Below are 54,528 nucleotides of genomic sequence, written 5' to 3'. Positions count from 1 at the left end.
AAAATCGAACAGAAAGTGCCTTCTTTTTATTTTGAAAACCAATACGATATAAAAAACGTAAGTTTTTCAGTGCCCTCCAAAATTAGCAAAGGACTTTTTTTATATTATTTCGTTACGATATGGATTGGGTTGCCTAGTAATACTTCAGCAGCTTCCATTGTAATTTCACCTAATGTTGGGTGAGCGTGAATTGTTAATGCGATATCTTCTGCTGTCATACCAGCTTCGATTGCAAGACCCATTTCAGCGATCATATCAGATGCACCCGCACCAACGATTTGAGCGCCTACTAATAAGCCATCTTCTTTGCGCGCAACAAGCTTCACGAAGCCTTCTGTTGCATTTAACGCTAAAGCACGACCGTTAGCAGCGAATGGGAATTTAGCAGCAGTTACTTCTAAACCTTCTGCTTTTGCTTGCTCTTCTGAGTAACCAACTGTTGCAAGCTCTGGATCTGTGAAGCATACAGCAGGAATTGCTAAGTAGTCTACTACAGAATGCTCACCAGCGATTGCTTCAGCAGCAATTTTACCTTCGTAAGAAGCTTTATGTGCAAGCTGGAAGCCTGGCACGATATCTCCAATTGCATAAATGTTTGGTAATGAAGTACGGCATTGCTTGTCAACGTCGATTAAACCACGTTCACCGAATTTGATGCCGATTTCTTCAAGACCCATTTCATCCGTGTTTGGACGGCGACCTACTGTTACTAATACGTAGTCAGCTTCAACCGTTTTTTCTTCTCCGCCCACTTCATATGTTACAACAACGCCTGTGTCGCTTTCTTCTACACCTTTAGCTGATGCGCCAACTACTACTTCAACGCCTTTTTTCTTTAAGCCTTTTTTCACGATTTGTGTCATTTGCTTTTCGAAACCAGCTAAAATGTCTTTTCCGCCTTCGATAATTGTTACTTGTGTACCAAGGTTTGCATAAGATGAACCTAGCTCAGTACCGATGTAACCACCACCGATAACAATTAATTTTTCAGGTACTTCTGGTAAAGAAAGTGCACCTGTAGAATTAATTACACGCTTCGTAAATTTAAATGTTGGAATCTCGATTGGACGAGAACCAGTCGCTAAAATTGCGTTTTTAAATGTGTAAGTTTGAGCAGAATCTTCATTGATTACACGAACAGTGTTCGCATCAACAAAATATGCTTCACCTTTTACGATGTCTACTTTATTACCTTTTAGTAAGCCTTCAACACCGCCAACTAATTTCTTTACAACACCATCTTTGAAAGCTTGAGCTTTTGCCCAGTCAAGCTTCACATCTGTTGCTAGGATACCCATATCATCAGAATGTTTTGCTTGCTCAAAACGGTGACCTACAGAAATTAAAGCTTTTGATGGGATACAGCCAACATTTAAGCATACGCCACCTAAGTTACCTTTTTCTACGATTGTCACTTTTTGACCTGTTTGTGCTGCGCGAATTGCTGCTACATATCCACCAGGGCCTGCTCCTACGACTAGAGTGTCTAATTCGATTGGGAAATCTCCTACTACCATTATTTTACGCCTCCATTAATAATAAGTCTGGCTCACTTAGCAAACGCTTTAAGTAATTTAATGCATTTTGCCCAGTGGCTCCATCAATCATGCGATGGTCAAAGCTCAATGATAATGCTAACACAGGTGCAGCTACAATTTCACCATTTTTTATTACAGGTTTTTCTGTAATACGTCCAATTCCTAGAATTGCAACCTCTGGATGGTTGATTACTGGTGTAAACCATTGTCCACCAGCAGAGCCGATATTCGTAATTGACATTGAAGCACCTTTCATTTCTTGTGGTGCTAATTTACCTTCACGTGCTTTTACAGCTAAATCGTTAATTGAGTTTGAAATAGCGAATAATGATTTGCGATCTGCATGCTTGATAACTGGTACAAGCAAGCCTTTCTCTGTATCCGCCGCAATACCGATATTATAGTAATGCTTTTGAATGACTTCTTGTGTCGCATCGTCAAGCGAACGGTTGAATTCTGGGAATTCACGCAATGTGGCAATTAACGCTTTTACTACATATGGTAAGTACGTTAATTTCACACCTTTTTCTGCCGCCATATCTTTGAATTTTTTACGATGTGCAACAAGTGCTGTTACATCTACTTCATCCATTAATGTAACGTGCGGTGCTGTTTGTTTTGAATGTACCATCGCTTTAGCAATTGCCTTGCGAATACCTGACATTTTCTCACGTGTTTCTGGGAAATCGCCCTCTAATACGACTGGTGCAGCTTGTGAAGCTTCAGGAGTAGCTTCTACTGCTACTTCTTCTACTTGTGCTGATTCAGCAACAACTTCTTGTCCACCTGCTAAGAATTTCTCGATATCCTCTTTCAATACACGGCCGTTTTTGCCAGAGCCTACAACAGCATGAATGTCTACGCCTTTTTCACGCGCATATTTGCGCACTGATGGCATCGCAATAATACGTTTATTATCCTCTACTTTTGCTGTTTCTTCAACAGGTGCCTTTTCTACTGGTTGACCAGCTTCTGCTGTTGCTTGTACTTGTGCCTCTGTTGTAGCTTCGGCAGCATGGTCGTCACCTTTTAATTTTAAATCTTCATAGCCAGGTGCATCGAAGCGAATTAAAACATCGCCTACTACTGCTACAGTACCTTCACCTACTAATACTTCTTCTACAGTACCTTCGACTGGAGATGGAATTTCAACGACTGCTTTATCATTTTGTACTTCACATAAAATATCGTCTTCTTTTACTTGATCGCCAGCTTTTACGAACCATTTAACGATCTCGCCTTCATGAATTCCTTCCCCAATGTCTGGTAAACGGAAATTAAATGCCATATTTGTCACCCTCACTTCATTAGAATGTTAAAACTTTTTTCGCCGTTTCCATTACATCTTTATACGTTGGTAACCATACACCTTCTGCTTGTGGGAATGGATAAATTGTATCTGGAGCTGCTACGCGTAAAACTGGTGCTTCTAAGCTTAAAATTGCACGCTCTGTAATTTCTGCTACAACGTTCGCTGCAATACCTGCTTGTTTTTGCGCTTCTTGTACAACGACTGCGCGACCTGTTTTTTCCACAGAAGCGATAATTGTTTCGATATCTAAAGGCTGAATTGTACGTAAGTCAACAACTTCTACTGAATAGCCTTCTTTTTCTAATTCTTCTGCTGCTTTTAAGCTTTCATGTACCATTAAGCCGTATGCAATAATTGATAGGTCTTTCCCTTCACGCTTTACATCCGCTTTGCCAAGTGGAACTGTGTATGACTCTTCAGGCACCTCTTCACGGAATGAACGGTAAAGTTTTAAATGCTCTAAGAAAATAACTGGGTCATTATCACGAATTGATGAAATTAATAATCCTTTTGCATCATAAGGTGTTGATGGAATAACAACTTTTAAACCTGGTTGTTGTGCCATTAAACCTTCTAAGCTGTCTGAGTGCATTTCTGGCGTGTGTACACCACCACCGAATGGTGAACGAATTGTTACAGGCGCATTGTATGTACCGCCTGAACGATAGCGTAAACGAGCTAATTGCCCGCTAATTGAGTCCATTACTTCATATACGAAGCCGAAAAATTGAATTTCTGGTACAGGACGGAATCCTTCAAGAGCTAAACCGATCGCTAAGCCCCCGATTCCTGATTCTGCAAGTGGTGTATCGAATACTCGGTCTACACCAAATTCTTTTTGTAAGCCTTCCGTTGCACGGAATACCCCGCCGTTTACACCAACGTCTTCCCCAAATACTAGAACGTTCTCATCGTTCTGTAATTCGCAACGTAGTGCATCCGTAATCGCTTGAATCATCGTCATTTGTGCCATAGCTTATTTCGACTCCTTCTCTTTATAAATTGCATACTGTTCTTGTAAGTTATATGGCATTTCACTTGCATGCATATTTTCAATTAATTCCGTTACTTTTTGTTTCGGTGCTTGGTCAGCCAATTTAATCGCTTCTTTAATTTCTTCTTTCGCACGCTCAATTACTTCTTCCTCTTTTTGCTCAGACCATAAACCTTTTGCTTCTAAATATTTACGGAAGCGCACGATTGGGTCTTTCGCTGCCCACTCGTTATCTGTATCTGCTGTACGGTAACGTGTTGGGTCATCCCCTGCCATTGTATGTGGACCATAACGGTAACACATTGTTTCAATTAACGTTGGGCCTTCGCCGCGAACTGCGCGCTCACGTGCATCGCGTGTCGCTACATACACTGCTAATGGGTCCATACCGTCTACTAATACGCTTGGAATACCTGCTGCAATCCCTTTTTGGGCAATTGTTTTTGCAGAAGTTTGCAATTCACGTGGTGTTGAAATTGCGTATTGGTTGTTTTGTACGATAAAGATTGCTGGTGATTTGAACGCACCTGCAAAGTTGATTCCTTCATAGAAATCACCTTGTGATGAACCACCATCGCCTGTATACGTGATTGCTACTGATTTTTTACCGCGCTTTTGTAAGCCAAGTGCAACACCAGCTGCTTGAATGTATTGAGCACCAATAATAATTTGTGGAGCTAAAACATTTACGCCTTCTGGTACTTGGTTACCGATAAAGTGACCGCGGCTAAATAAGAATGCTTTCCATAAAGGTAAACCATGCCATACGATTTGTGGTACATCACGGTAGCCTGGTAAAATCCAGTCTTCTTTTTCAAGTGCAAAATGAGAAGCAAGCTGTGATGCTTCTTGTCCAGCCGTTGGCGCATAGAAACCTAAACGTCCTTGACGGTTTAAAGAAATCGAACGTTGGTCTAAAATACGTGTGTAAACCATACGTGTCATTAATTCAACAAGCTCTTCATCCGATAAATTCGGATTCGCTTCTTCATTAACGATTTCCCCTTCTTCATTTAAAATTTGGAACATCTGAAATTTATCTTCAATTTCATGTAACGTTGCTGTTGGATCAAATTTGTTCAAAATATTTTCACCCATGTGTAGTACAACTCCCTTTCAACTGTATTAAAAAATAATTAATAATTATTAGTACAACAAATTCTTCTCCTTGAGTATAAATAATAAAATTGTATCGGTCAATCATTTGTTATTCTTTATTAAGCACATTTCTTCATATTTCGACATCTAAAATGAAAACGCTCTCTCTGTTATACATTAGCAACTAATCTGTATTATAACAAATGACTAATTCATACGTATTTAGCTTTTAAACATACTGCTGAATACTTTGACCATTGTTTATCATGCGCTTTTTTCACTAAATCAATTACAGCTCAGATAACTCTCGTTCGAATTTTTTCAAGCTCGAAAAACTCCTCTTCTAAAATAGAGCGGTAAGTTTTCTAAGCTTGATACTTTTCATCAAAAATAAGCAATACTTCTGCGGTTACCCATCGCAAAACCCCTGACATCCGCCCAAGACTTTATCAGCATTCATCCCTCCACCTGTAGAAGTGGAGGGATGAATGCTGAATTCTAATAAATTCTGAGCTTTTGGCGTTGAACAGCTAGTGACATATTGTATACTGATAAAAGAGAGTTTAAATAGAGAAAGGAAGCTTTTTTATGATTTTAATGGAACATATTATACGTGAAGGTCATCCAATACTACGTACTCGTACTGAGGAAGTTGCATTTCCTTTAACTGCGGAAGACCGCAAATTAGCGGAGGATATGCTGCAATACTTAAAGAATAGCCAAAATGAGGAAGTTGCTGAAAAATATGGTTTACGCCCAGGCATTGGCTTGGCAGCTAATCAAGTAAATAGCTTAAAGCGCATGTTTGCCCTACATTTAACAGACGATAATGGAGAGCAATTTAGCTTTGTAGCAATCAATCCAAAAATCGTTAGCCACTCTGTTGAACAAACATATATTGAATCTGGAGAAGGCTGTCTTTCTGTTGATCGTGCTGTACCTGGTTATGTTCCTCGCTATGCACGTATTACAGTTAAATTTACAACAATAGATGGCGAAGAGAAAAAACTACGCTTAAAAGGTTTGTCTGCTATCGCCTTCCAGCATGAGCTAGACCATTTAAATGGCATCATGTTTTATGATCGTATTAATGAGCAAAATCCATTTGCTGAAATACCAGACGCAACGCCATTTATTCGAGAATAAGCGCTGTTGGAGCGTGTGTCCATCTCATTTTTTGCTGTTTAAAAATGACTTTCTAAGCAGCCCAATCAAAGTTGTTTGAAAAGGTACATATCTTTTCAAACAACTTTTTTTATTTAACCTAATTTTAACCTCTATCTTTTATAATAAAAAAAACATGGTATTTGGAGGTGTTGCACATTGAAAAATTATATTATTTTGCAAACAAATCAAGGTTGGCACTTACAGCGAATGTATATCGATAAATTTCATAATAGAATGCTTGTCAAAAGCATTCATCAAAATTCTGCTGAATATCGCGCTCGATTAAATTATGAGCTTGCTCTATTTGCTAACGATACGAGTCCTTGGCTATTAAAGCCTATTACGGTTGATTATATTGACCAACATTACGGACTCATTTATGAAAATTTCGATGGCATTCCTCTAATTAATTTTAAAAACATGACAATTTCGCAATTTTTGCAGGTAGCTATTGATTTAAGCAATATTTGTATTAGCTTGCATCAAAATCAATTATTATTTTTAGCGCTAAATCCATACCATATTTTAATTCAGCCTGAATCCTTGAAGCTAAAGCTGCTAAGTAGTGATATGAGCATCAAATATAATATAGGTACTCCGATCGTTATGAATAATACACAGCCACATTTGCAGCAGCTTCCATATTATGCGCCTGAGCAAACAGGAAGGTTAAATATAGCTATTGACTATCGTGCTGATTTATATGCACTTGGTGCCATTTTTTATCAGCTATTGAGTGGTGCACCACCATTTACAGGGCAAAATACCATCGATATTATTTATAACATTTTAACGAAAAAGCCTGCACAATTATTGGCAACACAGCACCAAAATACTTTTATTATTTGGCAAATCATTGAAAAATTACTTGAAAAAAATCCAAGTGCTCGTTATCAAAGTGCTGTTGGTTTAAGAGAGGATTTGCTTGCTATTCAAAAAGCTTTGCTTGCTGATGAATTGCTTGAGAATTTCACTTTAGGCACTGGAGATATCGCACTGTCTCCAACATTGACAAATAAGCTGTATGGTCGCGAGCAACATGTAGCAACACTGACTCATTTATTTGAGCAAGTGACGAGTGGTGACAAAAAATTCGCGCTTATTTCTGGGGAAGCAGGCGTCGGAAAATCCCAGCTTGTTTATGGACTAAAAGGAGAAATAGCGACAGCAAAAGGCTATTTTACCGAAACAAAATACAATCAACTGCAATTGGAAAATGATTTTGCTTCAGTTATTTTTCCGTTGCGTGATTTATTAAAGCAGCTTTATATGGAAGGTGAACATACTGTTAGTAGTTGGCGTAATCATTTTGAAAAAGGGCAACTGCATGTAACTTCAGATTTAGTTGTTTTACTGCCAGAGCTACGATGGTTTTATGATAACGATAGCATTCAAGATGAATATTATGATGATAGTAAGCAATTACAAGCCCATTTATTTAATAGTATAAAAAAAATATTGCGATGCTTTGCACTTCAGAAAAAGCCAATCGTATTATTAATTGATGACTTACATTGGGCTGATAAAAATACATTGCAGGCATTAATTGATATTTATGAGCAGCATCGTGAAGGTTATTTATTGTTCATTAGTACGTTGCGTATTAACGAAAAAAGTATAGCAGAGGAAAAGCAATTAAAGCTCATTCTCCCTTTTTATAAGCATATTGAGCTAACAGCATTGACAAAAGAAGACATTACGTTTTGGCTGCAAGAATCGCTTCATATGCAAACATCAACAATGGAGGAAATCGTCAAGCATTTAATGAACTTAACAAATGGTAACCCATTGTTCATTAAAGAAGCCTTTCGTTCCTTGCAGCAGGACAATACGATTTATTTGGATTTTGACTCAAAACAATGGAAATTCGATATCCAAAAATTTAACCAAGTTGCACTAAATTCTGAGTTATTGCTCTTTCTTGAAAATAAATTGGCAAATTTACAGAAGGATACGTTACATGTTTTACAAATCGCTGCTTGCTTAGGAGCTAAATTTGATTTTCATATATTGCGCAAGCTCGTTAACTTTACAGACCAAGAGCTGTTACAGCTACTTGATGCACTTATTACAACAGGCTTTGTTATTCCTTTAAATACAGATTTTAAATGGGCGAGTCAGCTTGAATTAGAGGAAGTGCTTTTAACGCACAGGTTGACGTTCCAATTCGTTCATAATCGCTTTCAGCAAGCTGCCTATAAAAGAATTCCCGAAGCACAAAAGCTTGAGCTACATTATCAAATCGGTCAGCTTTTTACAACATTACTTGATCATTCACAAGATAGCTATGAACTACAGGAAGTTGTGAAACACCTCAACTACTGTTGCTCATTGCTAAGCGAGCAAGAAAAATATCAGCTAGCAATCTGGAATTACCAGCTTGGTGTGAGCACTAAAAAAGTTGGGCTTTTAGAAAATGCGCTCTATTTTTTAACAATCAGTCGAGATTTACTTCCGGCAAATTGCTGGCAAATCATGCGTAAAGAAGCATTGGATATTTATATTCATCTAGGAGAATGTGAATGCTTGCTGGGACAAATGGAATCATCCGATAAACATTTATCAGAAGCCCTACTCTATTGTGAAACACTGCTTGAAAAGCTAACAATTTATAATTTAAAAACATGGCTTTATATTGAGACAGATGATCCACATACTAGCATTCAAGCTGGTTTAACAGGCCTGGCAGAAGCCAATATGCAAATTCCAGCACGCCCTAACAAGCTTCAAGTATTGAACGAACTAATAAAACTACAGCTTGCTTTACGCGGCAAGTCAGACCAACAATTGCTAACTGCTTCAAGCCTTGAAAACAAGGAAATTGATATTGTCACTCAAATATTAATTAATATGGTTGCAAGCACTGTAAGGGTCGACTCTAATTTATCAGGCTTTGCTTTAATGCGTGCATTTCGATTGCAATTAAAGTATGGGCTTGGCGCAAAGGGTGGCATTATTTTAATTAATTATGCCATGCTGCTAAATTCAGGCTTTGGCAATATTAAAGAATCGATTCACTTTAGCCAGCTGGCAATCGAAGTAGCTGACAAGCAGGACAGCATTTATATAAAAGGGCATGTCTACTATGTATACGGCTTATTTATTAGCCATTGGACAGATTCATATGAAACGAGCATCAATTATATGAGCAGGGCACAGCAATATTGCCGTGAAATTGGGCTCCATGTAATTGTAACAACCGCCTCCTGCTTTATCTTTGTTGCACAGCTTATTCGTGGCACAACCATCTCCAATTTGCAGCAGGAAATCAAGCAGCAGGATGAATTCTCATTAAATGCAACGCCTTTAACAATTGATTTTTTAGCAGAGATGGCTTTATGGATGAATGTATTGCGTGATCCACATCACCCGATTGAATGGTCCTATCCATTCACGATACAGGATCAGCCTATTATTAAAATGATGCATTATTCAGTTCGCCTGCAAATGTCCTTTTTACTTCATAATGAGCAGCAAGGGTTAGCTGTATTATCGTTAATAAGCCCTATTTATAAAGAGGTTTTCGATTTGCCTGTTACGACGCTTTATTATTTTTATCGTGCATTATGGCAATTCAATTGGCTGCATCAGCAAAAAGGGAGCCGCCACGAGCAAAAGGTATATCGTGCAGAAATTAAAGAAAGCATGCAGAAGTTTAAAAAATGGGTAAAATTCGCACCACAGCACTACGAGCATTTATATTTACTGCTACTTGCTGAAGACTACCATCTTCATCATGAGGATGACAAAGCAAAACTTTATTATGATCGTGCAATACAGTTAGCAAAAATGCGCCATTTTATACAAGATAGCGCCATTGCTTATGAGCGTGCAGCAAACTACTATAAAATGAAGGACGATGATCTGACAGCTCTTTATTACAGCAGGCAGGCTATTCAAGCAGCTCGCCAATGGGAGGCAGAAACAGTCGCAAAGTATTGGGAGGTGCAATACGCTGTTCATAGTATGCCAATTATAGAGCAGCAAAGCTATTTAAATAGTAGCTTTGAAATGATGACTGTGTTAGAAACTGCGCAATCCTTTGCAAAGGATATTCAAATGGAACGCTTACTGCACAATATTTTATTTTCATTATTGAGGCATGCTAGTGCAACGGTAGGCTACTTCATTCATAAACGCGCTGACGAACTTATTGTTTTAGCAAAGGCAGAGGCCGATAATACGATTTTTGCCACATATGAGCAGCAGCAGCTAGAGCAATTTCATGAAAATATGCAGTCTATTGTGCGGTACGTTATACAAAGTGAGGAGCCTTGTATTATTCAAAATACGAAAGTGCCAAATGCATTATTGCGCACATCCTCAGCAGCTAAGTCGATTTTATGCTTGCCAATCCATCATAAGCGTGAAATTATCGCAATTTTATATTTAGAAAATACAGTCACAGCAAATGCCTTTCATGCTACACATATCGATTTGTTAAAAATGCTTTCTACACAAATTGCCATTTCCATTGAGAATGCTCAAATTTATGAGGAGCTTGAGCAGCATGTGCAGGCACGTACAAAGCAAGTTGATGAAACAAACCAGCATTTGAAAAAAGTAAACGAGCAATTAGCGCAAAATGAGCTAGAGCGCAAAAAATTATTGCATAGTATTTCTCATGAATTGCGTTCACCTATTACTTCTTCTCTCGGTTATATCGAGCTTATTTTAGATGGTGTTATTACAGAAGAAGAGGAGAAAATAAAATATTTAACACGCGGTAAAGATCGACTGCTTTCTTTAAATGTGCTGATTCAGGATTTATTTGATTTAGCTAATTTAGAATCTGGTAGAGCTGAATACCAATTTAGCAAAATTAGCGCAAAGGAGCTGTTCCAGCAATTTGAGTTACGCTATGAGCATGAAATTAAGCAGCTCGGCTTGCAGTACAGCGCCAATTTTTATGGTTCTCCATACGCGCAGCTACTCGTCGATACTGCACGTATACAGCAAGTATTTGAAAATATTATGTCAAATGCTATGAAATATACGAAAAAGGGGAGCATTGAATTAGCAATTTACACAAATGATGAGCATTTCATTTGTTCAATTAAAGATAGCGGTATCGGCATACCTACAAAAGACATACCGTTTATATTTGATAGCTACTACAGAGCTTCCAATTCAAACATTAAAAATTCACACGGTCTCGGTCTTGCCATTTGCCAGCAAATTATTTCACAGCATCAAGGAGAAATTAGCGTAACAAGCACCGAGCATAGTGGCTCAACCTTTATCTTTACATTACCATTGTTAAAGGATTGACAATAAATTATTTTCTCATAAGAAAAACCCGAACAATTTTTTTTCAGAAAATTGTTCGGGTTTTATAACATCATTTACACACTATTAATCTTTATTACTAAAAATATAGCCAAAGCCTCGCACTGTTTGTATATACTTTGGCTGTGAAGGATTATCTTCAATTTTTCGACGCAATGTGCTCATATGCACAGATAAAGTTTTCGCATCTGCTGTGCCATCAAAGCCCCAAGCGTGATTAATTAATTGCTCTACACTAAGCACTTTATTTATATTTTCGATTAAGTAAAATAGCAGCTGTCTTTCCTTTGTAAATAAATTGACGAGCTGCCCTTCTTTATAAACCATCTTATCATCTATATGCACTTCTAGCTGATCTAGCTTTATAATGTGCTGACTTGCTGTTGCCACTCTTCTTTTCAAATGCGCCTGTACACGTGCCACGAGCTCTTTTGGAATAAAAGGCTTCGTAACATAATCATCTGCCCCTACCTCAAAGCCGTGCAATTTCTCATCAATAAGATGGTTTACAGTTACAAAAATAATAATAGCATCTGATATTTCCCGAATTTTTTTAGCTAACTGAAAGCCGTTTCCATCAGGTAAATTGACATCTAATAAAATTAAATCTGGCTGTTTTTTTGCTACAGCATCCCAGCCTTCTTGGAAAGTTGTTGCTCGTGATACTATATAATTTGCACTTTTCATCGATAAAGCTAATACTTCCATAATATCTTCATCATCTTCAACTATTAATATTTTCTCACCCGCCACCTTCTCTTTTCCTTCCTCTCATTGTTTATATACATCTCTGTTCATTAGACAAGGCCTAATTCCTTCATTGCTTTCGCTAAGCCGTCATCATCCACATGTGGTGCCTGTACATCTGCTACTTCTTTAGCTTGTGCGTGACCATTGCCCATTGCAACACCGATTCCTACCGTTTGCAGCATTTCAATATCATTTAAACCATCGCCAAAGGCAATTGTATCTTCCATTGCTATGCCGATTTTTTCAATTAACTTTTGAATGCCGCGTGCCTTTGAGCCTCCTTGTGGTAATACATCACATACTTCCGCATGCCAGCGCACAAATTGTGCATCTGGGAATGCTTTCATATATCCAGCTTCCTCATTCTCTCTCATGAAAACTAATGTTTGATAAACCGGATGACTTTTATAATAATCAGGCACAACTTGTGGATACGGACAATCCAATGTCTCTAAGCTACAACGAACTCCCTCATGCTCTGGCATGGAAGCAATCATTTGCTTTTCATCAATAAAAACAAGTGGATGTCCTTGTGCTGAGCTAAATGTCACAAGCTCATCTAAACGCTCATTGCTAAGCCCATCTGAAAAAATAACCTCACCTTTATAGACAACATATTGCCCGTTTAATGTGACATATGTATCAATGTCAAGCTCATCTCGCAATTCCTCAATCATGTATGGAGCACGCCCTGTTGCAATCGCGATTTCATAGCCGTTAGCACGCGCTGCTAATATAGCCTCCTTTGCAGAACTAGGAAGCTTTTTATCACTATTATAAAGCGTGCCATCTACATCAAAAAATAAAATTTTTTTCATATCTATTCATTCTCCTTTACAAAAGTCAAAAAATTCAGTATAATTTTCTCAAGGAGTGATGTGCCATGCTGAAACGGCTCAAAAAGAAATTGTTGAAACGATTAAATGGCGTCCTCGGAAAAAAATCAATTGCTTAAGCCCTTCTTTTGGAGGGCTTTTCTTTATTTTAAAGGAAACGCATGATAATATAAAGGAAATGCATTTATTTTCTATTTGTTATATAGACATTTCAGACATGTTATCATCCATTTAGATTATTAAGTGCAATAATAATGTACGTAATTAAAAGGAGAGTCCATATGATTTACAAAGTTTATTATCAAGAAAACAAGCATGAAACTCCAGTTCGCGAAAACACTAAAACACTTTATGTAGAAGCTTCTTCAGAGCGTGAAGTACGCGCCTACTTAAAAGAACGAAACTATAATATTGAACTTGTTCAACTTTTAGAGGGCAACTATCTAGAATATGAACAAGCGAGTCCAAACTTCCGTCTGGAGAACGCATAATATTTATGAAATTTGTTAAAAATGATCAAGCGGCTGTTTTCGCACTCGGCGGACTGGGTGAAATCGGCAAAAACACATACGGCGTTCAATTCCAAGATGAAATTATTTTAATTGATGCAGGTATTAAATTCCCTGAAGATGATCTACTAGGAATTGATTATGTAATTCCAGACTACACATACTTAGTACGTAATGTTGACAAAATTAAAGGCTTATTTATTACACATGGACATGAGGACCATATTGGTGGCATTCCATACTTATTACGCCAATTAAATGTTCCTGTTTATGGCGGCAAATTAGCGCTAGGCCTACTTCGCAACAAGCTAGAAGAACACGGCTTATTGCGTACAACGAAGATGATTGAAATTAAGGAAGATGACATTATTAAATTCCGAAAAACGTCAGTTAGCTTCTTCCGTACAACACATAGTATTCCAGATGCATATGGTATCGTTGTTAAAACGCCACCTGGCAATATTGTGCATACAGGGGATTTCAAATTTGACTTTACGCCAGTTGGTGAGCCAGCAAACTTAACAAAAATGGCGGAAATCGGTCGCGACGGTGTACTATGTCTATTATCAGATAGTACAAATGCTGAGGTGCCAAACTTTACGATGTCTGAGCGTAAAGTGGGAGAAAGCATTGACGATGTATTCCGCAAAGTTGGGGGACGCATTATTTTTGCGACATTCGCATCGAACATTCATCGCTTGCAGCAAGTAACAGATGCAGCGGTAGCACACGGACGCAAAATTGCAGTATTTGGTCGCTCTATGGATAATGCCATTACAATCGGCCGAGAGCTAGGCTACATTTCAGCTCCAAAGGAAACTTTTGTTGATGCAGGTAGCATCAATCGTTTACCAGCCAACGAAGTGTTAATTTTATGTACAGGCTCACAAGGTGAACCAATGGCAGCATTATCCCGTATCGCAAACGGTACACATCGCCAAATTCAAATCCAGCCTGGTGATACAGTTGTTTTCTCATCATCACCAATTCCTGGTAACCAAATTAGTGTCAATAAAATTATTAACCTACTATATCGTGCAGGAGCGGAAGTCATTCATGGCTCGCTTAATAATATTCATACTTCTGGACATGGCTCACAGGAAGAGCAAAAGCTAATGCTTCGTTTAATGAAACCGAAATTCTTTATGCCAATCCATGGTGAATATCGCATGCTAAAAATGCATACACAGCTTGCAGAGGATTGTGATGTGCCAATCGACAATTCCTTTGTTATGGAAAATGGTGATGTGCTAGCATTAAGTGCAAATGAAGCGCATGTTGCAGGTCGTATTCCATCAGGCGATGTTTATATCGATGGCAATGGTATCGGTGATATCGGCAATATCGTTTTACGCGACCGTCGCATTTTATCTGAGGAAGGTCTTGTTATCGTTGTTGTTAGCATCGATATGGAAAAGCATAAAATGGTTTCAGGTCCAGATATTATTTCACGTGGCTTCGTCTATATGCGTGAATCAGGCTTAATGATTAATGAAGCACAAAAAATGCTTAACCAGCATTTAAATCGCACAATTCAAGATAAGTCCATTCAATGGGCAGAGCTAAAAAATGAAATTACAGATGTCTTAGGTCCATATTTATATGAAAAGACAAAGCGTCGCCCAATGATTTTACCAATCATTATGGAAGTATAAAAAATAAGGCTGTTCGAATCGTAGGCTAATGCCTAACATTTCGAACAGCCTTTTATGTTTAATATTTTTTATTTCGGTGAAACATATAATAGAGAGGTGATAAATTATGAAGCAAGATAAACCATTTAAAACGAGACATTTGCATAATCCTGATGTGTTGGATACGGAAAAAGAAAGCATTTTCGATATGCATGAAGATATGAAAACAGTCGATGCGATTCCTGTTGAGGAGCTAAACGAACAAGTTAAAGATGAACGCCATAAACATCATACTAAAAATACTTCCTCTAGCGAAAAGCGCTACGAATAGAGGGAGATCAGCATTAGCTGGTCTCCCTCTGTCTTTTGCTATACTCCTACAATGCTTTTTTTACAAAACGATTAATATCCACATCTGCACCAATCACTAATAAAATATCTCCTAATAAAATTGGATCTTGTGGAACAGGGGAAACGATAATGGTTGCGCCCCTTTTAATGCCGACAATATTGATACCATACTGCGCACGAATATCAAGGTCAATTAAGCTGTGTCCTGCAATTTTATCGCTCGCTTTAATTTCCATAATGGAATATTCATCTGATAACTCCAAATAATCAAGTACATTTGTTGACATCATGTTATTGGCAATACGTATCCCCATATCACGCTCTGGATGAACGACGAAATCTGCACCGATTTTTCTTAACACTTTTTCATGGTAGTCATTTTGCGCCTTCACCGTAATTTGGGGAACGCCATGCTCCTTTAAAATAAGCGTTGTTAAAATACTTGCTTGAATATCCTCACCGATTGCGACAATAATATGCTCAAAATTCCATAAACCGAGCGATTTTATGACCGCTTCATCTGTCGTATCTGCCACAACTGCCTGTGTTGCAATGGAAGCATATTCATCTACACGTTCTCTTAACGTATCAATTGCCATTACATTTGCACCGAGTGAAACTAACTCTTTTACGATACTCCCACCAAAGCGCCCTAATCCAATTACTACAAATTCCTTTTTCATCTTTTTCGCCTCCAACTCTGCTGTCAACAGTGTAACGTAATGGCTCTAGCGAAGTAAAGCTTGATCTATTAATCCAATATCGCCCTAGAAAACAAGTCGTAAATTAATTTATCATCTTCACATGTATGCTTAAATCCAATAGCAAATTGCAGCAATGCTTCCCTTTCATGAGAGTAGGCACAAAACATGTCTGCCTCTGGGTCGAAACGCACAACACCTACTAGCTTAGGCAGCCTCTCTTGCAAATAAACATCCGCCAATGAATACCAATCATAGCCACTCCCTTGAAATCCTTCCTCTGCTCTTGTTTCAAATAACTCCGCTTTATAAATTCCTACATTTAAGATAAGTGAAATATTTCCGCTATCATGTTCTACCAAACAAAATGGTTTTAGCTCCTCTTTCAGCATTTGGACATGTAGACTAGTCAGCTTTTCTGCTGTGAAGCTAAGCCCTCCATCCTGATTTACGATTTCACCTTGCGCTATTCGTTCCTCTAGCCAGCTTGAAATAAAGCCTGGGGCATATCCTCCTGTGCTGAAACCTTGTGCAAGTGCAATAATGTTTTGATAGTCTTCTAAATATTGCACTTGTGTTACCTCTGAGTTCGCATTTGTATACAGCCAAAATTGGATATCATACATCAGCATAGATAGCTCATCCGCATGTAAAGCAAAATAGCCTTTATCCTCTACAATTTGGGTGCAAATCCCTCGAATAACTGCCTCTATGCGCTTGCCCTCTCCTGTTTTCTCGCATAATGACTGCAATAATGGTGAAAAGGGTGCATACTTAATATTATCCAAATCGTCTAGTTTATCCTGTTCTGATGTATCAAATACTTCCTCATTAACTAATCCTACAATAAAGGACGCAAAGTTTGGGGCAAGGAATGTAATATAGTAATCATCCTCCTGATCTACATGTACAACAGCAGGCTCACCATCTTTCCCACAAAAACGATAATCAAGCATAATGACATCATGACCTGCTGATGGGCAATCGGCTATGACGACACCAATAGCTGGATAGCCCCATTCCTCCAACATAAAATTGCTCCCTAAATCGCCACACAAGCTATACGTTTTTTCTCGACCAATACCCATAATACCTGTAATTGCCACATGGTTCTCTGCCCATGAGGTTGGCATAGCAGTTGGATAGCAAGTATTTACTGGTATGCCGCCATTTTGCTGCTGCATAAACCAAATATAATCCCCAGGCAATTTATAGCCAAGCTCTTCCTCAATAGAAGTAATCATTTCAGCAGTAGGCGCTGCTTCTACATAATTTTCATTTGCATAATCACTTTTCTCCCAAAATTGACTAAAATCACGCGTACGGAAAGGCACACGTTGAATATCTTCTGTTAACTGCTCTATATCGTTCATAATATTTTGACAATAAATAATATACGCCTCTGCTCTATCATCAAATCGTAATTCCTGCGCTCTTTTAAAGGAAGTCAGTGCCTCTTGCCATTTATGCATAAAGAAATAAGCATAGCCAACGCGCCAATGCCAATCTGCATCTTGTTGCCCTTGTTCTTTAAACACCATTAATTGTTGTAATGCTTCTGCGTATCGTCCTAGATTATTAAGTGCACGCCCATAGTGTCCAACTATTTCATAATGTCGCTCTAACTCAGGTAATTGTTCAATCGCTTCTACAATTTGATTATGCTGATGTTCTTCATACCAATGCTCTAGTTGCCTTACTAGCTCTTTTGACATAAGGTCACTCCTCTATCTCATTTTCAGTTTCTATAAAAATTATAATCTATTCCTCCTTTAAAAACAAACATACATTCCCTTTTTGTGAAATAAAATAGACTTGTTTGAAAAAGGATTATACTTTTTCAACAAGTCCTAATTTTTGGTTGCCATTGAGCGACTCACTACTTTTGTTTACAAGCGATTTCGTTATTGCATTTCTCTTGTTAAATATTGTATTTTATTTTCAATTAAGCGCATACTTCCTGCAATTTGAATATGACGTAATTGCTGCTGCTTGTCAAAAATATAATAGGCTGGTACAAAGCGAGGATTATAAATATTTGTTAAATGCTTATTATGATCTAAAAAGACAGCTTCTCTCATATCAAATTGGCGTACGGCTTCCTTGACTGTTGCTAGCTCCTCATCTTCAGGTAGTCTAGGCATATGCACCGCTACTAATTCAACCTCATAATTTTTAGCAACAGAATAAAGCCTTGGTAGCAGCTCCTTACATAACGAACAGCTCACTGACCAAAAATGAACAATTGTCAGCATGTTTAAATCACCTTTTCTAATTTTTCGATTTAGCCACCCTGTTGCGCCTTGAAACTCTGGCATTGTTTCCTTCAATTTCATTGTTATCTCCTCCTTCTTTACAATATGTCAGTACAGGGGAAAATTTGCGCTAAATTGTTTGTAAAAACTTATAAAAACACTTGTTTTTTAGACAAAAGAATGTATAATTATCTATGTTTTTGTAAACTTAAAGTTTTGTAAAAGTAAACTTTCATAACTCGCAGTTTAAAATTACTAAACTTATAAGGAGGCAAAGAAATGCAAATTGGTATGAAAATAAAGGAGCTCCGACTAAAAAAAGGGCTTACCCAAGAGGAGCTTGGCGAACGTACAGATTTAACGAAGGGCTATATTTCACAGCTGGAACGTGATTTGAACTCCCCTTCTATCGAAACACTATTTTCGCTTTTAGAGGTGCTTGGCACAACGCCAAAACAATTTTTTGATGATGAGAAATGGCAAAATAAGCATGTTGTTTTTACAGAGGAAGATCGCACTAGCTTTACAGATAATGAAAAGCAATATGAAATTGAGTGGTTAATTCCAACATCGAACGATAAAGAGATGGAGCCTGTCTTTTTAAAAATTCATAAGGGAGGCGCATTTAAAGCCTTTGAACCATCGCTTGCTGAAACGTTTATTTATGTATTAAAGGGACGCATTCGTGTCGTCATTGGAGATGAAGCCTATATCGCAACAGAAGGACATTCTGTTTATTATGATGCTATATCCAATCACCAAATTTTTAATGTATATGACGGGACAACAGAATTGTTGCTTGTCGCTACGGAATCTTACTTATAGTTTAGGAGGCTTGTTATGGACAACAATACAATTATTCGTTTTGAAAATGTAACGAAATCTTATGACGATGGAACAGTCGTATTAAAAAATATTAATTTTGAGCTAGAGAAAGGTAAGTTTTACACATTGCTTGGTCCATCTGGCTGTGGCAAAACAACAATTTTACGCATTATTGCAGGCTTTACAGAGCCAACTGATGGCGCAGTCTTCTTTCATGATAAAAAAATTAATAATGTACCTGCGAACGAGCGTCAAGTAAATACGGTGTTCCAAGATTACGCGCTGTTTCCTCATTTAAACGTTTTTGAAAATGTAGCGTTTGGTTTACGCATTAAAAAGGTAAAGGAAGCTGAAATTGAAACGCGTGTACAAGAGGCATTAAAATTCGTTAACTTAGCAGGCTATGGCAACCGTGAAATTTCCGAAATGTCAGGTGGTCAACGTCAACGTGTTGCAATTGCACGTGCTATTATTAATGATCCTGAAATTATTTTATTAGATGAGCCATTATCAGCGCTTGATTTAAAGCTACGTACAGAGATGCAGTATGAGCTACGTGAATTACAGCAACGCCTTGGCAAAACATTTGTCTTCGTTACACATGACCAAGAGGAAGCGCTGGCAATGAGCGATGAGATTTTCGTTTTATCAAACGGTGAAATTCAGCAATCTGGTACACCTGTGGATATTTATGATGAGCCGATTAACCGCTTCGTTGCTGACTTTATCGGTGAATCCAATATTGTTGATGGCACGATGATTGACGACTTCCGCGTTCGCTTTGCTGGCAAGGAATTTGAGTGTGTTGACCAAGGGATGCAAAAAAATGAAAAAATCGATATTGTTATTCGCCCAGAGGATTTAGAAATTACAACGGTTGAAAAAGGAAAATTAATCGTGACAGTAGATACGCAATTATTCCGTGGTGTGCACTATGAAATTTCGACATACGACCAAGATGGCAACGAATGGCTCGTTCACTCTTTGAAGAAGGCAGAAGTGGGACAACAAATTGGCTTAGATTTCGATCCAGAAGCTATTCATGTTATGCGCTTAAACGAAACGGAGGAAGATTTCGACAAGCGACTTGAATCATATGGAGATGATGACAATGCAAACTAAAAATTCAAAAAGCGCATTATTTCCTTATGTGATTTGGATTGCACTCTTTGTAATCGCGCCGATTGCCTTAATTATTTATTATTCCCTTCAAGATTTAGAGGGGAATTTCACATTAGCGAACTATGCGGCATTTTTCTCAACAGTTTATTTGAAAATGACCTTGTCTAGCTTTTGGTACGCCTTTTTAATTACATTTTTCACATTGCTTGTGTCGTATCCAGTCGCTTATTTATTAACAAAAACGAAGCATAAGCATTTATGGCTAATGCTCATTATTATCCCTTCATGGATTAACTTGTTATTAAAAACCTATGCCTTTATTGGTATTTTCGGCTTGTACGGACCGATTAATGCCATGATTGAAGTGTTTGGCTTTGATCCACAGCAAATGCTATTTACTGATTTTAGCTTTGTCTTCGTATCGGTTTATATTTTCATACCGTTTATGATTATTCCGATTTTCAACTCGCTTGATAAACTAAACCCAACGCTTGTCTATGCGGCACGTGACCTTGGGGCTTCAAGCTTCACAACATTCCGTCGTGTCATTTTCCCATTGACGATGGACGGGGTAAAATCAGGTATCCAAGTAACATTTATCCCTGCTCTATCGCTCTTTATGATTACACGATTGATTGCAGGGAATCGTGTTATTACGCTCGGGACTGCGATTGAGCAACAATTCCTTGTATCACAAAACTGGGGAATGGGTTCAACAATTGCGGTATTTTTAATCTTTATTATGGTTGTTATTATGCTATTTACAGGAAAAAACTCTAAAGGAGGCCGCGTATAATGGAAAAGCTATCACCTATTTCTAAAATTTATTTGGTGCTCGTTTTCGTTATTTTATATGCGCCAATCTTTTATCTTATCTTTTATTCGTTCAATAGCGCTGGCAATATGAACGATTTCGAATCCTTTACATGGGAGCATTATGCTGCTGTCTTTGGTGATTCACGCTTAATTGTTATTTTAATTAATACAATTTTAGTCGCATTGCTTTCTGGTTTGCTCGCAACAATTATCGGGACATTCGGCGCAATCGGCATTGTGTCAGTTAAAAATGCAAAAATGCGTAGCGTCTTGCTGTCATTAAACAATGTGTTAATCGTTAGCCCTGATGTTATTATCGGTGCAAGCTTCTTAATTTTATTTACATTTATCGGCGTGAAGCTTGGCTTTGCCTCTGTACTTGTTTCACACATTGCCTTCAGTGTGCCGATTGTTGTGCTGATGGTGCTGCCAAAATTGCTTGAAATGAATACATCGCTAATTGATGCGGCACGCGATTTAGGTGCAACGAAACGTGATGTATTAATGCGCGTCATTTTACCTTATATTGCACCAGGCATTTTTGCTGGCTTTTTCATGGCCTTGACGTATTCATTAGATGATTTCGCTGTAACATTTTTCGTTACAGGAAATGGCTTTAGCACTTTGTCTGTCGAAATTTACTCGATGGCACGTACTGGTATTACATTAACGATTAACGCAATTTCTGGTTTAATTTTTGTTATTACAGTACTTGTTGTTGTCGGCTACTATTTTGTTAATAATCGCTCAAAGCAAGCAAAGGTGGGACGCTAACAAATGAAACAGTTACTACAAGCTACAATTGCGATCGTCATTGCGTGTGCCTTGCTATTTTTAGCTGCCAGTCAACTGCAAGTCAAAGGCGGCAAAGGTGGCAAAGATACACTCACTGTTTTCAACTGGGGTGAATATATCGATCCCGATTTAATTAAAGAATTTGAAAAAGAAACAGGTATCCATGTCATTTACGAAACATTCGATTCAAATGAAGCAATGCTGACAAAAATTCAACAAGGTGGCTCAGCATATGATGTTGCTGCTCCTTCTGAATATACTGTAGAAATGATGAAGGAAAAGGATTTGTTAATTCCTTTAGATCATTCGAAAATACCAAATATGAAAAATATCGACCCTTATTTTTTAAATTTAGCATTTGACCCAGGCAATGAATATTCACTGCCGTATTTTTGGGGAACAGTTGGCATCGTCTATAATCCAACAATGATTGGTGATGACTTAACATTTGAATCATGGGAAGATTTATGGGACCCATCGCTAAAAGGTAAAGTCTTTTTAGTAGATGGTGCACGCGAAGTGATGGGAATGGGTCTTAATTCGATTGGTCAATCTTTAAATACAAAGGACGACCAAATTTTACGTACAGCAACGGATAAGTTAATTACACTTGCACCAAATGTAAAGGCGATTATCGGTGACGAAATTACACCATTAATGATTAATAATGAAGCATCTGTTGCCTTAACTTGGTCAGGGCAAGCCGCAGATATGATGTTTGAAAATGAGGATTTAACATATGCGGTACCTGAAGAAGGCTCCAATTTATGGTTCGATAATTTCGTTATTCCAAAAACGTCAAAGAACATTGATGGAGCACATGCCTTCATCAACTTTATGCTTGATGCAGAGGTCAATGCCCAAAACACAGATTATGTGGGCTACTCTACACCTAACTTAGCTGCAATGGAGTTAATGGATCCAGAAGTAGTGGAAGATGAGCGTTACTACCCAGATGAGGAAACACGCGAGCATCTTGAAGTATATGAAAACCTTGGTCTTGAATGGCTTGGGAAGTATAATGAATTATTTTTAGAGTTTAAGATGAGTATGAATTAAAAAGAAGCTTGTTTGGGGAAAATTCCAAACAAGCTTCTTTTATTATTGCTATCTTTGCATGATTCGATATAAAAATGCGACAAATTGTGCTCTTGTGACAGGCTCATTCGGATGGAAGTTACCTTTATCGCCTAATGCAATACCTTCACGCTCTAACACTGCAATATAGCCCGCACTCCAATGCTTACTATCTACATCTGCAAATGAACTTGTGCCTTCTGGAGTTAAACCGAGCACTCCTACAAGCACTTTTGCTAATTGTGCTCTTGTCATATTTTCTGCTGGGAGGAACGCACCATTTGACCCATCTACAATGCCTGCTTGTTGTAATGTCGCAATCGCCTTATAGTAAGGATGATTTTTCGGTACATCTGAGAAATCCTCAGCGGTTCTTACGGTTTCGAGGGAAAAGGCTCTTGTTAGTAACACTGCCACATGCATACGGCTAATTGGTGTATTCGGACGGAAAGACCCATCTTCATAGCCTTGAATAATGCCTCGTGTCGCTAATTCCTCAATCATCTCTTTTGCCCAATGTTGCCCTACATCGCTCAATGTCACGACTGGCGGTAGCGGTAGCTGTGGCTCTTGGGGTATTTCAGGCTCTATCACAGACATTGCTGTCCATTTTGCATAAAGTGTTATGCTCTCCTTGACAAGTGTATCCTCCGCCCAAGGCTTTGTCAGTGCTTCATCCTCATACCAACCGGCAAAACGATAACCCTCTCTTGTTGGGGTAGGTAAGTCACTTATTTTTGTATTATAAGCAAGTTCAAATGGTGCAAGTACTGTACCACCATTTGTACGCAATGTGATTTGGACAGAGGCTGGCGCTGAGTTATCATTGTCGTTTGATATTGGCGGTGGATTTATGTTACCTCCTGTTGATGGCATAGCAGTAAATTCGATTGTAGCACTAATCGCGGCGCTTATATTGCCCGCTTTATCCCGAAAGCGTACATAGACCGTCTTCATACCATTTCCTACTGTCAGATTCCAATTGTACGTTGATGCGATATTTGCCCATGCAGATGACCATGTAGCAGCTTCATTTGATACTTGCATTGCTTCTGTATCCGCACTGACTCCCGCAAACGATAATGTGACATTTCTATCCTTTGTCAATTCATCTCCACCATTAATTGTAAAGCTTCCCGTTGGGGCTTCCGTATCCAGCTTGATTGTAGCATTAACTGCACTACTGATATTGCCTGCGCCATCTCGGAAACGTACATAAACCGTTCTAGCTCCATCTTCTTGCAAAATGCTCCAATTATAGCTTGGTTCAATAACTTCCCATGTGGATGGCCATGTATCAGCCTCATTCGATATTTGCATTACTTCTACGTCTGAGCTGACTCCCGTAAATGATAATGTGACATCTGTCTTCGTTGTCCATTCATCTCCGTCATTAATTACAACGGTTCCTACCGGTGCCTCCATATCCAGTTTAATCGTTTGATTTATAACATTACTTATATTTCCTGCTTCATCTTTGAAGCGGACATACACTGTTTTTACACCATCTCCTGCTGAAAGCTTCCAATTGTACGTTGATGCGATATTTGCCCATGCAGATGACCATGTAGCAGCTTCATTTGATACTTGCATTGCTTCTACGTCTGGGCTGACTTCCGTAAATGATAGCGTTACATTCTTATCTGTTACCCACTCGTCTCCATCGTTAATTGTAAAATTACCTATTGGTGCTTCTGTATCTAACTTAATTGCAGCACCAATCGTAGTACCGATATTGCCTGCCTTATCACGAAAACGCACATATACCGTCTTATCACCGTCCCCTGTTGAAAGGTTCCAGTAATATACCGGCGCAATTGGCGTCCAGACTGCTGTGCTCCAGTCTCCATTCAGATTCGACACTTGGAATTCAGCAATACCATCACTAAGATTGTCGAAGGCAAGCTCTACTGCCGTTCCTGTCGCCCATACAGCACCGTTATTGATTGTTACTGTTCCAGTCGGCGCTGCTGTTAGAAGCTTTATCGAATCGTTTACGACGCCGCTAATATTGCCGGCTTGGTCTTTAAAGCGGACATATACCGTTTTTTCGCCGTCACCCGGCGTTAGGGTCCAGCCTACCGTTGCCGCTTTCGGCAACCAGCCGCTATGATTATCGAAGTCCGCCGGATCATTGGAGATTTGCAATTGATGAGTATCTGGACTCAAGCCCGATAACATTAAAGTGACATTAACATTGTTCGTCCACTGATTCCCATTATTGATCGTAAGCACCCCGTCCGGTGCCGTCTGGTCAATCGTAAACGAAACAGTCGTTGTATTACCGGCACCGTCTGTAACAATGAGCGTATAATTCCCTTCTGTTGTGACTAGAGTACCAGAAACTACAAAGGTGCCGTTCAATGTTGCTATCCCTTCATTGAAGCTGAAAGCTACCGCCCTATTATAGATTCCGCCGTTTGTTACCCCGTATACTTGAGGTGGAGTGGTATCCAAAACAATGCTTGCACTGACTGCTGTGCTTATATTGCCTGCAGCATCACGATATTCTACATATACGGTTTTAGTTCCTTCCCCGCCAGAAAGTGTCCAGCCTTTAGATGCTGTATAGGTTTCCCATGTACCCGTACCCACAGGCTGGTTCTCATTGCGCAACCTCATATGCGTAACGCCGGATGCACTGTCGCTGGCCAATAACGCAAGGCTGACATTGGCGCTTGCTGTCTGCAAGGCGCCTTCTGCAATCCTGATTGTACCAGAAGGGTTCGTCTTATCCAGACCAATCGTATCGCTGATTGTTTCTGAACTAATATTGCCCGCCGCATCTCTGAACTGGACATACACAGTATTTTGGCCTTCTTGATTGGCAATATTCCAAGAGGCTGATGAGTTGAATGTTTGCCATGCTCCCCATGACAGAGGATCAAGCGGATTATTTGAGAAACGCATTTCTCTCAAGCCGCTCCCTGAGTCAGACGCCGTCAGATTCAGTCTAACCGTTGTGGAATCAGTCCATAATGCCCCCTCATTAATTTGCACCGTTCCTGTCGGCGCAGATCTATCCAAATAGACGGACGTACTATAAACAGTCGAAATTCCACCCCGATTGTCCTTCAGTTGCATGTAAATAGTCTTGTTACCATCTCCAGGCGTTAGTATGAACGACTTAAAGTTTGCGAAATTCTCCCATACCGACGGCCAATTTTCTAGATTTTCTGTGAATCTCATAGCTGTCACATTATCACCCACATCAGGGTCAGCGGCAGTAATATCAAGTATAACAAAAGGTTCACTCGTGTATGCGCCTTCCCTAACACGCATCGTTCCAGTTGGCGGCTCGTTGTCTGAATAAGTAACAATCAGCTTAGGCCGAAGTGTTGGGTTCGACTGTTCAGCTGAATAAATAAAAAATCGTCCATTAAGGGGATTCATTGGTGGAGCAATGCGAATTGTATACTCTTGTATGTTGCTTGCGCCCACTAGACGAAACCATAGCAAATGCTCCCCAATATCTTCTACCATAAATAGTTTTGTTACATCAAAAGGCTGCCATGTTTGCCCGTCCTGTGAAAATTCTACTTTAGCACTGTCTGCGGAAGTCGCTGTGACTTGAATAGCTACAGGGCTTGTCGCTATATCTCCTTCTACATACGGCTTGCCATCTGTGCTCATCGTAACCTGTAGTGTAGAGGTGGTACTTACCGCCATAACTGGTAAACTACTAAATACAGTTTGCACTAGCAATACAACAATGCCGATGAGTACTAATGTCTGCTTATTTTTTTGTTGCATACCACTTCTCCTCCTTCATTTGATTTCGTTATCTCATAAATAGACTATAAAGACGCAAGGTTAAAATTAGGTTAAAAAAACAAAAAGATTATCCCGTATTAATAATTTTTTGTATAGAAGGTGAAGCATCACCATTTTAAATCTTGAAGCTAATAGCTATGGGCTCTTAGCTTCATTTTATTTGCTGCATTACTACAATCTTAATTAATAGCAGTCCCCTACTCCTTATGGTAGACTTAGTTCAATCGAATAATCAGAAGGACGGACTATATATGACACAACAAACGAATAAATCCGCGCTCTACATATTAATGTTTAGCTTGTTTATTACAATGGGTGGTATTGGAATTATTATTCCTGTAATGCCCGATTATTTATTGCTTTTTGGCGTTGGTGGACAAGCGCTTGGTTTTCTTATTGCAGGCTTTGCACTAGCGCAGTTTTTATTTTCGCCAATTGCTGGCGATTTATCTGACCGCCATGGACGCAAAATGTTTATTATTGCAGGGCTTATTATATATGGCTGTGCGCAAATTTTCTTCGGTTTAGCAACAGATGTTTGGATGCTATTTGTAGCGCGTTTCTTAGCTGGACTTGGTGCCGCTTTAATTATGGCTCCAACCATGGCCTATGTTGCTGATATTACGACAGTAGAAGAACGAGGAAAAGGCATGGGCATGCTAGGTGCTGCAATGTCGCTCGGCTTCACAATAGGTCCAGGGATTGGTGGCTTTTTGGCGAAGGTTAATTTGCACTTTCCCTTTTATATTGCTGGAGGCTTTGCGATAGCTACTGCACTTATTTCTTACTTTGTTTTACCAAATGTAGCTGCACAGGTTAGACAACACGTGAAAAAAGATAATTTATTCAAGCAATTAGCAAATTCCGTGAAAATGCCTTACTTTGTGATTTTAATTGTTATTTTCACATTTAGCTTTGGCATTGCGAATTTCCAAGCAACAATGGCTGTTTATTTAGGCTATAAATTCCACTATACCCCAACAGATATTGCAATTGTCTTAACAGTTGGTGGCTTCGCAGGCGTTATTTTGCAAATGTTTGTTATCGATAAACTATTTAAACGCTTCGGTGAAATGAAAGTAATTTTTGTTAATTTACTCGTTGCTGCACTGACGATGTTCTTAATGATTTATATTAGTAGCTTCTTTGTCATTTTAACGGTAGCTACTCTTTTCTCAATTGCGACGACATTTATTCGTCCAGCTGTAAATACACTTGTATCGAAGCTTGCTGGCGATGGTCAAGGCTATGCAGCAGGTATGAATAATGCCTACATGAGCTTAGGAAATATGGTTGGTCCTGCGCTTGCAGGTACTTTATTTGATTGGAATATGGATGCACCTTATATATTCGGAACAATTATTTTACTAGCGTGCGTGCTTTTAGCATATACATGGACAGCGCGCAAAGCCTCGCATTTAATGCATGCGAGTGAATAAATATTAAAGGAAGATGATGAATTATTGAAAGCGAAAAAAGTAATGCAGCAGTGCGAGCAATGTGGCGAAACTTTTACAATTGATTTTGCTACAGCCAATTTATCTGTCCAGATTGCTCGCATTCATGGAAAAACTATTGAAAATCGTTTATTTATAGAGGCTTGCCCTAACTGTGGAAAAGTGCATACAGTAACGAGTGATGATCCAAAGGAATGGGGCAATCGCAAAATTCCTTCACCAAAAAAGCTTATGTACGGCTTAACATTTAGTTGTCTGTTTGTTTTTCTTGGTATCATCGCTGCGCTCTTCTTTGCAGGGAGAGGCATTGCTGTACTTTGGAGCTGGCTATTTCAATAAGGAGGCTGTAACATGATTGATCCATTATTCCATACGAAACAAACATTTTTTGCCAAAGATACTACATTTATAAATGATAATAGCAATGATTTTTTCAATTCTTTAATGGATGCCTTTGATACACGTGATTACAAGCAGCAAAAAACACAATCAGAGGCGATGTTCAATTTATTTTCACATGCAGGCTCTGTTGCGCTTGGTAAAGGGCTTTTATCAGGGCCAAAAATACCAGAAGGCATTCACTCGTTTCTTGATACAAACAATAAAAATGGCGCTACAGCCGAAAGCTTTTTACAAGCAAAAATGCACAATCATCTACTGCAATCATTATCTGCTGCGAAAGGTCATTTAGAAAAACAAATAAATACCTATCAAAAGAGCAGCAATGTGTCAAAAGAGCAATTACAAAAAATGCAAGGGAATATCACGCTTGTTGATCAATATCTTATGACGAAAAAGAATCAGCTTTCTATCAAGGGAGATAATAATATCCGATGAAGAAAATTTATTGTATCGCCATTTTATTCGTTTCAATTTTGTTAGTTGGCTGTAGCAGTCAAACAGCTAACGATGAAGCAGTAGAATTAACAATTTCCGCTGCCGCTAGCTTACAAGATGCTTTAGAGGAATTAACAGCGACATATACAAATGAGCATCCGAATGTGACAATCACCTATAATTTTGGTGGCTCTGGTACATTGCAGCAGCAAATATTACAGGGCGCACCTGTCGATTTATTTTTCTCAGCAGCAGAAAATAAATTTGATGAGCTAGTAGATGAAGGCTTTATTGACCAAAAGCAAGGCACAAAATTACTTGCGAATGAACTAGTATTAGTCGTTCCAGCAAACAATACTAAAAACATTCAATCTTTCAAAGAATTAAAAAATGCAGAAAAGATTGCGCTTGGTACACCAGATAATGTTCCAGCTGGTCAATATGGAATGGAATTATTACAAAACTTAGAATTGTGGCATGAACTAGAAGCTAAAGTCGTTTATACAAAAGATGTACGACAGGTGCTGACATATGTAGAAACAGAAAATGTTGATGCGGGCTTAGTTTATAAAACAGATGCGCTTATTTCAGATAAAGTTGAAATTGTCGCAACTGCTGCTAGCGACACACATACACCGATTATTTATCCAGTAGGCATTTTAAAGGATAGTAAGCAAACAGCGGATGCCACAGATTTTTATGAGTTTTTACAAAGCGATGCAGCTATGGAGATCTTTGAAAAGTATGGCTTTAACAAGGGGCAGTAAGTAATGAGCATGGACTTTTGGTCGCCACTTAAGCTTTCGGTGGAGGTTGCCTTAGTTTCTAGCATCATCGTTTTGCTTATCGGCACTTTGTTAGGAAGATGGATGGCAAGACGTCATTTCCGTGGAAAATTATTTGTAGAAACTTTACTGCTCTTACCATTAGTCTTGCCACCTACTGTTGTTGGCTTTTTATTAATTATCCTTTTCGGTAAAAATAGTGTACTAGGTAGCGCCATTATTTGGCTTTTCAATCAGCCAATTATGTTCACATGGTGGGCAGCGGTTCTTGCTTCAACTGTCGTTGCTTTTCCACTGATGTATCAATCAGCTAAACTAGGCTTTGAGTCAATTGATCAAGATATTGAAGATGCTGCACGTGTAGCTGGTGCCAGCGAAAGACAAGTTTTTTTCTATATAGCTATCCCTCTTGCTTTCAAAGCCCTTGTAGCAGGTGTCATCTTAAGCTTTGCAAGGGCCTTAGGTGAATTCGGCGCAACATTAATGTTCGCTGGTAACTTACCTGGCAAAACACAAACTGCACCAATTGCAATTTATATGGCCATTGGCTCTAACAATATGCCACTTGCATGGGCATGGGTAGCCTCTATGGTCGGGATTTCGTTTCTGATGCTGGCAGGTGTACATTTAATAAGAGCAAACGATTCATGATGAATTGTTTGCTCTTTTGAGTTTTGAGGATTTATTTGCGAGTTTAATTCTCATCCCCCACTGATTGGCGGGATAAAGGCTACTGTGTCCTGTGGTTGAATAATCGTTGTATCTAAAGCGAACTCCTCGTTTACTGCAACCATCACTTGCTGCAAGGAAATATTCGGGTAATTGCTTGTCATCCATTGCTTCAGCTCACCTACCGTACATTGTGGTAAATCAACTGTTAGCTGGGGTTGCCCAATTACTTCTTGTAAATGAGCAAATAATAAAATATTCATCGTACCTAGTCCTCCTTGTTTAATGAGGGCATGCCTGTTGGATAAGGAATGTTTTCCAATTGATCGCCTATCCATTCTGTGCCATCTTCCCAATGCTCTTTTTTCCAAATCGGCACAATTTGTTTAATGCGGTCGATGGCATATTCGTTTGCTTCATATGCTGCTTTGCGATGTGGTGAAGATACAGCTATAACAACCGCAATATCCGAAATGGCTAAATGCCCAATGCGATGGCTAATGGCAATTTGTGCATCTGTCCAGCGCTCCTGTACCTCTTTTGCAATTTGCTCAAACATTTTAAGTGCCATCAGTGTGTAGGCTTGATACTCTAAATGTAACGTTTTTTTGCCCGCAGTCATTTCTCTTACAGTGCCAATAAAAACAGTAATCGCCCCTGCATTACGGCTGACTACTTTTCCCCTTACCTGTTCCACATCAATCGGCTTATCGGTAATTTCAAACATCAATCTTTCCTCATTTCTGTCATTAAAAAATCAATATATTGTGCAGTTTCATTAATTGAAAAAATGGGATAGTCCACTGAAAGTTGCTTATGCCAATAAATCACACAGACAATATTGGATAGCTGCTGCAATAGCACTTCATCTGCCTCTGTGCGTAACAGGACAACTTTTGGATAATGCGCCTTTTTATAGCCTTCAATCAACAAGCAATCTATAGGGAAAGCATCATAAATTGCCACAATATCTGCTAGTTCCCAGCATTGTTGTTGTATGCTTAGTCGCAAAGTCCCTTCCCCTTCGACAGCGGTTATAGTAGCACCAGCCGCTTCATGGCGCGCACTATCCTTCGTCTTATCTACTTGTGGCGCGCCGCCATGTCCATGATGCTTAATCGTTGCGACACGAAGCCCTTGCTTTGTTGCACTACTAATGAGCTGCTCCATCAATGTTGTTTTTCCGCTATTTTGATAACCTACAATCTGGAGGATTTTTCGATGCTGTCCCAAGGCCATTCACTTCCTTGCGTATCCTCTAATAATAAAACGACCACTTGCATTCCTTTCCCATAGCCACGCGAACCGCCTGGCAGCACAATAAAGGCATTAGCTCCTTCTAGTGAAGATACAGCACTTGATTTATCAAAACCACAAGGTACAGCTACTAGTTGCCCATTTTGGAAGGAAACCATTGCACGTACAAAGCGCGTAAATGGGTTCGGCTTTGGAAAATCAGCACCTAATACCGCCTGCTCACGTCGTAAATGAGGCCGTGGATTGTGAAAGGCTGTGCGAATAATCGGGCGTGCAAATAGCTCAAAGCCGACATAACAAGCAGATGGATTGCCTGATAAACCGTATAATAGCTGTCCATCACGCATTGCCACTGTCGTCACACTGCCTGGGCGCATTGCTACTTTATTAAACAACACCTCTGCGCCAATTGCCTCATAAATCGCTGGTAAATAATCATAATCACCAACAGATACACCGCCCGTAGTAATCAATATATCTACTTCCTGTAAAGCCTCTTGCACAGCTTGAATGCATAGCTCCAAATTATCGCTTAATTGTCCAAAATATTTTGCCGTTGCTCCTGCGCGTTCTATTTGTGCCATCACCATATACGCATTGCTATTGCGAATTTTACCAGCTTGCAATGCTTCATGGGGCTCTAATAATTCACTGCCAGTTGCAATCACACCGATAATTGGCTTTTTAAAAACCGTTACATGAGGATAACCGAATGTAGCTAATAAGGCCACAACACCTGGATTAATATACTGCCCTTTTGTGATTAAAATAGCATCCTTTTGAATATCTTCGCCTTTGTAAGAAATATTAGTACCTGCTTGTATTTGTCGTTTCAGCGACATATAGGCTTGCCCATTTTGCTCAAAGCTTTGTGTAATTTCGAGCATGACAACAGCATCACAGCCCTGTGGAATCATGGCCCCTGTCATAATGCGTACTGCTTGTCGCTCACCGATGATGCCATCATAAACATAGCCTGCACCAATCTCTCCTACTACTTGGAAAACAACAGACTTTTCAGCATTCGCTCCCTCACTATCAATGGAACGTATTGCATAGCCATCGTAAGGAGAACGGTCAAAGGCAGGGACATCTTGGTCAGCCGCAATATCTTCTGCTAAAAAACGTCCATAAGCTTGCTGTAATGGAATCGTTTCTGTTTGTGCTTGATACGCATAATTCATGACACGTTGCACAGCCTCTGCTACTGCAATCGGCTTTCTTTGTTCTATCATATGAAACACTCCTTTATCCTAAAAAACGATAGTAAATGCTTTTCGCTTGTTGAATGTCTTGCACACCATGAATGACAACTCGCCCATCTTGAAACAGTACAAAGCGATAATCTGCTGTTTGACAGGAAAGTAAATATGGATTTTTCTGGATATCCCCATGGTGTTGAAGTTTTTCTGCGAGTTGCTGCAAGTCATAGTGAATTCGTTGTGGCGGACGAATTTGCACAGCATCGCGGCCACATAATACTTCCAGCTTTGTTTGATTTTCATAAGATAAATATGGATATGTCGGATTTGTGCCACAGGATGAGCAATCGTGCTTCCTTACTTTATCCACATTAATTTCATAATGCTGGTTTTGCCAAACATCAAATATTAAATAGCTTTTGCGTAAAGCTGTCATATTTCCTACTAAAATTTTTAATATCTCTGCCACTTGATAGGCTGCTACAATTTGCACTGTTGGACTAATAATGCCAACTGTATCACAAGTTGCCCCTGTATTTGGTATGACGGATAATAAACAATGTAAGCAAGGTGTCACGTTTGGCACTATAGTATACGTAGCCCCATAGCTACCGACACATGAACCATACACCCACGGTATTTGATGCTTTTGCGCAAGATCGTTAAGGAAAAACCGAATATCAAAGTTATCTGTTGCATCCATTATGACATCTACGCCATCTAACAATGCTACAAACTGCTCTGTATGTGCATCTACAATATGTACATCAATCAGCACATCGCGATTAATTTGCTGTAAGCGTTGCTGCGCTGCAATCACTTTCGGTATTTTATTACAAGCGTCTTGCTCTGTATAAAGCTGCTGCCTTTGCAAATTGCTCCATTCTACATAATCACGGTCAACTAATGTCAGCTTACCAATACCCGCACGTACAAGCGCTTCTGCACTCGCACTACCCAACGCGCCAACACCAACAATCAGCACATGCTTTTGCTGGAGCTGCTGTTGCCCAAGTTGTCCAATGGGCTGAAATAATTGTTGTCTTGAATATCTATCTTGCATGGCACTTTTGCCTTTCTGTTTAGATTTTGATTATAATGAACTTTAAAAAGGAGAATTACTATGACACATCCAACACATCAACACCTTACTATACATGCGGCTGTTTTAACAGTAAGCGACACACGGACAGTAGCAGATGATAAGAGTGGGCAACGTATTCAAGCATTGCTTGAGGACGCCTCCTTCTCCTTAGCAGACTATCAAATTGTACAAGATGAGCCTGCTGAAATTGCTCACCATCTACAAGGCTGGTGCGCTGACCCGACGGTTCATGCCATTCTTATCACAGGTGGTACAGGCTTTACCGCAAGAGACCAAACTTATGATACAGTCGTGCCCCTTTTTGAGAAGGAAATGACAGGGTTTGGCGAATTATTTCGCGCGTTAAGCTACAATGAAATTGGCGCAAAAGCAATGTTTAGCCGTGCAACAGCAGGCAGCTGTCAGCAAACAGCTATTTATGTGCTACCAGGCTCCACAAACGCTGTTACACTTGCAATGACGCAGCTCATTATACCGACGATTCAACATTTTGTTGGCGAGTTGCAGCGCTTATGAATATCGCAGGTGTCGTCTTAGCAGGTGGGCAATCTTCACGTTATGGTCAGCCAAAAATGTTTGAGCAATTTGCAGGTCAGCCCCTTTATCAATACAGCTTAAACGCTTTACAGCAAAATCAGCTACAGCCTTTAATTATCGCCACAAATGCGCACTTGCAGCAAGGCTTTGCACAAGATAATGTACAGTGGCTAATTGAGCAACAGCCACATCAAGGTCCGCTTTTTGCGTTGCATAATATTATGGAAAACTTTCCTGCTGTTGAGTGGTTTTTTGTTTTAGCAAGCGATATGCCTTTTATTGATGCAGCACTTGTTAAAGCATTGCTGTCTTTTATAGATGAGCGCTATGATGCCATCGTGCCGCAGCAAGCTGACAGGTTGCAGCCACTTGTTGCCCTATATCGCCGTACTGCCTATCCCTTTGCAAGCAAGCTCGTTCAGCAAAATCGACGCAGCATGCAGGCTTTGTTGGAAAAGCTTCGTGTTTGCTATGTCCCATTTGAAAGCGATACAATGACATTTACCAATATCAACACACCACAAGATTGGCAAAGGAGTCAAACGATGAACAATTTTACCCATTGGAATGAGCAAGGTCGTCCAAAGATGGTCGATATTTCGACAAAGGACGTTACACAGCGCACAGCTATCGCGCGTAGCACAATCACTTTATCAGATGAATTATATCAAGCTATTCAGCAAGGTCATATTAAAAAAGGTGACCCAACACAAGTTGCACAAATTGCGGGTATTATGGCTGCTAAAAAAACATCGGATATTATTCCAATGTGCCATCCAATTATGCTGCAAGGTACTGATTTCCAATTCACGTATCAACAAGGCACTTCAGGCTATGAGCTACATATCGAAGCAACTGTCAAATGCAATGGCAAAACAGGTGTAGAAATGGAAGCATTAACAGCTGTTTCGGTTGCCGCACTAACGTTTTACGATATGTGCAAAGCTGTTGACAAATCGATGGTTATTAAAGAAACCTATCTTGTACAGAAAACCGGTGGCAAAAGCGGCACATATATGCGTGACTAATGCGAGGGGGCTGTCTGAATTCCAGACATGCCCCTCTCTAACGGGCGAAAACAAACATTGGTTGAGCGATTTCACCTGTTCGTTGGGCGAATTTGACGATTGGTTGAGCGAATTTCTTCATTCGTTGAGCGAATCATTACCTTTGAACTACATAATTTTCAACCTCCAATATGTGACATTTCAATTTTTGTGTTTCTTCTTTTTTGTATCGTTTGTTCTGTGCGTTCATCTGAATAACGATCTGTACGCTGCTCCCATACACTTGCAATTTTCTCAGTAATCACTGTATCATCTGCATCGGAGCGCAATAATTCTCGCAAATTGACACCGGTTGTAGCAAATAAACATGTGTACAATGTGCCTTCTGCTGAAATACGAGCACGTGAGCATGTCGAGCAAAAAGAATCAGTTACAGATGAAATAACACCAATTTCTCCTTGTCCATCCTCGTATTGATAGCGCGTCGCTACCTCACCTATATAATTCGGCTCAACTGGTTGCAATGGTGAAAACTCCTGTACCTGTGTAAGAATCTCCTTTTTCGACACTACATCGTCTAAGCGCCAACCATTAGAATTGCCAACATCCATATATTCGATGAAGCGTAAAATATGCTGTTTTTCCTTAAAAAAGCGCGCCATTTCTGCAATGTCTTGTTCATTTTTTCCTTTTTGAACAACCATATTAATTTTCACAGCTAATCCTGCTTCAACTGCTTTTTCAATTCCTTCTAGCACTGTTACCACTTTTCCACGTTGCCCATTCATCTCGGCAAAGCGTTGCTCATCTAATGAATCTAAGCTAACAGACACCCTCGACAAACCCGCTTGCGCTAAAGCCTGTGCATATTTTTTTAATAAAGTACCATTTGTTGTTAAAGCAATATCCTCTACACCTTGTATTTGATGAAGGCGCTCAATTAATGTAGGTAAATCGCGACGCAGCAACGGTTCACCACCTGTAATTCGCACCTTTTTGACACCAAGTGCTACGAAAATTTTTACTACGCGTTCGATTTCTTCAAAGCTTAAAATTTTATCAGATGGCAAAAAGGCATAATCTGGTCCAAATATCTCTGCTGGCATGCAATACTGGCAGCGGAAATTGCAGCGGTCTGTTACCGATATACGCAAATCGCGCAATGGTCTATTAAGCTTGTCATGTACAGTCATCATAGCCCCTCCTTTCATTGTTTTGGTAGCTGGATGCGCTGTGGGTGTGTATAAATATTAAGTGAATTGTATCTTATAAAGCCTACTGTCGTAATACCTAATTGCTCGGCTAATTGCAATGCTAATTCTGTCGGAGCCGATTTCGATAAAACAATGGCACAGCCAATTTTTGATACCTTTAATAAAATTTCAGATGAAATGCGCCCGCTAAAAACGGTAATTTTATCACGCATATCAATTTGTTGTCGCAAACAATAACCGTATATTTTATCGAGCGCATTATGACGACCAATATCCATACGCGTCAATATTATGCCGTTGCGATCACATAATGCGGCATTATGCACACCTCCCGTTTGCTTAAAGGTTAGCGCTGTATTTTGCATCTCTTGCATAAAGCGGAAGCAATCCTCTGTCGTAATTTGGATATTGCTATCCTTCATTGTTTTCGCTGTCAAAGCATCATTGGCAAAAACAAAGCCTTGTCTGCTCATGCCACAGCAAGAAGTAATATAACGCTTATTTTGTATTTGCTGATAATAAGGATTTAATCGCTTTGTTGTAATATGCACGAAGCCTTCCTCCTGCTGATACCAAATATTCTCAATGTCCTCAAAGTTACGTATAACACGCTCAGAGGCTAAATAACCAACGACCATATCCTCGACATATTCAGGTGTACAAACCATCGTCACAAATTCCTGCTGATTAATTTTAAGCGTCACCGCATACTCTGTCACAATCATATCTTCAAGCGTTTTCACTTGCTCGTTATCAACGCGTAAAACCTCTCGTATAACTGCCTTTTCCATCAGTCATCGCCTCTATTCGCTAATAGTATTTTCAAACATAAATACGGAGATTGCGATATCTTCCTCAATTTTAATATCTGTAAACAGATGCAGTAATTTCGTCCCTACTAATTCCTCTAATGCCGTTGGTGGTTCTTTGGCGTATAGCTCCTGAATCATATTGGTACGCGCAGCATGCACTGTTTTTAAGCCTTCTGCTGTACTTGCAATAAATTTTTCCGTCGGTGTTAAATTGCCATACAAAGTCGAAATCGCCATATTGCCAACGAAAACTGTCTGGATACGTTCAGGTCCTTTTCCGAATAAATCTTTGCGCAACTTGCGGATCATATCGTTAAATTCATGTATTTTTTTAGACATATTGCGATTCTCCTTACATCAAATAATTTTGCCACCCTACTAGTTTGTTAATAATATAGTACCTCGAAAAAAATTGAAAGGGAAAAATAAAGGATTGTTCATTCTAAATAAAGGGGCTATAATAAAAGATATACGAATGGGATTGAGATATTTTAATTCATGATGAATTTTAATGTTTGAGTGCTATTGTGAATTAACTGAACAGTAGATTGAGTTTTTAGCACGTTCTGCTAAGAGTTTTATCCACCTTGAATGACTAACATGCAAATAGCGTGTCATTTCTTGGTGGATTTTTTAGTTTCATGCGAAGATGCTAGCGCAAATGAGGGGGTGCACTTCTGAGCATTTTTAGTCGGAGAGAAAGAGGAGGAACTGACTTTGAACAATATTACAATTAACGGCGTAGCATATCCTATAACTGAAGGGGCAACAATTCTTGATACGATTAACCAAAATGGCATTACGCATCCGCAAATTTGCCATGTACCAGCAGTCGATCCAATCGAAACATGCGATACGTGTATCGTTGAGGTTGATGGACAATTAGTGCGTTCATGTTCAACAAAGGCGCAACAAGGAATGAATGTCCAGCTAGCTTCTGCCAAAGCAAAGGCTGCCCAAACCGAAGCGATGGATCGTTTATTAGAAAATCACTTGCTGTACTGTACCGTTTGCGATAATAACAATGGCAATTGTACATTGCATAATACAGCTGAAATGATGGAAATAGAGCATCAAAAATATCCCTATAAACCGAAAGTAGAACCACATGAAGTCGATATGTCACATCCTTTTTACCGCTACGACCCAAATCAATGTATCGCTTGTGGTCAATGTGTAGAGGTTTGCCAAAACTTGCAGGTCAATGAAACATTATCGCTTGATTGGGAAGCCGATAGACCACGTGTTATTTGGGATATGGGCGTTGCGATTAACGACTCCTCCTGTGTAAGCTGTGGTCAATGTGTCACAGTATGTCCGTGTAATGCACTAATGGAAAAAACGATGCTTGGTGAGGCCGGCTTTATGACAGGGCTGAAGCAGGATATGTTAGACCCAATGATTCACTTAATTAAAGAGGTTGAGCCGGGCTATAGCGGTATTTTTGCGATTTCTGAAGTAGAGGCTGCAATGCGTAGCAAGCGCACGAAAAAAACGAAAACAGTTTGTACATTTTGCGGTGTAGGCTGTTCATTCGAAGTATGGACAAAGGGACGCAAAATTTTAAAGGTGCAGCCTTCTGAAGGGCCTGTTAATGCTATTTCCACTTGTGTGAAAGGGAAATTTGGCTGGGATTTCATTAACTCTGAAGAGCGCCTAACAAAGCCATTAATTCGTAAAAACGATGAATTTGTCGAATCCTCTTGGGACGAAGCGCTTGATTTAATTTCTAGAAAGTTAGGGAGCATTCACGAGCAATATGGTTCAGGCTCTATCGGCTTTATTTCTTCTTCAAAAATTACGAATGAGGAAAACTATTTGATTCAAAAAATGGCACGTCAATTGTTCCAAACGAATGATGTTGATAACTGCTCACGTTACTGCCAATCGCCTGCGACAGATGGCTTAATTCGTACAGTTGGTCTAGGTGGTGACGCTGGTACTATTAAGGATATTGCTAAAGCAGGTCTTGTCATCATTGTTGGTGCAAACCCGGCTGAAGGACACCCTGTACTCGCTACACGTGTCAAACGTGCCCATAAGCTACACGGACAAAAATTAATCGTTGCAGATATTCGCAAGCATGAAATGGCAGAGCGCTCCGATATTTTCATGCGTCCAAAGCAAGGCACAGACCAAGTATGGTTAATGGCTGTGACAAAATATATGATTGACCAAGGCTGGCATGATGAAGCCTTTATCCAAGAAAATGTCAATCACTTCGGAGAATTTAAAGAGGTGCTTGAAAAATACACATTAGACTATGCAGAGCAACAAACAGGTATCAATAAAGAGACGTTAATTCACGTAGCTGAAATGATTCGCGATGCAGATGGCACATGTATTCTTTGGGGAATGGGTGTTACACAAAATACAGGTGGTTCTTATACGTCTGCTGCCATCTCCAATTTGCTATTAGCGACAGGTAACTATCGCCGTTCAGGAGCAGGCGCATATCCACTACGCGGACATAACAATGTACAAGGCGCCTGTGATATGGGTACATTACCACATCTTTTACCAGGCTATCAAAAAGTAACAAATGATGAGGAACGTGCAAAATTTGAACAGGCATATGGTACAAAAATTCCTGCACAACCGGGGCGTACAAATATGGCGATGCTTGATGCTATCATGGAAGGTAAAATGAAGGCGATGTATTTAGTTGGAGAGGATATGGCACTTGTTGATTGCAATGCCAACCATGTTGATGAGGTGCTGTCACAATTGGATTTCTTTGTTGTACAAGATTGCTTCTTATCGCGTACCGCACAATATGCCGATGTTATTTTACCTGCTGCTCCATCGCTTGAAAAAGAAGGGACATTCACAAACACAGAGCGTCGTGTACAACGCTTATATCAAGCATTACCAACACTCGGTGAATCGAAAGCCGATTGGGAAATTTTACAGATGGTCGCACGTCGCCTAGGTGCAAATTGGACTTATAGTCATCCAAGTGAAATATTTGCTGAAATGGCTAGCTTGTCACCTTTATTTGCTGAAGCGAGCTATGATGTATTAGAGGGCTGGGGTAGCTTCTGTTGGGGTAGCTTAGATGGTAAAGATACACCTTTATTATATGAAGACGGCTTTAACTTCCCTGACAAAAAAGCACGCTTTTCTTTACAGGATTGGGTGCAGCCTGTGGAATATGAGGCACAATATGACTGCTTAATTAATAATGGACGTATGCTAGAGCATTTCCATGAAGGCAATTTAACAAATAAATCAAAAGGCATTCAAGCGAAAGTGCCTGAAATTTTCGTTGAAGTATCACCTGAATTAGCAAAGGAACGTGGTATTGAAGATGGCGCTCTGCTACGCCTTGTCTCGCCATACGGTGCATTGAAATTAAATGCGCTTGTTACAGATCGCGTTCAAGGTAATGAGCTATTTTTACCGATGAACTCTGTTAGCAAGGATTCGGCAATTAACTTTTTAACAGGTCCAGCTGCCGATATTAACACATCTACACCTGCCTATAAACAAACGAAGGTGCGCATTGAGGTGTTAAAGCCTAAAGGTAAAACGCCACTTCCTAGAACAAATCCGCGTTATAAGCAGCGCCATCCGCAAAATGGTGTTGAAGTACAGCGCAAATGGAATCGTCCAGGCTATGTGCATTTAACAACGAATGGGGGGAATTAAGCAAGTGGCAAAATTAATTTCTACTATTAAAAAAGAAGAGCTCACGACAGAGCAATTGCAGGCACAAAAATTAGAGGATTTAAAGCAGCTTGTTGCCAACAACGAGGATGCGGTGAAGCAAATTTTCACTATCTTAACGGAGTTAAACGACATTGGCGCACTAGAGGCAGCATCAAAGCTTATTGAAGCAAAAGAAGAGGTTGCCCATATCGCATTAGGGCAATTAACACGCAAGCCTATCACAAACATTATGAATAATTTAATGGGTGTGGCAGGAGCATTGTCGGATATGGACCCAGCCACAACAGCAAAGCTGATTGATGCTTTAAACAGTGGGCTAGATGAAGGAAATAAAGCTGTAGAAGCAGATGAAAAAATCGGGGTTTTACAATTAATGAAGCAACTAAAAGACCCTGATGTCAACCGCGCTGTCAATTTTGGCGTCCATTTTTTAAAAGGACTTGGCAAAGGATTGAAATAATATATAATCAAAAAGCGCAAGAAATCAATTGAAAAATTTGATTTCTTGCGCCTTTTTCTTAAAGTTTTATTTTGCATCTTTCATTCCTATTTCTTAGAGAAAATCATTTACTGTTTGTAGCGTAAAAACATAATATCTTGCTCATTTTTAGCAACTTTCAATGTCACATAATCTAATCTTTCATCCTCCTTTACATCCTGTAATCCACCTTTTACCTCCCGCATCTCGCCTTTTAATCCTTGAATTTCATCATACATTTTTTCTAACAAGCTATAAACCTTTTCCACTATTCCCACCCCCACAAAGGAACGTTTGTTCTATTTTTTAATATAATACAAGCCTATTTGACTAGCTTAAAAATTAATATTTACTATTATCCATTATACAATTTTCTAGGGCTAAAACTCGAATGTTAATCATTAGAAAAAGGTGCTAGGAGAATTCATCTCCTAGCACCTTTTTTATCGATACCCTGCCTTCGCTAACACCTGCATAAAGTAAAAACGATACGTGTTTTGCACGAAGCTTTCTAAAGGTAAGCCAACATCTAACTGATATTTTGTAAAAATAAAATGAAATCGTTTATCCCATTTTAAACGTAATAGCTCACCAGCTTCATTGCCATATTTCTCTGTAAATTCTATAATCAAAGGCTCAATCATATGGGCACATTCATTTTTCAAATGGGTTAATGCCTTGATATCCTTCTCTTGCTGAAAACGTCTTATCCACTCATTCAGCTGTTTATCCATTTAACAACCATCCTTTTTATGAGCGTTTTTTCATGCCTTTCAACAGCTGTGCAACATTTGTATCCTCGGCTTGTACCGGTGCTGATTCAACAGCTTTTGCTTCCTTCCTTGACTTAACAAAGAAGCCCCAGCCAAAGCGGCGTATCGTAATATCGATAAAGAATAGCAGCATCCCTGCTAACATTAGCCAGGCAGCAATATTTTGACGCTCAGCACCTTTCGTTGTAAAATCACGAAATACTTCAGTAGGCTCTTCCAAAATAGCGCCACCTGTTTGTGCTGTTAGCTCCTCAAGCATACTATTATTGACAGGCTTCAGCTCGTATTCCGTACTATATGGAACCGTTAAGCCTGCTTGATAAATCGTTTGCTCCTCATCTGCAATACGGAAGAAAATTAGCCCTTGTTCAGTATCTACGGTCGCTCTTACTTGCGATGCAGAAATCATTTCGAGCTGTGTATCCAGCTCCTCTCCCATCTCATTGACAGCGACAATATCTAAAAAGGCTGCTTCATTTGTCGGATCTGTAATCATAAAGGAGCCATCTGCCTCTAAACGAACATCGTAGGCAATATCATTATAGCTTGGCAACATTTGTGACAGCATCGTTTGCCAAAACATGCCCCAATCCTGCCATCTTGCCCAATCGCCTGTCCATTTACCTGTAGAATCAGATGTGAAGGCAAACGTTTTTCCTAGACCATATTGCCATTGTGCAAGCACTGGGTCCTCTTTTTCACTTTCCGCCACAACAATTGCACCTTGCTTCGCTGTTGTACCAATATAAGCATTCATTTGCGGAACGCCTTGTGCGAACAATGCATCCCAGCCGGCTGCACTATAAATTGTCGGATAAAATGGATTATCCTCAATATAAGTACGTGAAATCATTGCAGTTTCTCGTGATAAGATCGAAGGAATTGTTTGTTCATCAATAACATCGTAAAAGCGTCCACTTCCCATTTCACTTAATTGCTGTAGTAATGCTCCATCTGCATCACTACCAATCGCTACTGTAGAAAGCGTAATATTGTTTCCTTTACCTTCCTCAATTAATTCTTCATAATTACCAGGCTGTGATTGACCATCTGTTAATAAAATAATATGCTTACGCTGTAATTGTAAGTCGGCTAAATTTTCATACGCTAATGCTAAGGAACGATAAATTTCTGTGCCGCCACCTGGCGTTACAGATAAAATTGTATCGACCGCCTCATCCTTACTTTGTAAAGGGCCTGTTTCAATAATTTCCCACGGACGATCATCAAAGGCGATAAAGCCTAACGTATCTTCATCACGCAATAACTCTACTGAGCGTGCGGCTGCCTCTTTAGCAAGCTCTAGCTTTGAACCATACATACTGCCAGAGCGGTCAAGTACAATGACAAGGCCTAATGAAGGAAGCTGTTCTTTTCCCTTAATTTCCATTTCAACAGGTAGCAATGCTTCAATCGGTGTTTTAAAATAACCACCTAAACCAAAGCTATTTTCTCCGCCAATCATCGCAAAGCCAACACCGAAATTTTTAACAGCTTGCTCAATAACGAGCATTTTTGCTTCACCGACTAAATGCCCTGGCACATTATCGAAAATAATCGCATTGTATTGCAAGTAGTTAGAAAGGTCATTCGGTAAGCTTTCTGGTGCTATCACATCATGAGCAATTGCCTGTTGACCAAGTGCTGTTGCAATAGGAGATGCGATATCATATCCGTTGACAATTAGTAAGCGTGGCTCACTTTGCACCATCGTAATACTTGTTAGCTTATTATTTTCATAAATCGCATCTTCTCCGACTTGTACGACCGCCTCATATTTCACAAGCCCTTCCGATTTCATGCTATGCTTGTACGTAAAAACATTGGAGCCCTCTGTTAATACAACTACCTCACGATGAATTAATTGGTCATTTTCATAAAGTAAAAGCTCCCCTTGCCCTTCCTCTGTCGCATAAATTTCTGTAACAAGCTGCTGTTGCTCTCCTGCATAAGCCACTTGCGGCGAAACGAAGCTTTTCAGTGATACATCATTTGACACTTTTTGCTGGAATGGTACGACATCAATACTCATCGTAGAGCCTTTAAGCTTTGTTGCAAATTCTAGCACATCACCCTTTGTCTCATTGCCATCTGTTAATAATACAAAGCGCGTTGCCTTTTTTGGATCAACAATGCCTGTCGCAATTTGCAAGCTTTGCTCGATATTCGTTTCACCATTATTTTGTAATGCTGAAAATTTCGGCACTTCTTTTAAATCTGTCGATAAAGTTGCCTCCGTTTGCACAGTGGAAGCAAAGGAATAAATACCTGCTGCTTGATTATCTTTTTTCGATTGCAGGCTTTCGATAATAAAATCAGTTAACTCCTGCTCTGTCGTATTCATTGACGCTGAGCGATCGGCTAAAAAAATCACTTGCTCTTCTTTAATTGGTAGCAAAATATAAGGAGCTGCTAAGGCAAATACAAGACAGCAAACTGCCGCAATGCGAATACATAATACGATAATATGACTCTTTTTTAGACGTTGTCGTTCACGCCAAAATGTCCATATAAAATAAATGAGCAATGGAAGTAATAGCAACAATGCAAGCGGTATATCAATTCGTAAATCCACGACGTCGTTGCACCTCCCATTCTACAACTAACAATAATAAAACAAGCAATACTATCCACGGTACGATGGATGATTTTGATAACTCCTCTTGCTCGTTGTCTGGCAATGCACCAATCGTATAGCTTGTTCCTTCTTCAATTATGCGCTCCTGTGCCTGCAGCTGCACAATAAAGTGCTTCTCCTCATCCGCAGAACGCACAATATAAATATCAGGCTTCATTGGAGCAGTTAAAATACCATTTGTCACAGTCGATAAAAATTCATCCGTCTGTGAATAAACAGACCAATCACTTTGTGCTAATGCGACAACGCGACTCTCATTCGGTGCGAAAATTCCTAATGAGCTTGTAGATTCTAGTAGCTGCTGCTCAGCACTCCACAAAAATAGCGGGAACGATGGATGCAGAGGCCAATCTGTATCTTCAATATCAGCTAAAACAATAATATCCCCTTCAGGCGATAGCTGAATAAATGGCTCCTCACCAACCGTAGCAATCGTTTTATAATTGTCAAAGCTCTCATATAATGCACCAACATAAACATCCTTTAAATTGCTAAAGGCAAACAATGCATCATTTTTCGTATTTACATGGCCTGCTGCCTCAAACTTTTCTACATCATCCCGCCCGAATAAAATGACAGGCTTTTTCATTTCTCCAAGCAATGCTGCTTGATTTGTAACAATAACTGCATCTTTATTATCCGTTAGCTGCAATGCAGGTACCATTTTGACATTTGGCTGTATTGCTTGAAAGCCTTTTTGAATCAATTGATGTAAGCTTTGATCAACAACTAATGCAGCGCTCGTTGTTTGCAGTAATGCGGTTTGTGTATTGTCCACAGTGTAATGATCTTGCGCATCAATTTTGGCAGTAATCGTTTGTGTCACAGGCAGCTCTTTAAAGGTTGTTGTGACGATTTCCTTGGCAGGTAAGGCTACTTTTTCGTTTACTAGCTCCTGATTTTCAGCATCATACAATGTTAATATTGTTTCCTGTGCCTCGTTCGTATCATTGCGAAGCTGTACGAGCGCCATCGCTGTTTGCCCATCTGTCGTTGCAGCAAAGCGTGTAATCGCAATATTTTTTAAATCCTTTGCTGCTCCTTTGACAATCCACTGTACTGTTTCCTTTTCAACTAGCAATTGCATTTTATCAAGTACATCAGTAAAAATGTAAACAGAGGTTGGGACATCTCCAATAAATGCTTGTGCTACATCAAGCGCTTTTGGCATTTGAGCTGTTTCATATGTGACTTGTAGTGCTTGAATTGCCTGCTCAATCGCATTGATATTCGTCTCCTGCTGTAAAACTGCTGTTGGTGCATGCCCTGTTACAATCAACGTTATTGGTCTACCATTTAAATCATTGATAAGAGACAGCATTTCCTGTTTATGTAGCTCAAATGTCGCTTGCTCTTTCCCTGCAAGCATTGTTGCTGACGTATCCACGATAAATACAATTTGTGACCCTGCAATTTTAGATTGCTGAATAAATGGATTCATAAGTGCTAGCATAAGAAGTAGTAATGCTAACAATTGCAAGTAGAGCAACGCATTTTTTTGCAAATGCTTTAAATATGGTGATACGCGTGTTTCCTGCATAATTTCTGCCCAAAAGAGCGTTGAGGAAACGGGTTGATCCGTATATTTTTTACGAAAGAAATAATAAAGAAGGACAATAACTGGAAAGATGGCCGTCCAGCTATAAAGTATTTGACTAAAGCCCATACGGCTCACCTCACCTAATCCAATGTGCTTTTAATAATTGATGGAATATAGCATGCTGCAAGCCATCCTCCACCTTTAATTGCAATTTGCGAACGCCAAAGCGATGACAAATTGCATCAAATTGTTGTTCATGTAATAAACGTCTTTCTGTATATGTGTCTAACACTTTTGTTGACATCGTGACATTGACGTCGTTACCTGTCTCGCTATCAAGCAGACGCATATCTCCCGTATAGTTCGGTGCAAGCTCCTCCGCTGTGACAATTTGAATAATGCGGACATCTCCTGCAAAGCGTGGCAATCGCTTTAATAGCTGCTCCCACTCTTCAATAGGCTCTAAACCATCTGTCAATATAAATAGCACCGTGCTATCCTTTGGCAAGGCTCTTAAAGCACCTTGTGCAAAGCCTCCACTGTAATTCGCTTGCTCAATCGCTGAAACAACTTGGAGAAAAGCCCGTCTATACGTTGCTCCTTTACGGCGAAACGGTGGCACTAGCTCCTCCTGTAAATAAGAAAATGATAGTCGATCATCACGCCCAAGCACCATTAAACCAAGCGATGTCGCAATTTGCCTTGCAAAAAGCCATTTTGCCCCTTCTGCCATTGATTTGGTCGTATCAAGCAAAATATGCACACGCATTTCCTGCTCATCTAAAAAGCGTTTAATAAAATATTTATCTGTTCTTGCAAAGACATTCCAATCGACTTGTCGCACATCATCACCTAAATGATATTCACGAAAATCTGAGAAATCAAGCGATGCTCCGAAGCGCTGCGAACGGTGCGAGCCTTTATGCTGCCCGCGTAATTTGGAGGCCGTTGCTACTTGGAAGCGACCGATTTTGACGAGCCAATCCTCAGGCAAAACATATTTATTTGTCACTTGCTAGCACCTTGCTGCACTTTTTCTAAAATAATATCGATAATATCATCTGCTGTTTTACCAGAAGCCTCCCCTTCATAATTCAACAGCATACGATGACGCAGCACAGGCTTAGCAACTGTTTTAATGTCCGCTACGGAAACATGGAAACGCCCATTGATTAAGGCACGTGCCTTTGCTAGCTTAATCAAACTTTGCAAACCACGTGGTCCGCTACCATATAATGCGTATTGCTTTACTTCATCAATCGCATAATCACCTTCAGGATGTGTTGCAACAATCAATTCTGTCGCATATTCAAGCATTTCATCAGCGACTAACACTTCTTTGACCATTTGCTGTGCTTCAATGAGTTCCACAGCATTCATTATTTTTTGCAAATCAATCTCTGTAGCGCCTGTTGTGCGCTTCATAATTTCCATCAGCTCTTGCTTTGTTGGATATGGCACAAGTATTTTACAAAGGAAGCGGTCCATTTGCGCTTCAGGCAATGGATATGTTCCTTCCATTTCAATTGGGTTTTGCGTAGCTAATACGAAAAAGGGTTGCGCCATTTTTTTCGTGTCCCCTAAAATTGTTACGGTTTTCTCTCCCATTGCCTCTAATAAAGCACTTTGCGTTTTTGGTGTTGCACGGTTAATTTCATCGGCTAATACCATTTGGCTAAAAATGGGCCCTGGCTGAAATGTAAATTGCTGCTTGCCATCTGCTGTACGCTCAATCATGCTCGTTCCTGTAATATCCGCTGGCATTAAGTCCGGCGTAAATTGAATACGCGAAAACGATAAATCCAACACCTCTGAAATCGTGCGAATTAGCATTGTTTTCCCTAAACCTGGAAGGCCCTCTAACAATGCGTGCCCATCTGCTAAAACTGCATATAATGTGTAATCAATCGCCTCCTCCTGCCCAACAATAAAGCGATGAATTTCTTCCTTTACTTGCTGTAACTTTTTGCTCATTTCTGTATATTGCTGTTCCGTAAATGCCATCAAATTTCCTCCTAGCGCGACTCGATTGACGTAAAGTACGATTGTACAACCGATTGCAAATCCTTCGGTAATTGTAAACGCTCCGAGCTCTCTAAATAGCTATCTTTATATGTGCCAACTACTTCTTCATATGGGCGAATATTTCCTTTTAAAACCAGGCCATCCGCTTCTCGCTCCTCAACATGTGTTCCTTCTCCTAATGTCCCTCCATCAGTTGTCGTTTCACTGGAGCCACCGATGCGCTCAGGAACCGTTACTAAATCGCGACTTCCTTGCCCTGTTCCTGCACCTTTGCCGTGTCCTTGACCTGTTCCTTGTCCCTGACCTTGCCCATTACCATTTCCTTGACCCGAACCTGAGCCTTGACCTTGCCCCTTGCCTTGTCCTTGTTGGTTTCCTTGACCTTGCTGACCACCCTGCCCTTGTTGACTACCTTGTCCTTGCTGACCTGACTGCCCCGCCTGTCCTTGCTGACCTGCTTGACCTTGTTGCCCCGTTTGCCCCTGTTGACCAGACTGTCCTTGTTGTCCTTGATTGCCGGACTGATTGTTTTGATTTGTACTATTCGCATTGTTGGCGCTAGCAATTGAATTTTGTAAAGATTTACTTAAAGGCTTTCCAAGCTTGCCCATTGTCGTTTGTGTAGCATTCGCATTTTGTGCTAGTTGCTGCTGAGTTTTAGCTAATTCTTTTAGTTGCTCCACTTCCTGCTCTGTTAAACCTTCACCTGTTTCGCTACCATTTTCCTTTGCCGTTTGCTTATCCTTTAGTTGCTGCTCTTTTAATGCGAGCTCCTTCTGCTTTTTCACCATTTCGCGCAATGCTTCCTCAGCTGTTTTCGAATCCTTTAATTTGCTTTGCAATTCCTTTAGCTGCTCTTTTACTTCCTTGGATTCAGCCTTTTTCTCTAGCTGCGCAACTTCCTTTTTTATATCTTGTATAATGGCACGCTCTTTTTCTGCTTCGATTGCCTCCATTTGCGGCTTAGCAGGAAACATATACATAACCGCTAACAAGCACGCAGTGAGTACTAATCCAATAAACGCTTTAGGTTGAAACAAATTTTTTTCGCGCTGTTTAAATGCTGTAAAGGCCTGCTCCATATTATGCCATGCCTTTTGTAGCAACGATTGCACTAAAGGCTCCTCGTCATTTTTAAAAGACAGCGCTGTCACAAGCTCATTATGCGCAAAATAGCTATCGAGCTTAAATAAAGCCTCCTGCTCACGTACGCGCTTCCACCATATGACGGCAAGTGTCACAACAAGTCCGACAGCAAAAGCTGCAAGGGCAATTTGGCGATAATAAGGCCAAACGAATAATCTTGAAACAATCATGATGACAGCGCTCGCAAGTAAGCCATAAAAGAAGCCATATTGCGCAAGCGGTATGCTTTTTTCTAATAACAAACTTCTTTTTGCACGTTGAATATAGCTTCGTAATTGCTTACGCTGCTCCATATCCATCCCTCCTTATCGATTGCTCTTCATATTGGCACGTAATTTCTTAATGGCAAGCGTTAAGCAAAGTACAATAATAATGCTATAAAAAATTAAATAGGTTACCCAAACTGGTAGTTTAATTCCTGATAGCTCCGCTAGTCCTCTGCCCATTTCAGGCTCAATTAGCGTCAATATTAATGCACCTGGATTAATCGATGCCCAGAAATAAGCCATAAAGGATTGCGTAGAACCTGTTGCTACCCCCATCTGGCTAAATGCTAGTGTAATGAAGAAGAAAAACGCCGTAATACCTCCTAAAAATATGATAGAGCCATATGTCGCAATCATTGCCACAATCGTTCTTTTCGTAATCGTTGAAAACATAACACCGATGCTTCCAATCGCTACAACCGTTAGTAAATAAAAGGAAAAGATTGATGCAATCTGTGATGGCGATACACCGCCGAATAAAAATACTAAGCTATATAATGGCAAGCCTGCTACGAGCATTAATACAAGAAATGCTAATGATGATAGCAATTTACCAACAATAATTTGCATAGAGCTCTGTGTTGTTGTCAGCAAAATATTTAATGTTTGCTTTTCACGCTCGCTGCTAATTGCTCCAGCTGTTAGGCTTGGCGTAATAAACAGTACAAGTGCCATTTGAATAATTGTTAATACAGCAAACATCATAAAGCTTGTATCGGGTCTAAAAAACCCTTTACCTGTAAAGCCTGTTGTAATTAATAAAAAGCCTGCAATAAAAATCGTTAAAACCGCTAAGTAAAAGATTAAGCCTGAGAAGCTTTTAAAGGAACGGAAACGCAGCTTCAGCTCCTTCACAAATACTGGATTATATAAGCGTTCCATCATTCCGTATCCGCTCCTTTCGTAATTGCCATGAAGACATCCTCTAAATCTTTCTCTTCCTCAATTAAAGCATAGATTGGTAAATCTGCTAAAACAGCTCTTTTTAGCAATGCAACTTGCTCCTCATCTGTCCCACGATAATTAAACTCGATTTCTAGCTTGCTTTCGATTAAATCAATTGAAGATATTTTTGGGTCTTCCTCTAAAAAGGCACGCACTTCCTGCAAGCGCTCTGTCACTTTTATCACAATGCGCTTCTCACCTTGAAGCTGCGCTTGGATTGTCGCAACATTGCCATGTGCAATGAGCTTACCATTATCAATCACACCGATTTCATCACACATTTCCGCTAATTCAGGCAGTATATGTGAGGAAATTAAAATGGTTTTACCCATCGTTTTTAAATTGCGCAAAATATCGCGCATTTCCACTCGTGCACGTGGATCTAAACCTGATGCAGGCTCATCTAAAATCAGCACTTTCGGGTCATGAATCAATGCCCTCGCTAAGCATAATCGTTGCTTCATCCCACGCGATAATAAATCCACATATTCATAACGCTTACTCATTAAGTTAACAAGCTCCAGTAGCTGTGGAATTAAAATAGCCCGCTCTGCTGCCGCAATACCATAGCTCGCTCCATAAAAATCTAAATATTCATCTACCTTTAATTGATCGTAAACACCGAAAAAATCAGGCATATAGCCAATTTGCTTGCGCACCTCTTTTGGCTCCTTAACAACGCTTTTTCCATTAATAAGCGCATCTCCAGAAGTAGGTGAAAGCAATGTTGCTAAAATCGAAAAGGTTGTAGATTTCCCAGCACCGTTCGCCCCAACAAAACCGAATACTGTTCCTTCAGCTAATGTTAAATTTAATTGATTTAATGCAATAAAGGAGCCATATTTTTTCGTTAAATTTTGAATTTCAATCATTATTTCGCCACTCCTTTCAGCTCAATATTCGGTAATGTTGTGTCAATTCCACCCTGATTTGTCGTAAAGATTGCCTCTAAACGAATTTCACCAAAGTCATTCATATAATCTTCAACATTGCTTGTTAACTGTACTTTATTTTGCTCTAAAGGCTCATAGCTTTCCGTTTTATTATTCCAAACGGCTAGCTTCATATTAATTGTATCTTTATTGGTAATCGTTATTTCATCAAGCTTCTCAATATGCTCGGTAAAATTAGATGGCAATGAAACGATGATTTCATATGATCCATCAGATAAATACCATTTGTTCATTTGTCGATCATACGGCTCAAAATAACCATTGACTGTTAAAGGGAGCACATCATAGTTTAAATTGCTTTGCTTCATTGTAAACGGTCCAGTTAATTCCACTTTCCCTTCAAATGGCTGTACAAAATAAGAAATCGCTGACATATTTGCTCCTGTTTCCATCTCTACACCTACTAATGCTTGTTCAGCCCATGCGCTAATAATTGGCTGATTATCTTGTGCTGAGACGGAGTCTGTCATTGCTTGTAAACGCTCAATTCGGATTGGATCGATATCTTCTTTTGTTGTTGGGTAAGTATAGTTTGATTGGTTATAATATATCGGCTGCTGCAATGTTGTTAGTTTCACATCTTTTTCAACTGTCATTGTGCCATTTGCTTCAATATCACCTAATTCAACTGTCTTTAAGCCTGATTGTAATGTGACATCCTTTAAATCAAATGGGAAATTATTTTTAATTGTACCTGTTAGCTTTTCATTTTTTAATGTTAAATCAATATCCATCTTGCCAACATCCTGCTTTGCTGTGGCACCCGCAAAAGATTGCACAGACCAGTAGCTTAAATTGCGCAATGTTAGTGTCGTACCATCTGCATGCTCCTTAATATAGGCATGTTCATATAAATTGCTCGCTGCTCCTGTAAATCTACCGTAATTGCGTAAGGCCATCGCAGTTGTATTTTTATCTGTGTTAATAATGAAATCTCCACCGCGATTCGTTAAAATGGATTCAATATAATGACCATTTACACTACCATCTTCATTGACTTTATAAATAGCTGATTGCTGTGCCTGTGGCTGCATAATACGCCCTTGTGCCCCTATAATAAACAATGCTATGGAAACAACAATTGAGACGAAAGGAATAACCCACCAAGCATGCTCACGTTTGTCTAGTTTTTTCAAAACAAAGTAAAGAATAGGTCCAATAAAAATAATGTAAATAATAATAACGATTAACGTAAAGCCCATCGATACTTCGAATGACGGGAATAATTCATTAAACGAGCGCATATCGTACATCATTCGTTCCAATGGTGATTGATTGTACATTCCCATACTATTAGAATTAGAAATTTTTTGGAGATTAAATAGCTTTGCTGTTAACGCTGCATAACCATCCATTGAGGCAAGCGGCTCATCCCCTAGTGAAAAGGCCGATTGAATAATCTCTCCACTACCTACTTTTTTGCTCGCTGCAAGCACATTGTCTCCATCAGCAAATATAGGCAAGCTGCCTTCACTCATCGTCGCTGCATATGCTTGGATAGAGGCTGAAAAATCCCCACCATTGGCTAAAGCTGATAACGCTTCTGCTGGCACCGTTACCATTTCATTTGATAACGTTAATGGCAAATAATCCTTAAAAATGCCAGCCGCTGTATTGATTTGCTCCATTGCACCAACCACAAGCGTACCACCATTTTGTACCCATTTTAGTAATGCATCTTGCTGCTTTTGCGACAAATCTGCAATGGACACTTCATCAAACACTATAATGTTCGCCATAGACAAGCCTAGTGGGTCCTCTGGCAATGTATATTCTTTAATTTGATTTAAGTGGAATACTTCCATTTGACTATTCATTGAATATTGCGATAGCTTGATATATTCACCAAGACGGTCACTGCTGTTTGTAACAGTAAAAATAAACGTCGACATTGGGTCTAAAAAATTTGTTTGTAGACGCTTCGTTCCTTTATATTTTACTTTCTTATCCTTTTCAATTCCGCCTTCAAAGAAGGTGAATATCTCCTCATCTGAGTAGCTGTAATCTGTTAATCCATTTAAATATAATTCAAATGTTTTTTCCTCACCGCTCGCAATAGACACTGGAATAACAAGTGCTGTAGCTGCCTCATAGGAATAGGAGGCATTAATCACCATATCCCCGTTAAAATCATCTCCGCTATTTTTAATCGTCACATACAAAGGCGTCGGCTGCATGTGCTTTGCTTTGCCATTAATCCCTGCTTTCGCATTTACTTCTAATGCAGGTGCTGCACTCGCTTGTCCAGCTGGGAAAAACATGCTGACCATGAGCATCATGACTGCTATGTATGCTGCAATCTTTACCTGTTTCAAAAACTCAACCCCTTTTCATTAGTTACTATACATAATTATACGTTTTTTATTG

General features: G+C 39.6%; 47 protein-coding genes and 1 pseudogene. 20 read left to right on the top strand and 28 right to left on the bottom strand.

Annotated features, from left to right (window positions below; translation table 11 throughout):
- Positions 1-104: 104 nt before the first annotated feature.
- From lpdA to pdhA, 4 genes are read right to left on the bottom strand one after another with little or no spacing between them, the layout of a single operon-like run.
- Complete coding sequence (gene lpdA / locus M3Z76_RS08395; RefSeq protein ID WP_293922429.1) at positions 105-1,517, bottom strand: dihydrolipoyl dehydrogenase; 1,413 nt, start codon at positions 1,515-1,517, stop codon at positions 105-107.
- Between the two features lie 4 nt (positions 1,518-1,521).
- On the bottom strand, positions 1,522-2,826 hold the full coding sequence (locus tag M3Z76_RS08390; RefSeq protein WP_293922427.1) for a dihydrolipoamide acetyltransferase family protein: 1,305 nt from the start codon (positions 2,824-2,826) through the stop codon (positions 1,522-1,524).
- A gap of 19 nt (positions 2,827-2,845) precedes the next feature.
- A complete protein-coding gene (locus tag M3Z76_RS08385; RefSeq protein ID WP_293922425.1) occupies positions 2,846-3,823 on the bottom strand; it encodes an alpha-ketoacid dehydrogenase subunit beta in 978 nt (325 codons plus the stop codon).
- A gap of 3 nt (positions 3,824-3,826) precedes the next feature.
- Entirely contained in the window at positions 3,827-4,942 is a 1,116-nt protein-coding gene (pdhA, locus tag M3Z76_RS08380) for a pyruvate dehydrogenase (acetyl-transferring) E1 component subunit alpha (protein ID WP_293922423.1), read from the bottom strand.
- A gap of 588 nt (positions 4,943-5,530) precedes the next feature.
- Here pdhA and def point away from each other — a divergent pair.
- Together def and M3Z76_RS08370 are read left to right on the top strand one after the other, a co-directional pair.
- Positions 5,531-6,088 (top strand): peptide deformylase, encoded by a 558-nt coding sequence (def, locus tag M3Z76_RS08375; RefSeq protein WP_293922422.1) that lies wholly within the window; start codon positions 5,531-5,533, stop codon positions 6,086-6,088.
- 177 nt (positions 6,089-6,265) lie between these two features.
- The gene (locus M3Z76_RS08370) at positions 6,266-11,380 is read left to right on the top strand and encodes an ATP-binding protein (RefSeq protein ID WP_293922420.1); all 5,115 of its coding nucleotides are present in this window, start codon (positions 6,266-6,268) and stop codon (positions 11,378-11,380) included.
- Between the two features lie 84 nt (positions 11,381-11,464).
- On the opposite strand, the gene M3Z76_RS08365 is transcribed toward M3Z76_RS08370, so the two are convergent.
- Both M3Z76_RS08365 and M3Z76_RS08360 read right to left on the bottom strand, forming a co-directional pair.
- Entirely contained in the window at positions 11,465-12,151 is a 687-nt protein-coding gene (locus M3Z76_RS08365) for a response regulator transcription factor (protein ID WP_293922417.1), read from the bottom strand.
- A 44-nt stretch (positions 12,152-12,195) separates the two neighbouring features.
- Positions 12,196-12,966 carry a Cof-type HAD-IIB family hydrolase gene (locus M3Z76_RS08360; RefSeq protein ID WP_293922415.1) on the bottom strand — a complete coding sequence of 257 codons (771 nt, stop codon included), beginning with the start codon at positions 12,964-12,966 and terminating at the stop codon, positions 12,196-12,198.
- A 299-nt stretch (positions 12,967-13,265) separates the two neighbouring features.
- On the opposite strand from M3Z76_RS08360, the gene M3Z76_RS08355 reads away from it, so the two are divergent.
- From M3Z76_RS08355 to M3Z76_RS08345, 3 genes are all read left to right on the top strand, one after another.
- Positions 13,266-13,475, top strand: a complete 210-nt coding sequence (locus M3Z76_RS08355; protein WP_107837851.1) for a DNA-dependent RNA polymerase subunit epsilon — start codon at positions 13,266-13,268, stop codon at positions 13,473-13,475.
- A 5-nt stretch (positions 13,476-13,480) separates the two neighbouring features.
- Positions 13,481-15,148 (top strand): ribonuclease J1, encoded by a 1,668-nt coding sequence (gene rnjA, locus M3Z76_RS08350; protein ID WP_293922412.1) that lies wholly within the window; start codon positions 13,481-13,483, stop codon positions 15,146-15,148.
- A gap of 106 nt (positions 15,149-15,254) precedes the next feature.
- On the top strand, positions 15,255-15,458 hold the full coding sequence (locus M3Z76_RS08345; protein WP_293922410.1) for a hypothetical protein: 204 nt from the start codon (positions 15,255-15,257) through the stop codon (positions 15,456-15,458).
- A 46-nt stretch (positions 15,459-15,504) separates the two neighbouring features.
- On the opposite strand, the gene M3Z76_RS08340 is transcribed toward M3Z76_RS08345, so the two are convergent.
- The 3 genes from M3Z76_RS08340 to M3Z76_RS08330 all read right to left on the bottom strand — a co-directional run bounded on the left by M3Z76_RS08340 (position 15,505) and on the right by M3Z76_RS08330 (position 18,515).
- A complete protein-coding gene (locus M3Z76_RS08340) occupies positions 15,505-16,161 on the bottom strand; it encodes a potassium channel family protein (protein ID WP_293922407.1) in 657 nt (218 codons plus the stop codon).
- Between the two features lie 68 nt (positions 16,162-16,229).
- Positions 16,230-17,894, bottom strand: coding sequence for an Imm51 family immunity protein (locus tag M3Z76_RS08335; RefSeq protein ID WP_293922405.1), 1,665 nt, complete (start codon positions 17,892-17,894; stop codon positions 16,230-16,232).
- Positions 17,895-18,083: 189 nt separating this feature from the next.
- The gene (locus M3Z76_RS08330; protein WP_293922403.1) at positions 18,084-18,515 is read right to left on the bottom strand and encodes a thioredoxin domain-containing protein; all 432 of its coding nucleotides are present in this window, start codon (positions 18,513-18,515) and stop codon (positions 18,084-18,086) included.
- 198 nt (positions 18,516-18,713) lie between these two features.
- On the opposite strand from M3Z76_RS08330, the gene M3Z76_RS08325 reads away from it, so the two are divergent.
- Genes M3Z76_RS08325 through M3Z76_RS08305 form a run of 5 tightly spaced genes read left to right on the top strand, consistent with a single transcriptional unit; the run spans position 18,714 to position 23,051 of the window.
- Positions 18,714-19,259, top strand: coding sequence for a helix-turn-helix domain-containing protein (locus tag M3Z76_RS08325; protein ID WP_293922400.1), 546 nt, complete (start codon positions 18,714-18,716; stop codon positions 19,257-19,259).
- 15 nt (positions 19,260-19,274) lie between these two features.
- Positions 19,275-20,381 carry an ABC transporter ATP-binding protein gene (locus M3Z76_RS08320; protein ID WP_293922398.1) on the top strand — a complete coding sequence of 369 codons (1,107 nt, stop codon included), beginning with the start codon at positions 19,275-19,277 and terminating at the stop codon, positions 20,379-20,381.
- Entirely contained in the window at positions 20,371-21,177 is an 807-nt protein-coding gene (locus M3Z76_RS08315; protein WP_293922396.1) for an ABC transporter permease, read from the top strand. The genes M3Z76_RS08320 and M3Z76_RS08315 overlap by 11 nt, the downstream gene beginning before the upstream one ends.
- Positions 21,177-21,971, top strand: a complete 795-nt coding sequence (locus M3Z76_RS08310) for an ABC transporter permease (RefSeq protein ID WP_293922394.1) — start codon at positions 21,177-21,179, stop codon at positions 21,969-21,971. The genes M3Z76_RS08315 and M3Z76_RS08310 overlap by 1 nt, the downstream gene beginning before the upstream one ends.
- Before the next feature lie 3 nt (positions 21,972-21,974).
- Positions 21,975-23,051, top strand: coding sequence for an ABC transporter substrate-binding protein (locus tag M3Z76_RS08305; protein WP_293922391.1), 1,077 nt, complete (start codon positions 21,975-21,977; stop codon positions 23,049-23,051).
- Positions 23,052-23,099: 48 nt separating this feature from the next.
- On the opposite strand, the gene M3Z76_RS08300 is transcribed toward M3Z76_RS08305, so the two are convergent.
- Positions 23,100-26,822 carry an S-layer homology domain-containing protein gene (locus M3Z76_RS08300; protein ID WP_293922389.1) on the bottom strand — a complete coding sequence of 1,241 codons (3,723 nt, stop codon included), beginning with the start codon at positions 26,820-26,822 and terminating at the stop codon, positions 23,100-23,102.
- A 272-nt stretch (positions 26,823-27,094) separates the two neighbouring features.
- Between M3Z76_RS08300 and M3Z76_RS08295 the strand changes: the two genes are divergently transcribed.
- From M3Z76_RS08295 to modB, 5 genes are read left to right on the top strand one after another with little or no spacing between them, the layout of a single operon-like run.
- Positions 27,095-28,282 (top strand): MFS transporter, encoded by a 1,188-nt coding sequence (locus M3Z76_RS08295; protein WP_363319865.1) that lies wholly within the window; start codon positions 27,095-27,097, stop codon positions 28,280-28,282.
- 24 nt (positions 28,283-28,306) lie between these two features.
- Positions 28,307-28,639, top strand: coding sequence for a CpXC domain-containing protein (locus tag M3Z76_RS08290; RefSeq protein WP_293922388.1), 333 nt, complete (start codon positions 28,307-28,309; stop codon positions 28,637-28,639).
- A 12-nt stretch (positions 28,640-28,651) separates the two neighbouring features.
- On the top strand, positions 28,652-29,137 hold the full coding sequence (locus M3Z76_RS08285) for a hypothetical protein (protein ID WP_293922386.1): 486 nt from the start codon (positions 28,652-28,654) through the stop codon (positions 29,135-29,137).
- Positions 29,134-29,904, top strand: coding sequence for a molybdate ABC transporter substrate-binding protein (gene modA / locus M3Z76_RS08280; protein ID WP_293922384.1), 771 nt, complete (start codon positions 29,134-29,136; stop codon positions 29,902-29,904). The genes M3Z76_RS08285 and modA overlap by 4 nt, the downstream gene beginning before the upstream one ends.
- A 3-nt stretch (positions 29,905-29,907) precedes the next feature.
- A complete protein-coding gene (modB, locus tag M3Z76_RS08275; protein ID WP_293922382.1) occupies positions 29,908-30,573 on the top strand; it encodes a molybdate ABC transporter permease subunit in 666 nt (221 codons plus the stop codon).
- Positions 30,574-30,623: 50 nt separating this feature from the next.
- Here the strand turns inward: modB and moaD are convergent, their stop codons facing one another.
- From moaD to M3Z76_RS08250, 5 genes are read right to left on the bottom strand one after another with little or no spacing between them, the layout of a single operon-like run.
- Positions 30,624-30,854: a molybdopterin converting factor subunit 1 gene (gene moaD / locus M3Z76_RS08270; RefSeq protein ID WP_293922381.1), complete on the bottom strand. Its 231-nt coding sequence runs from the start codon at positions 30,852-30,854 to the stop codon at positions 30,624-30,626.
- Positions 30,855-30,859: 5 nt separating this feature from the next.
- Positions 30,860-31,318 carry a molybdenum cofactor biosynthesis protein MoaE gene (locus M3Z76_RS08265; RefSeq protein ID WP_293922379.1) on the bottom strand — a complete coding sequence of 153 codons (459 nt, stop codon included), beginning with the start codon at positions 31,316-31,318 and terminating at the stop codon, positions 30,860-30,862.
- On the bottom strand, positions 31,318-31,830 hold the full coding sequence (gene mobB / locus M3Z76_RS08260; protein ID WP_293922377.1) for a molybdopterin-guanine dinucleotide biosynthesis protein B: 513 nt from the start codon (positions 31,828-31,830) through the stop codon (positions 31,318-31,320). Before mobB ends, M3Z76_RS08265 begins: the two co-directional genes overlap by 1 nt.
- Entirely contained in the window at positions 31,791-33,083 is a 1,293-nt protein-coding gene (locus tag M3Z76_RS08255; RefSeq protein ID WP_293922374.1) for a molybdopterin molybdotransferase MoeA, read from the bottom strand. The genes mobB and M3Z76_RS08255 overlap by 40 nt, the downstream gene beginning before the upstream one ends.
- 13 nt (positions 33,084-33,096) lie before the next feature.
- A complete protein-coding gene (locus tag M3Z76_RS08250) occupies positions 33,097-34,113 on the bottom strand; it encodes a MoeB/ThiF family adenylyltransferase (RefSeq protein WP_293922373.1) in 1,017 nt (338 codons plus the stop codon).
- Between the two features lie 60 nt (positions 34,114-34,173).
- On the opposite strand from M3Z76_RS08250, the gene M3Z76_RS08245 reads away from it, so the two are divergent.
- The 3 genes and pseudogenes from M3Z76_RS08245 to moaC all read left to right on the top strand — a co-directional run bounded on the left by M3Z76_RS08245 (position 34,174) and on the right by moaC (position 35,720).
- A complete protein-coding gene (locus tag M3Z76_RS08245; RefSeq protein ID WP_293922371.1) occupies positions 34,174-34,671 on the top strand; it encodes a MogA/MoaB family molybdenum cofactor biosynthesis protein in 498 nt (165 codons plus the stop codon).
- Positions 34,668-35,138, top strand: a pseudogene (locus tag M3Z76_RS08240) (molybdenum cofactor guanylyltransferase); the annotation flags it as partial. The gene M3Z76_RS08245 and the pseudogene M3Z76_RS08240, both read left to right, overlap by 4 nt.
- A 99-nt stretch (positions 35,139-35,237) precedes the next feature.
- Positions 35,238-35,720, top strand: a complete 483-nt coding sequence (gene moaC, locus M3Z76_RS08235) for a cyclic pyranopterin monophosphate synthase MoaC (RefSeq protein WP_293922459.1) — start codon at positions 35,238-35,240, stop codon at positions 35,718-35,720.
- A gap of 158 nt (positions 35,721-35,878) precedes the next feature.
- On the opposite strand, the gene moaA is transcribed toward moaC, so the two are convergent.
- Genes moaA through M3Z76_RS08220 form a run of 3 tightly spaced genes read right to left on the bottom strand, consistent with a single transcriptional unit; the run spans position 35,879 to position 38,064 of the window.
- Positions 35,879-36,895, bottom strand: coding sequence for a GTP 3',8-cyclase MoaA (moaA, locus tag M3Z76_RS08230; protein WP_293922369.1), 1,017 nt, complete (start codon positions 36,893-36,895; stop codon positions 35,879-35,881).
- An 11-nt stretch (positions 36,896-36,906) separates the two neighbouring features.
- Positions 36,907-37,704, bottom strand: a complete 798-nt coding sequence (gene fdhD / locus M3Z76_RS08225; protein ID WP_293922366.1) for a formate dehydrogenase accessory sulfurtransferase FdhD — start codon at positions 37,702-37,704, stop codon at positions 36,907-36,909.
- Positions 37,705-37,716: 12 nt separating this feature from the next.
- A complete protein-coding gene (locus M3Z76_RS08220) occupies positions 37,717-38,064 on the bottom strand; it encodes a Na-translocating system protein MpsC family protein (protein WP_293922363.1) in 348 nt (115 codons plus the stop codon).
- 378 nt (positions 38,065-38,442) lie between these two features.
- Here M3Z76_RS08220 and fdhF point away from each other — a divergent pair, with 378 nt between their 5' ends.
- Positions 38,443-41,376, top strand: a complete 2,934-nt coding sequence (gene fdhF, locus M3Z76_RS08215) for a formate dehydrogenase subunit alpha (protein WP_293922361.1) — start codon at positions 38,443-38,445, stop codon at positions 41,374-41,376.
- Between the two features lie 4 nt (positions 41,377-41,380).
- Positions 41,381-41,857 carry a helical membrane plugin domain-containing protein gene (locus M3Z76_RS08210; RefSeq protein WP_483310151.1) on the top strand — a complete coding sequence of 159 codons (477 nt, stop codon included), beginning with the start codon at positions 41,381-41,383 and terminating at the stop codon, positions 41,855-41,857.
- A 107-nt stretch (positions 41,858-41,964) separates the two neighbouring features.
- Here the strand turns inward: M3Z76_RS08210 and M3Z76_RS08205 are convergent, their stop codons facing one another.
- From M3Z76_RS08205 to M3Z76_RS08160, 10 genes are all read right to left on the bottom strand, one after another.
- Positions 41,965-42,144, bottom strand: coding sequence for a hypothetical protein (locus tag M3Z76_RS08205; RefSeq protein ID WP_293922358.1), 180 nt, complete (start codon positions 42,142-42,144; stop codon positions 41,965-41,967).
- Positions 42,145-42,318: 174 nt separating this feature from the next.
- Positions 42,319-42,609, bottom strand: a complete 291-nt coding sequence (locus M3Z76_RS08200; protein WP_293922357.1) for a hypothetical protein — start codon at positions 42,607-42,609, stop codon at positions 42,319-42,321.
- A gap of 16 nt (positions 42,610-42,625) precedes the next feature.
- Positions 42,626-45,223: a VWA domain-containing protein gene (locus M3Z76_RS08195; protein ID WP_293922355.1), complete on the bottom strand. Its 2,598-nt coding sequence runs from the start codon at positions 45,221-45,223 to the stop codon at positions 42,626-42,628.
- On the bottom strand, positions 45,207-46,952 hold the full coding sequence (locus M3Z76_RS08190; RefSeq protein ID WP_293922353.1) for a vWA domain-containing protein: 1,746 nt from the start codon (positions 46,950-46,952) through the stop codon (positions 45,207-45,209). The genes M3Z76_RS08195 and M3Z76_RS08190 overlap by 17 nt, the downstream gene beginning before the upstream one ends.
- A gap of 10 nt (positions 46,953-46,962) precedes the next feature.
- Entirely contained in the window at positions 46,963-47,838 is an 876-nt protein-coding gene (locus M3Z76_RS08185) for a DUF58 domain-containing protein (protein ID WP_293922352.1), read from the bottom strand.
- Positions 47,835-48,830, bottom strand: coding sequence for an AAA family ATPase (locus tag M3Z76_RS08180; protein ID WP_293922350.1), 996 nt, complete (start codon positions 48,828-48,830; stop codon positions 47,835-47,837). The genes M3Z76_RS08185 and M3Z76_RS08180 overlap by 4 nt, the downstream gene beginning before the upstream one ends.
- Before the next feature lie 11 nt (positions 48,831-48,841).
- The gene (locus M3Z76_RS08175) at positions 48,842-50,290 is read right to left on the bottom strand and encodes a hypothetical protein (RefSeq protein ID WP_293922348.1); all 1,449 of its coding nucleotides are present in this window, start codon (positions 50,288-50,290) and stop codon (positions 48,842-48,844) included.
- A gap of 12 nt (positions 50,291-50,302) precedes the next feature.
- Positions 50,303-51,148, bottom strand: coding sequence for an ABC transporter permease (locus M3Z76_RS08170; protein ID WP_293922346.1), 846 nt, complete (start codon positions 51,146-51,148; stop codon positions 50,303-50,305).
- Positions 51,145-52,080 (bottom strand): ABC transporter ATP-binding protein, encoded by a 936-nt coding sequence (locus M3Z76_RS08165; protein ID WP_293922344.1) that lies wholly within the window; start codon positions 52,078-52,080, stop codon positions 51,145-51,147. Before M3Z76_RS08165 ends, M3Z76_RS08170 begins: the two co-directional genes overlap by 4 nt.
- Positions 52,080-54,476 carry a DUF7408 domain-containing protein gene (locus M3Z76_RS08160; RefSeq protein WP_293922342.1) on the bottom strand — a complete coding sequence of 799 codons (2,397 nt, stop codon included), beginning with the start codon at positions 54,474-54,476 and terminating at the stop codon, positions 52,080-52,082. Before M3Z76_RS08160 ends, M3Z76_RS08165 begins: the two co-directional genes overlap by 1 nt.
- Positions 54,477-54,528: the final 52 nt, after the last annotated feature.

This window comes from Metasolibacillus sp., assembly GCF_025291715.1.
Classification (GTDB): domain Bacteria; phylum Bacillota; class Bacilli; order Bacillales_A; family Planococcaceae; genus Metasolibacillus; species Metasolibacillus louembei.
This window is presented reverse-complemented; position numbering and strand designations above follow the sequence as displayed.

Excerpts from the sequence above, each read along its gene's own strand:
- M3Z76_RS08180 (WP_293922350.1), bottom strand. The coding sequence starts at position 48,830 with ATGGCATTTACGGAACAGCAATATACAGAAATGAGCAAAAAGTTACAG.
- M3Z76_RS08250 (WP_293922373.1), bottom strand. The coding sequence starts at position 34,113 with ATGCAAGATAGATATTCAAGACAACAATTATTTCAGCCCATTGGACAA.
- moaD (WP_293922381.1), bottom strand. The coding sequence starts at position 30,854 with ATGAATATTTTATTATTTGCTCATTTACAAGAAGTAATTGGGCAACCC.
- M3Z76_RS08200 (WP_293922357.1), bottom strand. The coding sequence starts at position 42,609 with ATGGATAAACAGCTGAATGAGTGGATAAGACGTTTTCAGCAAGAGAAG.
- M3Z76_RS08190 (WP_293922353.1), bottom strand. The coding sequence starts at position 46,952 with ATGGGCTTTAGTCAAATACTTTATAGCTGGACGGCCATCTTTCCAGTT.
- rnjA (WP_293922412.1), top strand. The coding sequence starts at position 13,481 with ATGAAATTTGTTAAAAATGATCAAGCGGCTGTTTTCGCACTCGGCGGA.
- M3Z76_RS08320 (WP_293922398.1), top strand. The coding sequence starts at position 19,275 with ATGGACAACAATACAATTATTCGTTTTGAAAATGTAACGAAATCTTAT.
- M3Z76_RS08335 (WP_293922405.1), bottom strand. The coding sequence starts at position 17,894 with ATGTCAAAAGAGCTAGTAAGGCAACTAGAGCATTGGTATGAAGAACAT.
- modA (WP_293922384.1), top strand. The coding sequence starts at position 29,134 with ATGAAGAAAATTTATTGTATCGCCATTTTATTCGTTTCAATTTTGTTA.
- M3Z76_RS08315 (WP_293922396.1), top strand. The coding sequence starts at position 20,371 with ATGCAAACTAAAAATTCAAAAAGCGCATTATTTCCTTATGTGATTTGG.
- M3Z76_RS08305 (WP_293922391.1), top strand. The coding sequence starts at position 21,975 with ATGAAACAGTTACTACAAGCTACAATTGCGATCGTCATTGCGTGTGCC.
- M3Z76_RS08360 (WP_293922415.1), bottom strand. The coding sequence starts at position 12,966 with ATGAAAAAAATTTTATTTTTTGATGTAGATGGCACGCTTTATAATAGT.
- M3Z76_RS08340 (WP_293922407.1), bottom strand. The coding sequence starts at position 16,161 with ATGAAAAAGGAATTTGTAGTAATTGGATTAGGGCGCTTTGGTGGGAGT.
- def (WP_293922422.1), top strand. The coding sequence starts at position 5,531 with ATGATTTTAATGGAACATATTATACGTGAAGGTCATCCAATACTACGT.
- modB (WP_293922382.1), top strand. The coding sequence starts at position 29,908 with ATGAGCATGGACTTTTGGTCGCCACTTAAGCTTTCGGTGGAGGTTGCC.
- M3Z76_RS08220 (WP_293922363.1), bottom strand. The coding sequence starts at position 38,064 with ATGTCTAAAAAAATACATGAATTTAACGATATGATCCGCAAGTTGCGC.
- M3Z76_RS08265 (WP_293922379.1), bottom strand. The coding sequence starts at position 31,318 with ATGTTTGAAATTACCGATAAGCCGATTGATGTGGAACAGGTAAGGGGA.
- pdhA (WP_293922423.1), bottom strand. The coding sequence starts at position 4,942 with ATGGGTGAAAATATTTTGAACAAATTTGATCCAACAGCAACGTTACAT.
- M3Z76_RS08255 (WP_293922374.1), bottom strand. The coding sequence starts at position 33,083 with ATGATAGAACAAAGAAAGCCGATTGCAGTAGCAGAGGCTGTGCAACGT.
- M3Z76_RS08385 (WP_293922425.1), bottom strand. The coding sequence starts at position 3,823 with ATGGCACAAATGACGATGATTCAAGCGATTACGGATGCACTACGTTGC.
- M3Z76_RS08245 (WP_293922371.1), top strand. The coding sequence starts at position 34,174 with ATGACACATCCAACACATCAACACCTTACTATACATGCGGCTGTTTTA.
- mobB (WP_293922377.1), bottom strand. The coding sequence starts at position 31,830 with ATGGCCTTGGGACAGCATCGAAAAATCCTCCAGATTGTAGGTTATCAA.
- M3Z76_RS08170 (WP_293922346.1), bottom strand. The coding sequence starts at position 51,148 with ATGATGGAACGCTTATATAATCCAGTATTTGTGAAGGAGCTGAAGCTG.
- M3Z76_RS08325 (WP_293922400.1), top strand. The coding sequence starts at position 18,714 with ATGCAAATTGGTATGAAAATAAAGGAGCTCCGACTAAAAAAAGGGCTT.
- moaC (WP_293922459.1), top strand. The coding sequence starts at position 35,238 with ATGAACAATTTTACCCATTGGAATGAGCAAGGTCGTCCAAAGATGGTC.
- M3Z76_RS08330 (WP_293922403.1), bottom strand. The coding sequence starts at position 18,515 with ATGAAATTGAAGGAAACAATGCCAGAGTTTCAAGGCGCAACAGGGTGG.
- fdhD (WP_293922366.1), bottom strand. The coding sequence starts at position 37,704 with ATGGAAAAGGCAGTTATACGAGAGGTTTTACGCGTTGATAACGAGCAA.
- M3Z76_RS08345 (WP_293922410.1), top strand. The coding sequence starts at position 15,255 with ATGAAGCAAGATAAACCATTTAAAACGAGACATTTGCATAATCCTGAT.
- M3Z76_RS08175 (WP_293922348.1), bottom strand. The coding sequence starts at position 50,290 with ATGGAGCAGCGTAAGCAATTACGAAGCTATATTCAACGTGCAAAAAGA.
- M3Z76_RS08300 (WP_293922389.1), bottom strand. The coding sequence starts at position 26,822 with ATGCAACAAAAAAATAAGCAGACATTAGTACTCATCGGCATTGTTGTA.
- lpdA (WP_293922429.1), bottom strand. The coding sequence starts at position 1,517 with ATGGTAGTAGGAGATTTCCCAATCGAATTAGACACTCTAGTCGTAGGA.
- M3Z76_RS08285 (WP_293922386.1), top strand. The coding sequence starts at position 28,652 with ATGATTGATCCATTATTCCATACGAAACAAACATTTTTTGCCAAAGAT.
- M3Z76_RS08165 (WP_293922344.1), bottom strand. The coding sequence starts at position 52,080 with ATGATTGAAATTCAAAATTTAACGAAAAAATATGGCTCCTTTATTGCA.
- moaA (WP_293922369.1), bottom strand. The coding sequence starts at position 36,895 with ATGATGACTGTACATGACAAGCTTAATAGACCATTGCGCGATTTGCGT.
- M3Z76_RS08310 (WP_293922394.1), top strand. The coding sequence starts at position 21,177 with ATGGAAAAGCTATCACCTATTTCTAAAATTTATTTGGTGCTCGTTTTC.
- M3Z76_RS08390 (WP_293922427.1), bottom strand. The coding sequence starts at position 2,826 with ATGGCATTTAATTTCCGTTTACCAGACATTGGGGAAGGAATTCATGAA.
- M3Z76_RS08355 (WP_107837851.1), top strand. The coding sequence starts at position 13,266 with ATGATTTACAAAGTTTATTATCAAGAAAACAAGCATGAAACTCCAGTT.
- M3Z76_RS08295 (WP_363319865.1), top strand. The coding sequence starts at position 27,095 with ATGACACAACAAACGAATAAATCCGCGCTCTACATATTAATGTTTAGC.